Genomic DNA, 57,671 nt, shown 5'->3' with positions numbered 1-57,671 from the left:
GGTGACTTTAGTTCCAGAGAAGTCCGGGCTGAGCCGGCGGAAAGCCTCCGGGTTCTGATCGATCACGGCCACCGAATGCCCGGCCGTATCCAGCGTATGAGCCAAAGCGACCCCCACACGGCCACAGCCCATGATCACAAAGTGCGCCACCTAAACTCCTTGGGTCCAGCGTTCGGATAAACATCGCGACGGCCCCGCGGTGGGTGCCACGAATGCAACAATAGCGCTGATCTTGCCCGCGTTGAGCCCATTGAAGGCGGCACGCCGCCGCGAGCCTAGGATAACGTTGTCTCGTGCCTGCTTTATTTGATGGTCTGAAACGGATCCTCGTGGGCCGGCCGTTCAGCACCGATGAGCTGAAAAAGAAGCCGCTCCCACCAAAAATTGCGTTGCCGATTTTCTCCTCCAGCGCCCTGTCGTCCCTGGCATACGCCCCGGACGAGATCTTGCTGACCCTTGCCATGGCCGGGGTCGCGGCGACCATGCTCTCACCCTCGGTGGGAGTTGCGGTCCTCGTGGTGTTGCTGGTCCTGCTGCTGTCCTACCGGCAATCGGTGAAGGCCTACCCCTCGGGCGGTGGCGACTATGAGATCGTCCGCACGAACCTCGGAGCGCGCCCGGGGACCGCGGTCGCCGCAGCGCTGCTGGTTGACTTCGTATTGACGGTCGCCGTGTCCAGTTCCTCCGCGGCCCAATACCTCAGCGGCCTGATCCCGGCGTTGGGGGAGTACCGGGGGCTGGTAGCAGCCGGCATTGTGGTGGGTTTGGTTGTGGCGAATCTGCGCGGCCGCGGTCAGAGCCGTTGGGCCTTGGCCGTCCCGGTGTACCTTTTTGTGTTTGGGATGCTGGCCCTGATTGCGATCGGCGGCTTGTTGGCGGCTACCGGCCACCTCGGCCTAGCTCCGAGCGCCGCCTTCACCATTGTTCCCGAAGAGCAGTTCTCCAACGGGCTGCACGGCGTGGTTGGCGCGCTGCTGATTTTGCGTGCATTCTCCACCGGTTCAGCGGCGCTGACCGGGATCGAAGTCCCGATTTCAAATGTTGCCTACCTCACCAAACCCCGCGCGCGCAATGCGGGACGAATCTTATTGGTTCTCGGCCTGCTCTCCGGTGTGTTGACCTTGGGAACCTTGATGTTGGCGCGGGCCAGCGGGATTAAGGTTGTCGCCGACCCGCAGCGCTCGTTGCTGCTGGGCGGGCAACCAATCCCTGCGGACTATGTCCAGGTGCCGGTTTTGGGCCAGCTGGCCCAGGCGGTGTTCGGCAACTTCTTGCTGGGGACCGTCGTGGTATCGGTGTTGACCATTCTGGTGCTGCTGCTGGCCGGCAACCAGGCATTCAACTCCTTCCCGTCTTTGGCCAGCCATCTGGCAACGGACGGCTACCTGCCCAGGCAATTGCGTACCCGCGGAGACCGGCTTGGATTCTCCAACGGGATCTTGTCCTTGGGTGTAGCCGCGGTGTTTTTGGTGCTGGTATTTCAAGGCGACGTCACGATCCTGATCCAGCTGTATGTGGTCGGCGTTTTTGTTTCCTTCACCCTCAGCCAGTTGGGAATGCTCAAACACTGGAATCGTGAATTGGTGCCAGTTTCCGATCGGCGCGTGAGGGCCGCCAAAAAACGCCAGCGGCTGTTGAACCTGGTAGGGCTGATCCTCTCCGGGCTGGTTTTGGTTGTGGTGTTGGCCACCCGTTTTATTCACGGTGCGTGGATTGCGGTGTTGGGTATCGTGCTGCTGATGTTGATCATGAATTCGTTGCACCGCCACTATCAGCAGGTGGACGCCGAGCTGTCCATTGACACCGACGGGGGACAAGCCACCGCGTTGCCGTCCCGGGTGCATGCGCTGGTACTGGTCTCCACGGTCCGCAAACCAGTGCTGCGCGCTTTGGCCTTTGCCCGGGCCAGCCGGCCCTCGAAGCTTGAAGCGATCATCGTTGATGTTGAACCGCAGAAGACCCAACGCACCTTGGAAGACTGGGAAAAGCTGCGTATCCCGGTGCCGATCACCGCGTTGGCCTCGCCGTATCGCGATATTCCCGGGGCGCTGGTCGAGCATATCCGCTCGATCAAACGCGAGTCACCCCGTGACCTGATTGTGGTTTACATTCCCGAATACGTGGTCGGCCATTGGTGGGAGCAGCTGGTGCATAACCAGACCGCCCTGCGGGTGAAGAACCGACTTCACTACGAGCCCGGAGTGCTGATCGCCTCCGTACCCTGGCGCCTGCTCAGCGCCAAAAATGCCCTGGGCGGTGGACCAACCGAGGAAGCCTCGGCCCACCGCGAAATAAATACCCTTCCGAAGGACTAAGCATCGTGACCGAAGCACCCACCCTGACCCTGCGTTTGGGTTCCATCGCCCATGGCGGACACACCGTGGCCCGCCATGAGGGCCGTGTCATTTTTGTACGCCACGGCATCCCGGGGGAACTGGTCGCCGTGCGGTTGACCGAGCACGGGGACACCGCGAAATTCTGGCGCGGGGATGTGATCGATGTGCTTGAAGCCAGCGAGCACCGGGTGCCGCATTTTTGGGCCGAAGGTGATGCGCTGGCGCAGCATGATCCGGTGGGTGGCGCAGAGTTCGGCCACATCGCCCTGGAGCACCAGCGTGAGTTGAAATCCGCGGTGGCTGCCGAGCAGCTGAGCCGACTCGGCGGGCTGAAGGCCGGGCAATTCGCCTTCCCCGCGGTGCAGCCGGTCGCCGGGCAGGCCGATGGGCTGGGATGGCGTACCCGTATGTCGTATTCGGTGGACTCCGCTGGACGCCTGTCCATGAGCGGTTTCCGCAGCAACGGCCTCACCGCCATTTCCTCCATGCCGTTGGCGCATCCGGCCATCGAGCGCTTGGGGCTGTATCAACTGGATTTCACCGGAATCGAGCGCGTCGAGGCGGCGGTCTCCAGCGTTGATGACGACACCGTGCTGATCCTGTTGGCCGAGGGCCGCCAGGGCGCCGCCCGCAAGGTGGCGCGCCAATTCCCGGAAGGGGTCAATGTGGCCGCTTTCAGCCAGCGCGGCGGGTCCGCGGCCGATGGCCGGGGGGAACTTCAGGCGCTTTCCGGACGCAGCTGGCTCCAGGAGTCGGTGCTCGGGGAAACGTTCAGGATTACCGGCGAAGGTTTCTGGCAGGTCCACCGGGCCGCGGCAACACTGCTCTCCGAGCGTGTTCTTGAGCTGGCCGCGCCGGCGCAGGGGGAGCAGGTCGCGGACCTCTATGCCGGGGCCGGGCTGTTTTCTGTGCCCTTGGCCAACGCGGTGGGTGAAACCGGTCGGGTGTTCTCCATCGAAGGTGCCCCTGGAACTCACGCGGATGCCAAAAAGAACCTGCGGGCGCTACCCCAAGCCACCGTCATCCGAGGTCGCGTCGAGCGGGTGCTGCGGCAGGTGGCCCGCGAGGCCCAGCTTGATGCCGTGGTGCTGGATCCGCCGCGTACCGGAATCGACAAACAGGTCGCGGCCGAACTTGCCTCCAGTGGCGTTGCTCGCATTTGTTACGTCTCCTGCGACCCCGCATCTTTCGCCCGGGACACCGCGCGGCTGATCTCCCGCGGCTACGAATTAGCGCACATTGAGATTCACGATTTATACCCGCACACGCATCATATGGAGTCGATTGGCCTCTTTTTGCGCCGTTAGGCGGTCAAATATTGCCGTTTGGACACGAATTTGGCGGAAATTCGGCCCCGGTCAATCTTTTTGCGCTTCTTGGCGATAGACTGTCCCTAGCTCTGCAACGATACAACCATGACAATCTCAGTTAGGAACTCCTAACTGGAATTCGAGTGTGTGCGTGCAACAGAATGAGTGTCTGGCGAGAGGAGTCCCACGTGAGCAATGTGGACAGCTTCGGTGCTAAGGGCGTACTTGACGTCAATGGAACCGAATACGAAATTTACCGACTGAATACGGTCGAAGGCTCAGACAGCCTTCCCTACAGCCTTAAGGTTCTTCTGGAGAACCTGCTTCGCACCGAAGACGGAGCGAACGTTACCGGCGAGCACATCAAGGCCCTGGGACAGTGGGATGCTTCGGCACAGCCGAACACCGAAATCCAGTTCACCCCGGCCCGTGTGATCATGCAGGACTTCACCGGCGTTCCGTGTGTAGTTGACCTGGCCACCATGCGTGAGGCCGTCAAGGAATTGGGCGGCGACCCAACCCGCGTGAACCCGCTGGCTCCTGCCGAAATGGTCATCGACCACTCGGTACAGATCGATACCTTCGGTTTCGAAGGCGCCGTCGAGCGCAACATGGAAATCGAATACCAGCGCAACGGCGAGCGTTACCAGTTCCTGCGTTGGGGCCAGACCGCGTTTGACGACTTCAAGGTTGTCCCACCGGGAACCGGCATCGTGCACCAGGTCAACATCGAGTACCTGGCACGCACCATCATGACCCGCGAGGTCGGCGGCGTACTGCGCGCCTACCCGGACACCTGCGTGGGCACCGACTCGCACACGACCATGGTCAATGGCCTGGGTGTGCTGGGCTGGGGCGTTGGCGGCATCGAGGCCGAGGCGGCCATGCTCGGCCAGCCGGTTTCCATGCTGATCCCACGTGTTGTCGGTTTCAAGCTGGCCGGGTCGATCCCAGCTGGCGCCACCGCCACCGACGTGGTGCTGACCATCACCGAAATGCTGCGCAAGCACGGTGTGGTGGGCAAGTTCGTTGAGTTCTACGGCGACGGCGTGGCCGCAGTGCCGCTGGCAAACCGTGCAACCATCGGCAACATGTCCCCAGAGTTCGGTTCGACCGCGGCCATGTTCCCGATCGACGGTGTCACCCTCGACTACCTGCGCCTGACCGGCCGCAGTGACGAGAACATCGCCCTGGTCGAGGCCTACGCCAAGGAACAGGGCATGTGGCACGATCCGAGCCGCGAGATCCGTTTCTCCGAGTACCTCGAGCTGGATCTGTCCACCGTGGTTCCATCGATCGCCGGCCCGAAGCGTCCACAGGACCGCATCGAGCTGTCTTCCTCGAAGGAGCAGTTCCGCAAGGACCTGCACAACTACGTCTCGGACTCCGAGGACACCCAGGGTGTGGGACGTCCGTCCACCGCCGTAGAGGTCACCCGCGGCGAAGACACCTTCACCCTGGATCACGGTCTGGTATCGATCGCTTCGATCACTTCCTGCACCAACACCTCCAACCCTTCGGTGATGTTGGCCGCCGCCGTGCTGGCACGCAACGCCGCCGAAAAGGGCCTGAGCTCCAAGCCATGGGTCAAGACCTCGGTCGCCCCGGGCTCGAAGGTCGTCACCGAGTACTACGAGGCTTCCGGCCTGCTGCCATACCTCGAGAAGCTGGGCTTCTTCGTGGTCGGCTACGGTTGCGCCACCTGCATCGGCAACTCCGGCCCGCTGGATGCCGAGATCTCCGAGGCCATCCAGGCCAACGATCTGGCCGCCACCGCGGTGCTTTCGGGCAACCGCAACTTCGAAGGCCGCATCAACCCGGACGTGAAGATGAACTACCTGGCTTCCCCGCCACTGGTCATCGCCTACGCCCTGGCCGGCACCATGGACTTCGATTTCGAGACCGACGCACTGGGCCAGGACACCGAGGGCAACGATGTCTTCCTGAAGGACATCTGGCCATCGCCGATCGAGGTTCAGCAGATCATCGATTCCTCGATCGACAAGGACATGTTCGCCAAGGGTTACGACGGAGTCTTCGAGGGCGACGCCCGCTGGAAGGCCCTGGACACCCCGGAGGGTTCAACCTTCGCGTGGGACGAGAAGTCCACCTACGCCCGCAAGGCACCGTACTTCGACGGCATGACCGCAGAACCGCAGCCGGTGTCTGACATCGACGGCGCTCGCGTGCTGCTGAAGCTGGGCGACTCGGTTACCACCGACCACATCTCGCCTGCCGGTTCGTTCAAGTCGGAAACCCCGGCTGGCCGCTACCTGATCGAGAACGGCGTGGATCGCAAGGACTTCAACTCCTACGGCTCGCGCCGTGGCAACCACGAGGTCATGATCCGCGGTACCTTCGCGAACATCCGCATCAAGAACCAGCTGCTGGACGGCGTTGAGGGTGGCTTCACCCGCGACTTCACCCAGGAAGGTGCTCCGCAGGCGTACGTTTACGACGCGGCAGAGAACTACAAGGTCGCCGGCACTCCGCTGGTAGTGCTCGGTGGCAAGGAATACGGTTCGGGCTCCTCGCGTGACTGGGCTGCCAAGGGCACCGCACTGCTGGGTGTCAAGGCCGTCATCACCGAGTCCTTCGAGCGTATCCACCGCTCGAACCTGATCGGCATGGGTGTGTTGCCGCTGCAGTTCCCAGAAGGCGAGTCCGCTGATTCGCTGGGCCTGACCGGTACCGAGACCTTCTCCGTCTCCGGCGTCACCGAGCTGAACAACGGTGTCACCCCGAAGACCCTGAAGGTCACCGCAACCGCTGAAGGCGGCAAGGTCACCGAGTTCGACGCAGTCCTGCGTATCGACACCCCAGGTGAAGCAGATTACTACCGCAACGGCGGCATCCTGCAGTACGTACTGCGCCAGATCGCAGCCGCTAACTAGGCTACCCGCCTCGATCTTTGATCGAGATGAACCCTAGGTAGTTCCGCATCTCCGGAACACCGTGAGACCCAAGGCCCCGCCTTGGGTCTCACGGCGTTAAGCCCGGTGCAACGTTCGTGAAAGCTGGGCGTATTCAAGATCATTGCCGCGGAATTGGTTCCTGCCTGTACGGTGGCGGATAATGGGAGCAGTTCGGTGCGCGATAAACTAGTTGTTTCGTACAGACCTGAGGTGCCCGCACGGGCGGAAATGTGAAGGGGATGACTGTGTCTTTACTCGAGACCATTAAGAAACCAAGTGACCTTCGGGCGCTAACCCCCGATCAGCTGACCGCGCTGGCCGAAGAAATCCGCGAATTCCTGATCGCCAATGTGGCGCGAACCGGCGGGCATCTAGGCCCGAACCTCGGGGTGGTGGAACTGACCATCGCCATCCACCGCGTTTTCGATTCACCCACCGACTCCGTGGTTTTCGACACCGGGCACCAGTCCTATGTGCACAAGCTGCTCACCGGGCGCCAGAACTTTGAAACCCTGCGCCAGCAGGGCGGGCTCTCCGGGTATCCGGAGCGGGCGGAGTCCGAACACGACATCGTCGAATCCTCTCATGCTTCCTCCTCGCTGTCCTGGATCGACGGTATTTCCCGGGCCAACAAACTCACCGGGCGCACCGAAAGCTACGCGGTGGGACTGGTGGGCGATGGGGCACTCACCGGCGGTATGGTCTGGGAAGCGGTGAACAACATCGCCGCGGACAAGGAGCGCAAAGCCGTGATCGTGGTCAACGACAACGGCCGCTCCTACGCCCCGACCATCGGCGGTCTGGCCGACCAGCTCGCGGGCCTGCGCCAGCAGCTGGATAAGTTCCGCACCCATCCGGCCTACGAAAACGCCATGGACAAGCTCAAGGGCAAACTCAAGGATGCCGGGCCCGTCGGCAATTTCACCTACAAGTCGCTTCACGCCACCAAAAAGGGCATCAAGGATTGGTGGGCTCCGCAGGGACTTTTTGAAGACCTGGGCCTGAAGTACATCGGCCCGATCGACGGGCATAACCTGGCGGCGGTCGAGGAAGCACTGCAGCAGGCCAAGCAGTACGGCGGCCCGGTGCTGGTGCACACGCTGACCGAAAAGGGCCACGGTTACGCCCCGGCCCTGGCCGATGAGGCGGACCAGTTCCACGCGGTGGGCGTGATCGACCCGGAAACCGGCGCCCCGGTGGCCACACCGAGCGCCCAGAGCTGGACCAGCGTTTTCGGCGAAGAAATCGCGAAAATTGCCGACGAGCGCGAGGACGTGGTCGCGATCACCGGTGCCATGCTCCAGCCTGTCGGCCTGAAAAAGATGTCAGAGGCCCACCCGCAGCGTGTCATCGATGTGGGAATCGCGGAGCAGCACGCCATGACCACCGCGGCCGGGCTGGCCTTCGGCGGCCTGCACCCGGTGGTGTGTGTCTACGCGACCTTCCTGAACCGCGCCTTCGATCAGCTCCTGATGGACGTGGCGCTGCACAAGGCCGGGGTCACCGTCGTCCTTGATCGCGCCGGGGTGACCGGCCCGGACGGGGCTAGCCACCACGGCATGTGGGATATGGCGTTGACCCAGATCATTCCCAATCTGCACCTGGCGGCCCCGCGCGACGCCACCCGCCTGCGCGAAGAGCTGCGCGAAGCCATGGACATCAACGACGCGCCAAGCGTGGTCCGCTTCTCCAAGGGCTCGGTGGGAGAAGAAGTCGAGGCCGTCGACCGGCTGCCCGACGGGGTGGACGTCTTGGCCCGGCTGGGGGATCGGGCCGCGCCGGATGTGCTGATCATCTCGGTCGGCGCCATGAGCGAACTGTCCCTGGACGTGGCGCGACGCCTGAACAGCCAGGGTGTCTCGGTGACAGTGGTGGACCCGCGCTGGGTGCTGCCCATGCCGACCTCCGTGATCTCCTTGGCCGCTCGCCACCGGATTGTGGTGTGCATCGAAGACGGAGTCAGGGCCGGGGGCGTTGGCTCGCGGCTGCGCACCGAAATGCGTGCCGCCGGGGTGGACACGGCCCTGAACGAGGTCGGGTTGCCCACCAAGTTCCTGGCCCACGGAACCCGGGACGAGGTGCTTGAACGGGTCGGCCTCACCGCACGGCAGGTCGCCCGCGACACCCTGGCCCAGGTGCTGGGCACCAAGGTCCCGTTCGCCCGGCCGTTGCCCGGCCAGGAGCTGCCTACCGGGCAGATCCCGAAGCTGTGACGCCGCAGCCTGGTTGTCCCCGGGGCTTGCCCCGCAATCCCGCCGGTGTTGCCCCGGGCGCACTGGTGGTCGCCCGGGCCTGGAAATACGATGCCAGCCCGCATTGGGTGGTCCCCGGGTTCTACCTGGGTTCCGACGAGTACGGGCACTGGGTGCACCAGCCGGCGGGATCTCTTGTGGCCCGCCCCGGCACCGCTCACCTGGCCGCCAGCGATGCGCTGTGCCTGTTTCCCAGCCACGGCCTGTGGATCGCCACTCTGTATGACGATCCGAACGAGGATTTCGACCTCTACATCGATTTGGCCGACCGGATTGGCTGGCAGGAGATGAAACGAGGGGCCTGGGAAGTGAACTCGATCGATCTGGACCTGGATGTGATCCGTTCGCGTTCCCGCGGCACGTTCCTGGATGACGAGGACGAATTCGAGCAGCACCGGCTGAGCATGGGGTACCCCGAAGCGCTCCAGCAGCTGATCCGCGCCGAATCTGCAACGTTGCTGGACGCCGTCCGCGCCGATCAAGCCCCATTTAGCCGGGGCCACCGAGAGCGCTGGCTGCAGGCCGCCCAGAAGCCGCCCGCTGCAGGCTGAACCCGAACAGAGCAAGCACGACCTAGCACCATACCGACCGACCGACCAACCCCTGGGGGAGACCGATGGCGATCATTCGCACCTACCGGATGAACGAAAAAAATGAGCTGCAGTTCCGCGAAGCGTGGTTCCAGCAGTTCGAAGACGAAGAACTTGGCCAGTTTGTGATCAACCACGGCCCCGTGGGCCACATGTCGCAGACCAGCGAAGTGCAGGATGTCACCGCCGACCGCGCCGATGAACTTTTTGCGGGTTTCGCCGAAGCGTGCGCCGCCGAAGGCTACACGGAGTACTCCGACGAAGAGCAGTCCTGGGTGATTGTCCAGTACACCCTCAAGTCAGCCGCGGGCACCGAACGCGACCGTTACCTGCAGAAGAAGGCGAGCGAGGCGCTGACCGGGCACTTGGCCTGGCGTGGACTGGGCACCGTGGAATCCAGCGATTTCGGCAACCGCAAGCTGAACATCCGGATCCTGTCTCCCGCGCCAAAACTCGCCGTTCACGCGATCAAGGTCTGCATCCGCGAAGCCAAACTGGACTTCACCAAGATGGTGATCGCCACCGCGCCCTACGGCCAGCTGGACAAGGCCCGGATGGCCCACCCGCTGCCGGCAAAACCCTTTAGCCTCTAGCTAGGGCGACTAAGCTCCCTGCCGTGTTCAGCATCCAGCGCCTTGAGCCGAGAGACCATCAAGAGGTTCGGGAGCTGTCCCGAAGCCTGGGCCGCCACAGCGCTCCGGAGTTTTTCGACGCCGGAGCATGCCTGCTGGCCGCGAAGGATGCCAACGGCGCGCTGATCGGCTGGGCCAAGGCGCAGTGGTGGGAACCGGAGGATCCGATCGCCCCGGATGGCTACTATCTGTGCGGAGTTGAGGTCCATGCCGCCTGGCAGGGCCGGGGTGTGGCCACGGCGCTGGGACTGGCGCGGCTGCGTTGGATCGCGCAGCGGGCTAAGACGGCTTGGTGCGTGGTGAACGCCCGGAACACTGCATCGCTCGCGCTGCAGCGTTCGCTGGGGTTCACCCTGATGGCGCGAGCCTCCGGATTCGGCACGGTGGAATTCACCGGGGCCGAGGGAGTACTCCTGCGCCGCCATGTAGAAGATCTAGCGCCGGGCAGTGGCATGGAGAATGACGAGTAGAAGTAAGGACACATGATTCCTCAAGAAGACCGGGACGAGACTCCCGGCGCGAAGCGCAAGCCAACGCACATGGGTGCCACCCGGGTGCCGCTGCACCTGGTGTTCCAGGCCTGTGTGGGTGTCATCCTCGGCATCGGCATCACCTCGCTGTTTTCGGCCGTACCAGCAGCGCAGCTGGCCTTGGCCGGTGTGATCGTCGTGATTTTGGCGTGGGTGGTTGAGCAGGCATTCAACCTCCCCGCCCCGAACACCCGCAACGGTGCTCGCGTTCGGCTGATCCTGCGCCTGATCTCATTGATCGGCTTCACCATTGCGGTCAGCCCGCTGCTGACCCTGATCGAGGCCTAGGGCAGCCAACGGCGCGGCTGGTTGAAGGCAGGGACGAGAACTGCAAAAAAGATCGGGCGGATGCTTTCACTGGGAAAGCATCCGCCCGATCTTTTGGCGTTTACAGCGTGTTAGCTGCGGGGATTAGTCGGCGCCGGAGTCGAAGGCGGCCAGTTCGTTGGCGCGATCGGTGGCCAACTCATCGGTGCCCACCGGGGTGGCGTCGACGATCGAATCCGCGCCACCGGCCTCCAGCGAGCCGACCAGCTTGGCGGTGGTGCCGCCAACCAGGCCCATGGCCGCGTACTGCTCCAGGCGGCCGCGGGAATCGGCGATGTCCAGGTTGCGCATGGTCAGCTGGCCGATACGGTCCACCGGACCGAAAGCGGCGTCGCCCACACGTTCCATGGACAGCTTGTCCGGGTGGTAGCTCAGGTTCTCGCCCACGGTGTCCAGGATCGTGTAGTCATCGCCGCGGCGCAGGCGGATGGTCACGGTGCCGGTGATGGCCGATCCAACCCAGCGCTGCAGCGATTCGCGCAGCATCAGTGCCTGCGGATCCAGCCAGCGGCCCTCGTACATCAGGCGGCCCAGCTTGCGGCCCTCGTTGTGGTAGCTTGCCACGGTGTCTTCGTTGTGGATCGCGTTGACCAGGCGTTCGTAGGCGATGAACAGCAGCGCCATGGCCGGAGCCTCGTAGATGCCGCGCGACTTGGCCTCGATGATGCGGTTTTCGATCTGATCGCTCATGCCCAAACCATGGCGGCCGCCGATGATGTTCGCCTCGTTGACCAGGGCCACCGGATCGGTGTACTCCTTGCCGTTGATGGCGACCGGGCGGCCGGCGGAGAAGGTGACGGAAACATCTTCCGTCGCGATCGCCACACTCTCATCCCAGTACTTCACACCCATGATCGGCTCGACGTTTTCGATCGAGCTGTTCAGCAGCTCCAGAGTCTTCGCCTCGTGGGTTGCGCCCCAGATGTTCGCATCGGTGGAGTAGGCCTTCTCGGCCGAGTCGCGGTACGGGAAGCCGTGTGCGACCATCCACTCGCTCATCTCCTGGCGTCCACCCAGTTCGGTGACGAACTGCGGGTCGAGCCACGGCTTGTAGATCCGCAGCTTCGGGTTGGCCATCAGGCCGTAGCGGTAGAAGCGTTCGATGTCGTTGCCCTTGTAGGTCGAACCATCTCCCCAGACATCTACGCCGTCCTCGCGCATGGCGCGCACCAACAGGGTACCGGTGACCACACGGCCCAGCGGGGTGGTGTTGAAGTACGACTTTCCGCCCGAGCGGATGTGGAAGGCACCGCAGGCCAGGGCGGCGAAACCCTCTTCGACCAAGCCTGGCTTGCAGTCAACCAAGCGCGACGCCTCGGCGCCGTACTCAAGGGCGCGGCCTGGGACTGCATCGATGTCCGGCTCGTCATACTGGCCGAGGTCGCCGGTGTAGGTGTACGGAATGGCACCGTTATGGCGCATCCAAGCCACGGCAACGGAGGTGTCGAGGCCACCGGAGAACGCGATACCAACGCGTTCGCCTACTGGGAGATTGGTAAGAACTTTAGACATGATTCCATCCTAATGGATAAATATGCATTGTAGTGAATTGAGTCTGAATGCTTTAGCGTGTGAACTTACCAGATAGCCTATGGGTAGACGTCGCTCCAGTGAAGCGGAGCGCACCAGTGAAGTGAAGGGATGTCCATGGAATTTCGTCAGCTGGGCCGCAGTGGCCTGAGTGTTTCCGTCGTCGGTCTGGGCTGCAACAATTTGGGGCGTGCCGGCACGGCCACCGAGTCCCAGGAGGGAACCAACGCGGTGATCCGTGCGGCGTTGGACGCCGGGGTCACCTTTTTCGACGTGGCCGACACCTACGGACGCGAACCGGGGCTCTCCGAGATCCGTTTGGGCGCCGCCTTGGGCAGCGCCCGCGAAGAGATCATCCTGGCCACCAAATTCGGTATGGACATGGGCGGGGTGAATGGTGCGGATTATTCGGCGCGCGGATCGCGGCGCTACATCATCAAGGCCGTCGAAGCTTCGCTGAAACGGCTGGGGACCGACTACATCGATCTGTACCAGTTCCATACCCCGGATCCGAACACGCCGATCGAGGAGACCCTGCGGGCGCTGGATGATCTGGTGAGCAGCGGCAAGGTCCGGTACATCGGGCACTCGAACCGCGCCGGCTGGCAGATCGCGCAGGCCGAGTACGTGGCGCGCGAACTGGGTTCAGCACGATTCATTTCCGCGCAGAACCATTACAACATGATCGATCGCCGCGCCGAGTTGGAAGTCCTTCCGGCCGCCAAGGAGTTCGGGCTCGGGGTCCTTCCCTACTTCCCGCTGGCCAACGGGTTGCTGACGGGCAAGTATTCAAAGGGCAGCGCCCCGGAAGGCAGCCGGCTGACCCATTCGCGCCAGCATCTGGTGGAATCGAGCAATTTTGATCAGTTGCAGAAATTTGCTGACTTCGCCGCCGCCCGGGAGCTGACCCCGATCCAGCTGGCCTTCTCCTGGCTCGCCGCGCAGCAACCGGTCGCCTCCGTGATCGCCGGTGCGACCCGCCCCGAGCAGATCATCGCCAACGCGAAGGCCATCTGCTGGGTGCCGACCCCGGCTGAACGCGAGGAACTGGATGAGATTTTCCCGGTCCCGGAGAAGATCGCGCCGTTCTAAGCGTCTGCAAGACACCACTGGAGGCACTGACCCAGAACTGGATCAGTGCCTCCCGCTGTTGCGTCAGCGTGAATTTAGGCTTCCGCGGTAACGTACACGACGATGTCGCTGCCCTTGATTTCCGCGGCGTAGCGTCCAAGCGCGCCCTTGGCCGGTCCGTCGACGACGGTGCCGTCGGCCGGATTGAACTTTGAACCGTGGCAGGCGCAGTAGAAATTCTCATCCGGGGACTTGGGGCTCAGCGCGCATCCCTGGTGCGTGCACTTATTGGAGTAGGCCAGCACGGTTTTCTCATCCGCGCGGTAAACCATCACCGCCGTGGAGCTGCCGTCCGGGTAGGTCGCCGGCGCGGAGGCCCGCGATCCAACCGGCAGGTCAGCCAGCGTCATCAACACCTGGCCCTCACCGCTGGGGGTGGGGATGGCTTGGGCCTCGGGGGATTCAACCGCTGATTCTCCGTTGCCGCAAGCGGTCAGCAGGGCTGCGGAGCCGAGGACGGCGGAAGCACACACGATCGTGCGTCGGGCTGGTCGAGCGAAGTCAGTCATGGTTTTATTCTCGCAGACGTAGCGGTGTCGATGCCACGCAGTCGGCGCAGGCTCTGTTGTTTGCCGGTGCCCGTCGGTAGAGTGTACGAATCCGGTTTCCGCTCACACGTTGCAGCGGTTCGACCTCTTGGAGGAACAGTGCGCTCATTAACCTACTACGTGGCGGTGAGCCTGGACGGGTATATCGCCGGTCCGGGCGGCGAATTCGACGGGTTCCTTGCACAGGGGGACCACATGGGGGCGATCGCGCAGCAGTTCCGCGGCACCGTCCCAACCATTTTTGCCGACACGATCGGCGTCCCCAGCGACGGCGGCCCCTTCGACACCGTGCTCATGGGCTGGAACACGTACGCCATTGGTTTGCCGGATCACCACCTGGCCAGCCCCTATGCGCATCTGCGCCAGATCGTATTCACCAGCAGGACGCAGCGGCCCGAAGGCAGCCAAGCGGTCCGCTTTACCGACCAGGACCCGGTGCAGGTGGTGCGCGAGCTCAAAGGAGAGCCGGGTGCTGGGATCTGGCTGTGCGGCGGAGGGGCCCTGGCTGCCGCGCTGGCCGATGAGATCGATTCGCTGGTGCTCAAGGTGAATCCCGTGACCTTCGGCAGCGGGATCCGCCTGTTCGGAGACCGCGACTACCGGCTGCAGCCCTTCAGAAGCACCAGCGTGCAGGCCTTCGAGTCCGGGGTCGTGATGGCGCGGTACGAGCGTGGCTAGTACTGCCCCGCCACGGCTCGGCGTGGGCCGTGTACGGGCAGGGCTCCGGTGCCGGATAACCGGCACCGGAGCCCATTGTGCGCGCAGGCCTAGCGGTTGAACTTTTCGCCGTTGACTCGTTCGGAAGCGCCCGACTGGTCCAGGTACGGGGTGATGCCGCCCAGGTGCATCGGCCAGCCGGCTCCGGTGATCATGCACAAATCGACGTCGGCGGCCTGGGCGACCACGCCTTCGGCAAGCAGCAAACCGATTTCCTGGGCCAATGCGTCCTGGACCCGGGTGAGGATCGTCTCGGCGCTCGACGGGTTCTCGCCCTGCACAATCACCGCGGCGGCCGCCGGGTTCAGCACCTGCGCGCCGTGTTCGCCGCTGATCCACAGCGAGGTGACCTTCGCCTCGATCAACCTGGCGAGGTTCTCGGAGACCGCGAATCGTGTCCCGAAGGCCGCATGCAGCGATTCGGTGACGTGCTGCGCGACCGGCAGGCCCACCATGCCCAGCAGCGTGAACGGGGTCATCGGCAGGCCCATGCTGTGCAGGGCCTGGTCCGCGGTGGCGGCGTCGGTGCCCTCGTCGAAGGCGGCCTGGACCTCGCTGAGCATCCGCAGCAGCACCCGGTTGACCACAAAGGCCGTGGCGTCGGCGGTGCGCACCGTGGTTTTGCGCAATGCCTTGCCCAGCACAAAGGCCGTGGACAGCGAGCTGTCGCTGGTCCATCCGGTGGCCGCGATCTCAAGCAGCGGCATCACCGCGACCGGGTTGAAGAAGTGGAATCCGACCAGCCGCTCGGGGTGGGCCAGGTCCCGGCCCATTTCGGTCACCGAGAGCGAGGAGGTGTTGGTGGCCAGCACGCACTCGGGCGAAACCACCGCCTCCACCTCGGCGAAAACCTGCTTTTTCACGCTCAGCTCTTCGAAGACGGCCTCGATCACAAAGTCCGCGTCCGCGAAAACATCCTTGGTGACCGAGCCGGAGACCAGGGCCTTGGCGCGGTTGAGCGCATCCTGGCTGATCCGTCCCTTGGCCAGCTGCTTGTCCAGTTCGCCGTGGATGTACGCCAGGCCCTGATCGATGCGCGACTGGTCCAGGTCCGTGATGACTACCGGCACGTTCAGCCGGCGGACAAAGAGCAGCGCCAGTTGGCTGGCCATCAACCCGGCGCCAACCACCCCCACCTTGGTCACCGGCCGCGCCAGCTTGGGGTCCGGTACGCCGGAGGGGGATTTGCCGCGTTTTTGCACCAGGTCCAGGAATGCATACACGGTGTTCTGGAATTGCGGGCTGCCGATCAGCTCGGTGAGCGCCTGGATTTCCAGCGTCGCGGACTGCGGCTGCGTGAGGTTCAGGCCCTCGCGGAAGAGGTCCAGGACCTTGGAGGGGGCCGGGGCCGCTCCGTGCAATTTTGCGTCGACCAAGGCTTCGGCCCGGTCGGCCGCCGCGAGCCAGCGGTCGGCCACCGCCGGGTCGGAGGGGTCCACCGCGTGGGGGCGCGCTACCTGCACCGCGCCGCTCAGCACATCGTCGACAAATCCCACCGAATGCTCGATGAAGTCCGCCGGCTCGAACAATGCATCGGCCAGCCCCATGGAATACGCGGCCGAACCGCTCAGGGTGCGGTTGTTGGACAGCGGGTTCTCGATCATCACCTTCAGCGCGTTCTCCGGGCCCACCAGACGCGGCAGCCGGTACACCCCGGCCCAGCCCGGGACCAGTCCCAAAAACGCCTCGGGCAGGCCCAGCGCGCCGGCCGCGGTGCTGAGCGTGCGGTAGGTGCAGGCCAACGCGATCTCCAGCCCGCCACCCAAGGCCAGCCCGTTGATGAACGCGAAGGTCGGCACCCCCAGGTCGGCCAGCAGATCGTAGGCATGGTGGCCCAGGGCGGCCATGGCGGTGGCTTGCTCGGGGGAGCTGAGGCGGGTGACCGCCGACAGGTCGGCCCCGGCGATCAGGAAATGCGGTTTGCCGGTAATGGCCAGGGCATGGATCTGCCCGGCCTTGGCGCGTTCGGCCTGCACCTCAAGGACCGCACGCAGTTCAAGCAGGCCGTTGGGGCCCAAGGTCGTGGGTTTGCGGTGATCCAGGCCGTTGTCCAGGGTCAGCAGCGCCAAGGTTTTGCCGCCGGACAGCGGGACATCGCTGATCAGGCTGTGGGTAACGGTCTCATCGTGCATCAACTCGGCTAAAGCCAGGTGCTCCGGGGAGGTGGTGGTGGTCATGGTGTTTCTCCTTTAAGCCGTGGTCTCGCGCAGCGCGGTGCCGAAGTCCGGGTGGTGGGGGTTTTCCCAAATCACGGTGCCGCCCATGCCCAGGCCGATGCACATGGTGCTCAGCCCGAAACGGACCGAGTGGTCCTGGTCGAATTGGCGGGCCAGCTGGGTCATCAGCCGCACCCCGGAAGCTGCCAGCGGATGGCCCACGGCGATCGCCCCGCCGTAGCGGTTCACCCGATCGTCGTCCTGGTCGATGCCGTAGTGGTCCAAAAATGAGAGGACCTGCACGGCGAATGCCTCGTTGATTTCAAACAGGCCGATGTCGTTGATGCCCAACCCGGCCTTGGCCAGCGCTTTCTCGGTGGCCGGCACCGGGCCGTAACCCATCACGTCCGGGGCGACACCGGCGAAGGCGAAGGAGACCAGCCGCATCTTGGGGGCCAGGCCCAGCTCGCGGACCGCCGCCCCGCTGGCCAGCAGCGCCGCGGTGGCCCCGTCGTTCAGGCCTGCGGAATTGCCAGCGGTGACCCGACCGTGGGCGCGGAAAGGGGTGCGCAACTCGCTCAGGGATTCGAGGGTGGTGCCCGGGCGGGGCGGCTCGTCGCGGGTGTGCACCGCCCAGCCTTCGCCGGGGCGTTTGGCCGCGACGGGCACCAGATCCGGTTGGATCTGCCCGTTGCCGTAGGCCGCGGCGAGTTTGGCTTGCGAGGCAACGGCATAGCGGTCGGCGCGGTCCTTGGTGATCGCGGGGAAACGGTCGTGCAGGTTTTCGGCCGTGTTTCCCATGTTCAGCGCCTGCGGGTCCACAATCCGTTCGCTGACAAACCGCGGGTTGGGGTCCGCCCCGGCGCCCATGGGGTGGTTGCCCATGTGCTCGACGCCGCCGGCGATCACCAGGTCGTAGGCGCCGAAGGCAATACCGCCGGCGGTGCTGGTGACCGCGGTCATGGCGCCGGCGCACATCCGGTCGATGGCGTATCCGGGGACCGATTGGGGGATGCCGGCCAGCAGCGCGACGGTGCGCCCGATGGTCAGCCCCTGATCGCCGCTCTGGGTGGTCGCGGCCAGTGAAACCTCGTCGATCCGTCCAGCGGGCACCAGCGGGTTGCGCTCCAGCAAACCGCGCACGGCCTTCACGGCCAGGTCGTCGGCCCGGGTGCCGTGGTAGATGCCCTTCTCCCCGGCACGGCCAAAGGGGGTGCGGACCCCGTCGACAAAGACGACGTCGCGGTCGTTGAGCAGGTTATGCACGTTGTTCTGCGCGGTCGGGGCGGTAGCACTCACCGTCGGGCTCCTTGCTGCGTAGGTTCTGCCTGTCGTTTGCACGGCAGCGGCCACCATCACTGTGACCTAGAACATACGTTACTCATGAGTAACATTTAGCGCAAGTGCGTTTCTTCACCCTCCACGGTGAGCGATGCGGTGATCCGGCCCCAAAACAACATGCCGCAGCCGCACCCGATGCTCCGGGTGCGACTGCGGCATGCGGTCTGCGGCTGGCTGCTTACCCCTTCAGCGACGCGGCCAATCGGTCGGCGAGCAGCTCGCGCTGCCAGGGCCTGGCTCCGAGGTCCGCCAGGCGCTGATCCACCGAGCCTTCGCTGATCACCGCCGGGGGAGTCCAGCACAGTTCACGCAGGAATTTGGGGCTCAGCAGGTTCTCCGCAGGAATGTTCCACTGCTCTGAAACCTCCGCGAGCAGCAGTTTGGCGGCGCCCAGGCGATCGGCGGCCTTGGGGTTTTTCTCGGTCCACGCCCGCGGGTTGGGCAAACCCGACTTGTCGGAGCGCAACTCGGGCAGATCGCGGGTGCTGCGCCCGCGCTGCACCGCATCCAGCCAGCGCGGGGCGTCGCGTTTGACGCTGCGCCCGTGGAAGCCGGGAATCTGAAGCAGCGCCGGCACCGAGCTTGCCCGGTGTTCGATCGCCGCCATGATGGCGCGATCGGGCAGCAGCCGCCCCGGTGCGACGTCGCGGCTCTTGGCCAGCGATTCGCGCGAGAGCCACAGTTCGCGGGCCACCGCGAGATTACGCTTGTTTTTGATTTTGTGGATCCCGGAGAGCTTGCGCCACGGCTCGCTGACCAGGCTTGGCTCGGCGGGTTGCAGCTCGTATTCGAATTCCTGGCGGGCGAACTCCAGCTTGCCCTGCTCTTCGAGCACCCCGGTGATGGCGGCCCGCAGCTCGTGCAGCACCTCGACATCCAAGGCCGCGTAGCTCAGCCACGACTGCGGCAGCGGGCGGGTAGACCAGTCAACGGCCGAATGCTCCTTGGCAAGTTGCAAACCCAAAAGCTGGGCGACCATGGTGCCCAGGGCGACGCGCGGGAATCCAGCCAGGCGCCCGGCCAGCTCGGTGTCGAACACCGCGGTGGGGGCCATGCCCAGGTCGTTGAGGCAGGGCAGATCCTGGGTGGCCGCGTGAAGGATCCACTCCTGCTCGTTGGCAAACTCGACCAGCGGGGTCAGGTCTTCCAGGGTTTCCGGGTCGATGAGCCAGGTGCCGGCACCGTCGCGTCGAATTTGCAATAAGAAGGCGCGTTGTCCGTAACGGAAGCCGCTGGCGCGTTCGGTGTCAACCGCCAGGTCTCCGGTGCCTTCACGCAACGCACGCACCGCACGCCGCAGGGCAGGCGGGGTGCTGATCACTTCCGGGATGCCCTCGCGTGGTGCGGACAACGGGATCAACGGCGGCGTTTCGGGCTGCGGATCATCGGGGGCGGGCAACGGTGCGGTCGGCTGGGAATGGCTCATGGTGATTCCATTCTAAGTCCGAGCCGCGAGGTTCGTGGTCAGCTCAACCGGCGGCGCGGTAATTGTTGCACCCCGTCGGGCAGCGGTGGCAGCCCCGCAAAGGTGCAAACCATGTCCGCCCAGGCGCTGAGGTGCGCCCCGAGGTCTTGGGAACCGGGGGACCAGGAAGCCCGCAGCTCGATGTCGATGTGATCCTGTTCCCCGGCCATATTGCCGAAGGATTCGGAGATCACCCGGGTGGCGGTGCCCCCGGCGGAGTGGTAGTTGATATCGCGTTCGCGCAGCGCGTCTTCCAGCCAGCTCCAGGCGACCGAGGCGAGCATGCTGTCCTGGCCCATGTCGTTTTCCAGGCGCGCTCGAATATAGGTGACGATGCGGAAGCAGCCGTTCCACAGGTCTTGGCCTGCAGGGTCGTAGAGCAGGATGAAACGCCCGGTGGCCAATTGTTCGGCCGGTTTGAGGAAGGGGGTGCGTCCCATTTCCTTGCCGATGCGTCCGTGGCCGGGCCCTTCGTGTTCCAGCACGTCGCCACTGAGAGCCAGGGCAAAGGGGGCCAAGCGTCCGGGCGCCGGAATCTCGGTGAATCGAAGCTCCTTGCGCACCGTGGCGCGGGACAGGTCGTCCAGGGCTTTGGCGAAGGCCGGCGGGATGGCGGCGGCGGGGGATTCGTGGGTCACACTCAGAGTCTAAAACGCGCCGCACCGCTGGTGCGGTACGGCGCGCCGGTCGACCGATGCCGAGCACCGGGAGCGGGGTTACGCGGTGGCGAACTGCCCCATCAGCTGTGCAAGCTTGGTGGTGAAGGCGTCCACGTCGGCCTCGGTGGTGTCGAAGGAGCACATCCAGCGCACCTGGCCTGCGGCGCGATCCCAGTCGTAAAAACGGAAATGCTCGCGCAATTCGTCGCTGACCTCGGTCGGGAGCTGGGCGAAAACCCCGTTGGCCTGGGTTGGGTACACCAGCTCCACCCCGTCGATGCGCCGCACCGCGTCGGCCAGCCGGGCGGCCATGGCATTTGAATGGCCGGCCAGCTCGCGCCACAACTCGGTGCCGTACAGTTCCAGCAGCTGGACGGAGACGAAACGCATCTTGCTTCCCAGCTGCATATTCATCTTGCGCAGGTATTTCATGTCGGCGGCCAGCTCGCTGCGCAGGGTCAAGATCCCTTCGCCGAGCATCATTCCGTTTTTGGTGCCGCCCAGGGAGACGATGTCCACCCCGGCATCGGTGGTCAGCTCGCGCAGCTCGACCCCCAGGGAGGCGGCCGCGTTGGACAAACGTGAACCATCCAGATGGACCTTCATGCCCAGCTGGTGGGCGTGGGTTGTGATGTCCTTGATTTCCTGCGGGGTGTACAGGGTTCCCAGCTCGGTGGCCTGGGTGATCGACACCGCCAAAGGCTGCGCCCGGTGTTCATCTCCCCAACCCCACGCCTGCTGGTCGATCAGCTCGGGGGTCAATTTGCCGTCGGGGGTATCAACCTGCAGCAGCTTGAAGCCGCCGACCCGTTCGGGTGCGCCGTTTTCGTCCACGTTGATGTGGGCGCTGGAGGCGCAGATGACAGCGCCCCAGCGGGGCAACAGCGACTGCAGGGCCGTGACGTTGGCACCGGTGCCGTTGAACACCGGGAAAATCGCCGCTTGCTCACCGAAGAGCGAACGCGCCAGCGCATCAAGCTGTTCGGTGTACTGGTCCTCGCCGTAGGAGATCTGGTGTCCGCCGTTGGCGCGGGCGATGGCCTCAAGGATGCGCGGGTGCACCCCGGAGTAGTTGTCCGACGCGAATCCACGCAGGGTTGTATCGTGGCTGGTGCTCATGGTGTCAAAAAATCCTTATGGTTGTTGCGATCGGCCGGTGGGCCGAAGAATGTGGTGAGGGCGCAACCCGGCACCCGTACCTCGCGGTGGTCAAGTGCGTTTCTGGGTGCCAGCGGTGGCGCGGCGGGGCAGCGGGTGCAGGTTAGGTTTTGGGTGCTGCGTCCGCCGCAGGTTTCGCGGCTCGCGGCAGCTTGATGCGGGTCCCGTTGAGGCCTGTGGCCTCGGGCTGCAACAGATCGACAGCGGCCTGCGCGAGATCCTGCACCGAGGTAGATCCTGCCGGGCTCTGCTCGGCAGGCTGATCGCTCAGGGACTTGACCACCCAGCTCACGGCCGCTGCCTGCGGGGCTTGTTTGGTGAACAACCGGGCCACGGCATTGACCCAGTGCTCCGCGGCGGCCTTCAGGGCGCCGTAGTTCGCGTTGGACGGGGTCGGATTCAGCACCGCGTCGGAGCTGACGATCGCCAGGCGCCCGGCCTCGGAGCCAACCAAATCGTCAACGAATACCCGGGTGGTATTGCGCAATGTGGTCATCACCGACTCGTGCAAAAAGTCCCAATCCTCGTCGTCCTGGCCGACGATCGAGGCGCCGCCGCGCCACCCGCCCACCAGGTGCAACAGCACGTCGATGGGGCCATGTTGGTGGTGAATGGTGTCGCGCAGGTGCTCAACGGCCTGCAGGTAGCTCAGGTCGCATTGGTAGCGCAACACTCCGCGCGGCATCCGTTCCACCAACCGGTCGGCATCGCTGCCTACAGCAAGCACCTTGGCGCCTGCGGCCATCAGCGCCTTGGCGCAGGCAATACCGGAGGCCGAGGTGGCCCCGGCGATGAGTACCACCGGGGCCTTACGGCCTGACTGCTCTGGGACCACTGTTTGTTCGCTCACGTTCCTAGCCTAATTCAAGCTGGCGCAAAATGGAGGGCTTAGATCTCGGTGGCGCCAGTCATCCCGCGGGTTGATTCGATGACTGAGGTCATCTTTTTGGACAGCGCCTCGTAGAACATGGACAGCGGGAACTCGTCGTCCATCACCTGGTCGGTAATTTCACGCAGGGGTGCGGTCAGCGGCAGGGCATCTGGCCCCTTGGCCCACCGCGAGGCGGGGTTCGGCGTCACGGTGCTGGAAACCAGCTCATAGGCGGCCAGCCAGTGCGCCAGCTTGGGGCGGTCGATGGACTTCCAGTAGAGTTCGTCGATCGAGTCGCCCAGCGCGGCGACCACCTCGGGAACCTCGGCCCAATCGATGCGCAGCTTGGTGTCGGTCCAATGCAAAACGTGGTGCTGATGCATCCATGCGAAGAGCAGCTGCCCACCCAAACCGTCGTAGTTGCGCACCCGCGACCCGGTGATCGCAAAACGGAAAATCCGGTCGAAGATCACCGCGTACTGCACCAGCGTGGCCATTTTGGCGGTCTTCTGATCAACCGCTGGATCCGCGGCGATCTTCATGCACTCGCGGAATGCGGTCAAATCGCAGCGAAGCTCCTCCAAGGAGTACAGGAAAAACGGCATCCGCTGCTTGATCATAAATGGGTCGAAGGGCAAGTCTCCGCGCATGTGGGTGCGGTCGTGGATCAGATCCCACATGATGAATGCTTCTTCGGTGAGTTTCTGGTCCTCCAGCAACTCCGCCGCATCTGCGGGTAGTTCCAGGTTGGTGATCTGCGCGGCGGCCTTGAGCACCTTGCGGAAGCGTGCGGCTTCGCGGTCCTGGAAAATCGCGCCCCAGGTGAAGGACGGGGTTTCACGGATGGCAACGGATTCCGGGAACAGCACGGCGGAGTTGGTGTCGTAGCCGGCGGTGAAATCGATGAATCGCAGCGGCACAAACAACTTGTTGGTGTAGGCGCCAGCTTCCAGCTCGGAAATGAAGTCCGGCCAGATCACCTGAACCAGCACAGCTTCAAGGAACCGGTTGGTTGAGCCGTTCTGGGTGTACATCGGGAAAAGCACCAGGTGCATCAGCCCGTCCACACGCTGGGTCTGCGGCTGGAATTGCACCAGCGAGTCCAAGAAGTCGGGGACCGCGAACCCCTGATCGTTCCAGCGCTGCAGATCGGCCACGAGCTGGTCGAGGTACTGGGCGTCGTGAGCGAAGTATTCGCGCAGGTCCTGAACGGAGGCGATGATGGTCTCGATCAGCTCGCTAGCGCGGGTAGCCTGCTGCTTGTCGGCCAGGGAGCCGTCCTTGAGCTGAAGACCCTGGAATTCACTCGCGGCGGACTTCAGCGCCAGCCATGCGTCGGACTGCGCAATGAGTTGGGCGTCGGCTGGGCTGGTTGGCCGTGGCTCTGCGGAAATCTGGGTCATTGAGATACACCTTCTTCTTCGGTAGGGCAGCGTTCGGTTGCTAGCTAGAACGCTACGCCTAACCAAAGAAAAAGTAATCCTAAGTCACCAGTGAATAAGGAGATCTTATTCATGGGGTGACCTCGGTCGCTTCACCCTGAGGGCTGTTTAGCCCTGGGCCTCACGCAACGAGAGACTCAACGAGTTCATGCAGTACCGCAGATCGGTGGGGGTGCCGAATCCCTCGCCCTCGAAGACATGTCCCATGTGCGAGTCGCACTTGGCGCAGCGCACCTCAACACGCTTCATGCCCATTGATTCATCGGTGATGTAACGTACACGGTCTTCGGCCAACGGGGCGAAAAACGACGGCCAGCCGCAACCGGCATCAAACTTGGTGGTACTGGCGAATAATTCGGACCCGCAAGCGCGGCAGGCATACACCCCCTCGGTGGTTGTGTCCCAGTATTCCCCCGTGAACGGGCGTTCGGTGCCGGCCTGCCGCAAAATGTGGAATTCCTCGGGGGACAGAACCTGCCGCCAATCGATCTCGGCGGGGTTCTGATCTTCGGTGCTCGGGTTTTCGTTCATACTTAGGAAACTACATCCATGGCCTAATGATTCCCAAGACGTGATCTGCAAAAATAAAACCATGGCTCGAAAAATCGTCGACACGCTCGAACCGCGTAAAACAGTTCCCGCGACCCTGATTGGTATCGGGCTCGGTGTGGCCGCAGGCTCCCTGGTCGCCGCCAGCGTCTCGGCGCTGGCCGGCTACTTCGCCCGCCGAGTGGTGACCCCGGAAGAGCGCCGCGCATCGAACGCGGTGATCCGCGAGATCGCTACCGACGCACACGGCAAACTGTGGATGCACCTGGCCCGCGATGCCGAAACCGCCGAACCTGGGGGATGCACCTTTTTGGCGGAGTTCGACGCGTGCGCGCTAAGGCTCTCGGCGCCGCAAGAGGTTCCCGGCCGGCCAAAACTTGTGGCTCGGCAGATCGAAGCGGTGTATCGCGGGAACCTCGAAGGGGTCAAACGCGGCTACCTGTCCGGAGCCATGTACGAGCACCCGTCAGACCTGGGCTTCCAGGCCACCGACGTCAACGTCAACCTTGAGATCGGCGACGGCCCGGCCTGGCTGGTCCCGGGGACAACGAACCCGGATGTCTGGGTCATCGGGGTTCACGGGCGAGGTGCCCGGCGCACCGAATCCATTCGAGCACTGCCGGCCCTCGCCAAGACCGGCGTCAGCACCTTGCTGATGAGCTACCGCAACGACGGGCTGGCACCGACTGGACCCGACGGACGGTACGGGCTGGGTGACACCGAATGGCTGGACGTGGAAGCGGCAGTCCACTTCGCTCGTTCGCACGGGGCGAAACAGATCATTCTCTTGGGCTGGTCCATGGGGGGAGCCATCAGCCTGCAGATGGCCGACCGCTCCGACCTGGCCCACCTGGTGGATTCGCTAATGCTGGTCGGGCCGGTGATCAACTGGGTGGATGTGCTGTCCCATCAGGCCAGGGCCAACAAGATCCCGCAGTCGGTGGGCCGGTTCGGTCAATGGTTGCTCTCCAACGAAGCCGGGCGCTGGATCACCGGGCAGGCCGCCCCGGTGAATCTCAAGCGGCTGAACTGGGTGGATCGCGCGGCTGAACTGACCCACCCAATCCTGCTCATGCACAGCAAGGACGACCAATTTGTGCCCCATGGCCCAAGCCTGAAACTCGCCCAGCTGCGCCCGGACCTGGTGAGCCTGAAAACCTTCACCAACGCCGGCCACACCAGGGAGCCCAACGTGGACCCAGAGGGTTTTGCGCAGGCGGTCAGCGACTTCGTCACCGCGCGCATTAACGCACACGAAACGGCGTAGCCGCTGCGTCGAGCGAAAACACCTAGGTGGTGCAGATGGCGGCCCACACGGCGTCGGTAACCGTCGCCGCATCCTCCGGGGCGAGTTCGAGGCTGAATCCGCGCCGCCCGCCAGAGATGAAAATCGTCTCGAATGCGCGGGCGCTGCGATCGATGACCGTTCGGGAACTCTGCCGCTGGCCAAAGGGAGAAATGCCGCCTAAAACGTAGCCGCTGCGTCGCGCGGCCGCACTTTTGTCAGCCATCTGCACCTTCTTGGAGCCCAAGGCCGAACCGACCGCCTTCAGATCCAGCATGCTGTTCACCGGTACCACCGCAATGGCCAGATCCTGGGTCGCGGTGGGACCGGTGGAAACCATCAGCGTCTTGAACACCCGATCACCCGCTACACCGAGCTGCTGCGCTGCCTCGGCTCCATAACTGTCGGCTGAGTCGCTGTGTGTGTAACTATGCGTCACGTAGCTGATGCCGGCGGCATCCAGAGCGGCGGTCGCCGGCGTAGAGGCCGCGTGTTTCTTTTTGCCCAAGAGCGTTGTCATCCTTCCTGCGTTGGGACCGTGTGATTGCGCCGTTAGCCGGCAAGCTGTTCGTTGATCTGCCGCTTGATCCGGCCGAGCATCGCGCTCATGCCACGCATCCGCAGCGGCGACAACGCACGGGTCAACCCCAGCTGCTGCGGCATGTCATCGGGCACAGCCAAAATAGACGCGGCGCTGTGCCCATCTAATCCGGCGGCCAACACCGAAGCGAAACCGCGGGTGGTTGGCGCCTGCGGGGGTGCGGAGAAAAACAGGCTCACCGGGTTTGAGGCCTCTGCGGAAACCTCGACCACCAAAAACAACGGCGACTGGCACTCCACCACCTGTTCGAAAAGTTCAGGATGCTCGGCCAAACGCTCGGGAAGCTCCGGCAGCTCCCGGGAGTACTCCAACAACAGTTCGAGCCGGTCTGCCTCCGGAACTTCGGTGAACTCCTCGATGATCTCGCCAAGTTCGGCCGGAATCTGGCTCATGCGCGTACCCCGCGCCCTGCTGGGACCTCACCCGGTTCGGCCCCGCGCACGATCGGCACACCCACCGCATTACCCCATTCGGTCCATGACCCGTCGTAATTGCGCACGGTATCGAAACCAAGCAGGTGCTTGAGCACAAACCAGGTGTGGCTTGAACGTTCACCGATCCGGCAGTACGCGATCACCTCATCACCGGGCTTCAGTCCTGCGTCATCGAGGTAGATCGCCTCCAGCTCCTCGCGTGAGCGGAACGTGCCGTCCTGCGCGGCGGCCTTGGCCCAAGGCACCGAGGCGGCGCTGGGGATATGGCCCCCGCGCAGCGCCCCCTCCTCCGGATACGCCGGCATGTGGGTGCGCTCGCCGGTGTATTCCTCGGTCGAACGCACATCGATCAGCGGGTTGCCCAGATGCTGCAATACCTCTGGGAGGTAGGCGCGAATCTTGCTGTCCTCGCGTTGCACCACCGGGTATTCGCTACGGATGGCTGCCGGTTTATCGGTGGACAGCTCTCGCCCTTCGGCGATCCACTTGTCACGGCCGCCGTCCATCAAACGGACATCTTCGTGGCCGAACAGGGTGAAGACCCAGAGCGCGTAGGCGGCCCACCAGTTGGATTTGTCACCGTAGATCACCACGGTGGTCTCACGGCTGATCCCCTTGGCACGCATCAGCGAGGCGAACCCCTCACCGTCAACGTAATCGCGGGTGAGCTCGTCGTTGAGTTCGGTGTGCCAGTCGATCTTCAGCGCCCCTGGCACATGCCCGGTGGAGTACAGCAAGATGTCTTCATCGGACTCCAGCACCACCAGGCCCTTGGCACCGAGGTTCGCCTCGACCCATGCTGTGGAGACCAGTCGTTCGGGGTGGGCATACCCTGCATACTTCTCGTTCGACTCAACGGGCAATGGCATTTTTATCACGTTCCTTCATGGTTTCGAGCTCACGGGAGTGCCCCGCAAAGCACTTGCTCTGACTCTAGACTAGTGCTCCGCGCAGATCGGCACTGTGTGGGGTATGACATTTCACCATCTCCGAGTGCCATTCAAGGTAAACTGGCCGATGGGCTGCCCGCGGGTGGCCAGCACCTCACCGCACTCAACCGAAGGATCCCCGAGAGCCCATGGCGACGATCACCCACCTGAGCGAGACCATCCCGCAGTTGTCGATCGACGAACTGCTCGCCGGATTCCATCCGTCATACCGCTTTGGTGAGGTGTCGTTTAATACCTACCGGCCGGACCCCAACCAGCCTTCGCAGACCGAGGCGGTCAACAAACTCACAAGCTTCGCCGAATCGGTGGGCAAGGGCACCTCGGGTTCCTTCTTGACCAAGTTGTTCGGCAAGAAAAAGGAAACCAAAAACGGCATCTACCTCGATGGCGGTTTCGGTGTGGGCAAAACGCACCTGCTCGCGTCGTTGTGGCACGCGGCCCCGGGACGCAAGGCCTTCGGGACCTTTGTTGAATACACCAACCTGGTCGGCGCGCTTTCCTTCCGCCAAACCGTGGACGTGCTCAGCCAGTACTCGCTGGTTTGCATCGATGAATTCGAGCTGGACGATCCGGGGGATACCGTGCTGATGTCCCGGCTCATGCGCGAGCTATCCGACGCAGGCGTGAAACTCGCGGCAACGTCCAATACCCTGCCCGGTGCATTAGGTGAGGGACGCTTCGCCGCGGTTGACTTCCAGCGGGAGATCAAAACCCTTTCCGAGCAGTTCGACGTCCACCGTGTCGAAGGTGAAGACTTCCGCCACCGCGGCCTGCCGGAAGCGCCCAAGCCGTTGGAGGATTCGACAATCGAGGATTTCGCCGCGGATCGTTATCCAGGCAAGACATTGGCTGTGGATAACTTCGCCGATCTGGTGGCGCACCTGTCCAAGGTTCACCCCTCGCGCTACCGGCAGTTGCTCGCGGAAACCGACACACTGGTCCTGCATGATGTCGACACGATCACCGACCAGGCCATCGCCCTGCGTTTTGTGGTGCTGGCCGACCGCCTGTATGACAAGGACGTGCCGATTGTCGCCTCGGGCAAACCGTTCAGCGAGCTGTTCACCCCGGAAATGATGGCTGGCGGTTACCAGAAGAAGTACTTCCGAGCCGTCTCGCGCTTGACCGCCCTGGCCCGCGAGGGCCAGATCGGGGACGCGGCGCTCTAAGAAGCCGAACTACCACCGCGACGTCATCGTCGGGCGATCACTCGCTCGGCGATGATGTGCGTTAACAGCCCGATCACGAGGGCCCAGAACGCCCCGCCGATACCGAACAGCGTCACGTTCGCGGCCGCCACGAGCATGGTGGCTAACGCGCTGAGCTGCCAGCGTGGCTCCTTCATCGCACCGAGCATCGCGTTGGACAGCGTTGCTAACAGGGCCAATCCTGCTGCAGCTTCGAAGAGTCCTGCGGGGGAGAGGGTTGCCAAGGATGCAACGAGCGCCGAACCCAACGCAAAAATCAGGTAAAACACTCCCGAGGAGGCCGCGGCCTTCCAGCGCGCATTCGGGTCCTTGCCTCCGGCTGGGCCCGCGGAGAGGGCGGCGGAAATTGCAGCCAGATTAATCGCGTGGCCACCGAACAGCGCCCCGGCTGCACTGCCGAATCCGGTAGTCAACATGCTTGAACGCCACGGAGTGGTGAATCCGAAGGAGCTCATAACCGCGACCCCTGGGATGTTCTGCGAGGCCATGGTCACGATAAACAGCGGCAGGCTGATGCTTGCCACGGCTTGCCACGAAAATTCTGGTGTCACAAATTCAAGAGTCGGCAGAAATTCTAGCTGCGAAAACGAATGAGAGTTGGCAATTGAGTACAGGCCGTAGGCCACCGCGCTGAGCATGCTCAGCGCAACCGCGTAACGCGGCAAAAAACGCAGCCCGATGAGGAAGACCAATAGGATGAGCACCGCCGGTACCGGGATGCTTCCCAACGCGGTGAACGGTTTCAGGCACAGCGGAATGAGAACACCGGCCAGCATTCCCTGGGCGATCGGGACAGGAATCGCGCTCAGCAGGCGATGCAGCGCCGGGACGAGCCCGGTGAGCATAATTAACACTCCGCTGACGATAAACGCCCCCACCGCCTGGGGGAACGTAAAACTACCCGGTGCGAGGCTAGCCAGCAGGGCCGCGCCAGGTGTCGACCAGGCGATGGTCATCGGCACGCGGTGCCGTATCGACAGGGCGAGCGATGCCAGGCCAACAAGGAATGTCAACACCAGCAGGCCGGATGAAGCCTGTGCGGCGCTTGCCCCGGCCTGCAACAACCCGGTCAGCACCACCGCAAACGAGGCAGTGAACCCCACCATCGTGGTGACGAATCCGGCCAGTACTGCTTCGCGGGGCAGCCCCGGTACGCTCAAGTTGTTACTTCCCATATATATTTTCTATCGCTTCAATGGCTGAGTAGGAAATTTCAAGACACCGGTGACCAAGATATGGGATCGAAAACATAGAATGTGTCGGTCAACGCAGAAAAGCGCCACCCAATCGGGTGACGCTTTCCTACGTGCTTAGGGGAAGATCAAAGCTCTATTGACCGACCTTTAGGCCTGGTCTTTCGAGCCAAGGTTGCCCAGGAAGTTCTTAGCTCCATCCTGAACGCCATCGACCTTGTCGGCGTACTTTCCGCCGGTCTTCTCGTCGATGAAATCCCCGGCCTTGTCGATGCCGTCTGCGATCTTGTCAGAGTTTGCACTAGCGAATTCGCCAGCCTTCTGTGCCAGTCCTTCGACCTTGCCCTTTAGCTCGTCAAAACCTGCCAATGGACACCTCCCTTCAACACGGAGAGCCTGTTGCCCTCAACTCCTGCGTCCATCATAGGGTCCCGTACGAAGGTTGGGTAGCGCTAAGCCGACGCAGCAGTGGAAAGATCAGCGATCCAGACTTCGGTCCCGGTGCTGACTAGGCGATTAATAGGGGTTTCGCTGAGAAAGAAACTTAGGACCCATGCCGAAGCATGAGTCCTAAGTTCTATGGAGCGGTCAACGAGGTTCGAACTCGCGACCTCAACCTTGGCAAGGTTGCGCTCTACCAGCTGAGCTATGACCGCAGGATTTATATGAAGTTATGGAGCGGTCAACGAGGTTCGAACTCGCGACCTCAACCTTGGCAAGGTTGCGCTCTACCAGCTGAGCTATGACCGCATGAATACTGAAAAGTATTCAGTGCGCGATACTGGGATCGAACCAGTGACCTCTTCCGTGTCAGGGAAGCGCGCTACCGCTGCGCCAATCGCGCCGAAGATTCACGAATGAATCTCGACAGAATTCACATTTTACCGATGAATTCTTGGAGCGGTCAACGAGGTTCGAACTCGCGACCTCAACCTTGGCAAGGTTGCGCTCTACCAGCTGAGCTATGACCGCATATATTTAGTTATGAAATTCGTCGTCTGGTCAACCACGAGTTCCGTGCGCGATACTGGGATCGAACCAGTGACCTCTTCCGTGTCAGGGAAGCGCGCTACCGCTGCGCCAATCGCGCAAAAAAGATGAACAATTTTCATTGTGAGGTGGGGACGGGATTCGAACCCGCGTAGACGGCTTTGCAGGCCGCTGCCTCGCCTCTCGGCCACCCCACCATACTGACCAAGGTCAGTTGACTAATTTTACCTAGTCGATGCATCTTTTTGCGAGCGGACAACGAGGTTCGAACTCGCGACCTCAACCTTGGCAAGGTTGCGCTCTACCAGCTGAGCTATGTCCGCAAAATGTTTGTTTTCGGAACGTTTTCGTTCTTTCCAACGAGTAAAAACTCTATACGAGATTTCCCAAGCTTCCAAATCGAATTGCTGAGATCTGGTTCACAAGCCCGGTTTTCCGCGGAAATCCGCGGAAAATTTCATAAATGCATGGCGACTAGGGACAAAGTGTCAACTAGCGGTGCGATCATCGTGTATATGACGTCACCGAAACTAGCGATTCAAACCGATCTTGGCCGTATGTACAGCCGTCACGTTGGCGGTGAGGCGAAGGTTCCATCGATTACAACAATCATTGGCATGGACCATATGGACCTCACCGGTTGGGCCGGATACCTGGCCGCCAAGTCCCTCTCGGAGGACACCCGCCTGGCGGCATCGATAGCAGACCCGGGTCGCATGCGGTCCTTAGTCCGTGATGCTGCCTCGGCGGCCGAAAGGTATCGCGACGCGGCTGCGGCCCGCGGGGATCGGGTCCATAACTATGCGGAGCAATGGGCCTTGGCCGAGTTGGGACTGCCGCACGAGTTAGGCCAAGCCCGCGAGGCCATTGAGTCTCATGGCGAGCGGGACTACGTGGCGCATTTTGAAACCTGGTGGCGGGATTATCGTGTGGAGCCGGTGGCGGCGGAGGTGACCGTATGGAATGAGAGCATCGGATACGCGGGAACCATTGACCTGATTGCGCGAATTGGCGGACGCGATTGTTTGATCGACTACAAAACTAAAACCGCTGATCGCGATGGAATTGTGAAAAAACCCGATGACAAAGTCATGATGCAACTGGCCGCGGCATGCAAGGCCGAGGAGCGGATCGTTGACGCGCACGCCGGCAGCTGGGAACCCTGGGGCTATGGAACGGACATGATGCTGCTGGCGGTGGCGCTTGGACCGACCGGAAGTCGGACCTTTATGGCTCCCGAAGCGGTGCTGCCCGATTACTGGGCCAAATTTTATGCGTTGCGTCGCAATTGGGAAGCTGCGTTCAAGATTTCGCAATCGCGGGCCACCCTGATGGAAGTCACTGCTCCACCTCAGCGCTAGCCGGCGCCGAGCACGTAGACTGGATGGGCTTGGGTCAGCCGCGGCTGAACTGGGCGATTCACCTAGGACAACAGAAGGCAGTCGGAAGAATTATGGCAATTTTGGGAATTCGGATCATCGGTGATCCAGTCCTTCGCACCCCAGCGCAGGAGGTGACCGAGTTCGGCCCGGAAATCCAAAAGCTGGTCGAGGACATGGACCAGACCATGGAAAACGTCGACGGTGCCGGCTTGGCCGCTCCGCAGGTCGGCGTATCACTGCGTGTCTTCACCTACCAGATCGGCGACGAACGCGGCCACATCATCAACCCCGTGCTCGAGCTGAGCGAGGACTACCAGGAAGATCAGGTCGAAGGCTGCCTGTCGATCCCCGGTATCGCCGCCCCGGTGCCACGCCGCAGGCAGGTGCGCGCCACAGGATTCGACAAGTACGGCAACCCGTTGGTGATCGAGGGCGAGGGCATGCTCTCGCGTTGCGTGCAGCACGAGACCGACCACCTGGACGGCATCCTCTTCCTGGATCGCCTGCCCGCCGAAGCGAAGAAGGCCGCCTGGCGCAAGCTGCGCGCCACCAATTATTCGCAGACCGCGAAGCAGACCGTTGTCGAACGCTCCGGATCGCTGGGGTCCAGCTTCGGTGCGGGATTGGGGAAATAACCCATGCGCATCCTTTTCGCCGGCACCCCGCAGGTCGCGGTCACCTCGCTGAATTCCTTGCACGCGGCAGGATTCGAGATCGCCGCCGTGCTCACCCGCCCCGACGCGCCGCTGGGCCGCAAGCGGGTGCTGACCCCTTCACCGGTCGCCGCCCGCGCCGAAGAACTCGGCCTGCCGATCATCAAGGCCGCCAAGATCACCGCGGATCTCACCGATCAGCTGCGGGCACTTGACCTGGATGCGGCGGCGATCGTCGCCTTTGGCGGCCTGGTGCCCGAAGCCGCGCTGGCGGTGCCGCGTCACGGGTGGATCAACTTGCACTTCTCGCTGCTGCCGCAATGGCGCGGCGCGGCCCCGGTGCAACATTCAATCATCAACGGCGATGACATCACCGGCGCGGTCACCTTCCAGCTGGAGAAGGGGCTGGATACCGGCCCGGTGTTCGGCCAGGTGACCGAGGTGATCAACGAGCTGGATACCGCCGGGATCATGCTGGAACGGCTCAGCGCCTCCGGCTCGATGCTGCTCGTGCAGACCTTGCAGGCACTTGACGCCGGCCAGGGCGTCGCGGTGCCGCAGGCCGGATCGCACACCTACGCGCCGAAGATCACCGATGCGGACGCGCAACTGGACTTCACCCGCACGGCGACCGAGGTCCGGCGTCGCGCCCACGGCACCACACCCTTCCCCGGGGCGTGGAGCACCGTGGAAGGCCAGCGCTACAAGTTCGGCCCGCTGCGCGAACGCCGCGACGTGGCGGATTTGGCACCCGGCGAGCTGCGCATTGTGCCAGGCAAACAACCAACCGTGCTGATCGGCACCGCCACCTGGGCGCTTGAACCAACCATGATTCAGCCTCCGGGCAAAAAGATGATGAACGCCTCAGATTGGGCTCGCGGCATGCTGAGCCAGGGAACGGAAGTGAGCTTCGCATGAGCGCGAATGAACAGCGCGGGGATTCCCGCGGCGAGCGGCGCAAGCCGGAGCACGGCGACGGCCAACGGCGCAATGAGGCCGGCCGCACCCGTAACCGCGGCCAGGGCGGGGGACCGCGGAAGTATTCGCAGTCGGCCCCCGGCCAGCGTAAACGCAGCGCCGACCCGGCCCGCCTGGTGGCTTTCAAAACCCTGCGCGAGGTCTCCGGCGCGGATGCCTACGCAAACCTGGTGCTTCCCAAGCTGATCCGCGAATACCAGCTGGATCGCCGCGATGCCGGTTTCGCCACCGAGCTCGCCTATGGCGCGTTGCGGGGGCAGGGGCTGTACGACGCGATCCTCACCACGCTGGTCGACCGCCCGCTGCCCGAACTGGACCCCGCCATCCTTGACGCCTTGCGCCTGGGGGCCCACCAGTTGCTGGCCATGCGGGTGCCTAAACACGCGGCGCTGGATGAAACCGTGTCACTGGCCCGCGCGCAGATCGGCGCCGGACCGTCGGGGCTGATCAACGCGGTGCTGCGCCGGGTCAGCGAACGCGACAGCGAGCAGTGGGTGGCGCAACTGACCGCCGCCGCCGACGGGGAGGTGGCTCAGCTGGCCATCGAGCATTCCCACCCGGAATGGATCGTGCGTGCCCTGCGCGGCGCGTTGATCACCCACGGGCGAGATCCCGGCGAGCTGAGAGCGCTGCTGGAAGCGGACAACGCCGCCCCGGTGGTTAACCTGGTGGCGCTGCCAGGCCTGGGGGACCTTTCCGGTGCGCTGGATTCCGGCGCGGAACCGGGCACCTTGCTGGCAGATTCGGCAACCTACAAACACGGCGACGTGGCCCGGGTTCCCGGGGTGCGCGAAGGCACCGTGCGGGTGCAGGATGCCGGAAGCCAGGTGATGGCCCGGGCGCTGGCGAACGTGCAGCTGCCGGCGGCAGGTGATGACCGTTATTGGCTGGATCTGTGCGCGGGCCCCGGTGGCAAGGCCGCGCTGCTCGGCGCGTTGGCGGTGCAGCGCGATGCCCGACTGACCGCTAATGAGCCAACCGCCCACCGGGCGCGCCTGGTGGAGAACTCCATGGATGCGGTGCCGCACGATTACTGGATGCTCACCAGCCAGGACGGACGAAGCTACGGCGGGGAGGACTACGCCGGGGACTACGACCGCATCATGGTTGATGCGCCCTGTTCCGGGCTGGGTGCACTGCGCCGTCGCCCCGAGTCGCGCTGGCGCAAGGCTCCCCGCGATATCCCGGAGCTCACCGCGCTGCAGGGGGAGCTGCTGGATGCCGCATTCAGCGCCGTGCGTGTGGGCGGGGTGATCGGCTTCGTCACCTGCTCGCCGCACCAGGCCGAAACACGCCTGGTGGTGGAGGACTTCCTCAAACGCCACCCGCAGGCGGCGCTGCTGGACACCGGGGCCGAGGTCGCCAAGGTGATGTACCCCGACGCGCCTGCCGCCGGCCATGCCCTCGGCGAGGGCACCACCGCCCAGCTGTGGCCGCACCTGCACGGCACCGACGCGATGTTCATGGCGCTGTTCACCAAACAGGCGCCGACCAACTAGCCGCCGAACGCGTCACCAACTGCCAGCGTTCACCCGAACGCTGGCAGTATTGTTTAAACACCAATTCGCACCGTTAAACCCCAAGGAATCTTGATGAGCGCCGCGCGTATCCACCCTTCGATCCTCTCCGCCGACTTCGCCAATCTGGAGCGCGAGCTGGAACGCATCCACACCGCGGACGGTGTCCATGTGGACGTGATGGACAACCACTTCGTGCCTAATCTGACCCTGGGTAAACCGGTGGTGCAGGCCTTGCAAAAGGTCAGCAAGCTGCCCATCGACGTGCACCTGATGATCGAAGACGCCGATCGCTGGGCCCCGGAATACGCGCAACTCGGGGTGGACTCGGTAACCTTCCACGCGGAAGCCTCCGCGGCGCCGATCCGATTGGCCCGCGAGCTGCGCTCGGCCGGCGCCAAGGCGTCCATGGCGTTGCGCCCGGCTACACCCATCGAGCCCTACCTTGACATGCTCGGCGAGCTGGACATGGTGCTGCTGATGACCGTTGAACCGGGATTCGGCGGGCAGGAATTCCTGGACCTGGTGCTGCCCAAGATCCGGCGTGCCCGGGCCGCCATCGACGGGAGCCAGAAACCCATTGCGCTGCAGATCGACGGCGGGGTCTCCCGCGACACGATCCTGCGTGCCGCCCAGGCCGGGGCCGACGTGTTTGTGGCGGGCTCGGCGGTCTACGCCGCGCCGGAACCCTCGGTGGAAATCGACGTATTACGCAATCTTGCACTCGGTGCGCACTGAAGCGCTCCAAAGTATGCAACAATATCGAATGTAAACGTAAATACGTGCTCCGGGGTCGGTGAAAGTCCGAACCGGCGGTAATAGTCCGCGACCCGCGTCCGAGGCCACAAGCCAAGGAAGCGGTTGAGCCGGTGGAATTCCGGTACCGACAGTTAAAGTCTGGATGGGAGAAGCACGAATTTGATTTGCCTTGCGGTTTTGCCGACGGCTCCCTCACAGCGGAGCCGTATTTCTCGGCACACCTGAGAGGTCCATCAAATGCACACCCCCGGAGCCGCCGCTTCGAGAAGGGTGGAAAGATGGATTTCCTGCGGTGGCTCATTGAAGCTTTTAACTCACAAATAGTTCTCGGTTCGTCGGCGCTGCTGGTGCGCGAGGTCGTCGGGAACGTCTTCGGCTTGGCCAGTGCGGTGGGCGGCATGCGCCGCAAGGTCTGGGCTTGGCCGGTGGGTATCGTCGGCAACCTGTTGCTGCTGACAGTGTTCCTCGGCAGCCTGTTCGACACCGACTACGCCGCGAACCTCTGGGGCCAGGCCGGTCGCCAAATCATGTTCATCGCGGTCTCCATTTTCGGCTGGTACCGCTGGAAGCAAGCCCGCGATGGCGGCGGGAGCGCCGTGACACCGGTCTGGGCCGGCAACAAGGTCCGGATCTCGCTCATCGCGGCGCTCATCCTGGGAACCATCGCACTGACCCCGTTGTTCCGCATCCTCGGCTCCTACGAGCCGGTGTGGGCCGACGCCTGGACCTTTGTCGGATCGCTGCTGGCAACCTTCGGCATGGCCAAGGGCTGGGTCGAATTCTGGCTGATCTGGGTCGCGGTCGACGCGGTCGGGGTGCCGCTGCTCTTCTCCGCGGGATATTACGCCAGCGCCTTCATGTACCTGTTCTACGGGGCATTCACGCTGATCGGGTTCTTCGTCTGGGCGCGGGCCAAAAAGGGGTCCAAGCCGGCGGTGGAAACCGAACTGCCAGACCCGACCTTGCAGCACGGGCGGTAACCCAAATGGTCAGCGAACAGCAGCTGAGTGACGCGATGGACACTGCCCTGCAGACCGCACAACGCGGCCACCGTGGAGCAAACCCGCTGGTGGGTGCCTGCATCCTCGACGAACACGGGTCCTTGATCGCCACCGGGTACCACCAGGGTGCCGGCACGCCGCACGCTGAAATTGACGCGCTGCGCCGCTTGGGGCGCATCTCCCGTGAGCGCGCGGCCACCTTGAGCATGGTGGTGACCCTGGAACCCTGCAACCACACCGGGCGCACCGGCCCGTGTTCCGCGGCCATCGCCCAGGCCGGCATCGGGGCGGTGCACTATGCGGTGGGTGATCACACCAGCGCCAGCGGGGGAGCGGACTACCTGGCCGCCGCCGGCATCAAGGTCAGCCAGGCGCGGCACACCACCTCCACCCGCGAGCTGAACCACCGGTGGTTCCGTGCCAAGGAGCAGGGCCGGCCCTTCATTACGGTCAAAACCGCCCAGTCGCTGGACGGGCGCATCAACGCCCCGGACGGCACCAGCCAGTGGATCACCTCCGCAGAATCCAGGGCGCACGCGCATTCCTTGCGAGCCCGGGTGGACGCGATTGTCATCGGCACCAACACCGTGATCCACGACGATCCCCGGCTCAACGCCCGCACCGCCGACGGCACCGCGCTGCCGCGCCAGCCCCACCGCCTGGTGATGGGCCAACGCGACCTTCCGGGGCGGCTGGCCCTCGCCTTCGACGAGCACTGGGAGCAGGTGCGCACCCGCGAGGTGCACCAGCTGGTCTCCCGCGCCAGCGAGCTGGGCTACGGCCACCTGTTAATTGAAGGCGGGGCCAGCATCGCCTCGGCCTTCATCGCCGCGGATCTGGCCGATGAAATCTACTGCTACCAGGCACCGATCATCATCGGTGCCGGCGACTCGTCGGTCAACCTCGCCACCACCCACACCTTGGGTGATGCGCGCGCCTTCCGGATCGACGCGTTCAGCAATGAAACGCTGCACCGGCTCGGCCCCGACGTGCTGCTGCACCTGGAACCCCTGCCGCGGCCCCTTTAACACCCCGCGGATTCCCGCCTTCGATGCTGCATCGGCTCCGCCCGACGCGCACCGTCCAACCACATGTAAGGACACCAACAGATATGTTTACCGGAATTGTCACCGGAACCGGCCTGATTACCGGCCTGGCCACCGACCCCGCCAAGGACCTCGCAGTGCTCACGCTCAGCGCACCGGGCCACACCCAGGACCTGGGGCTGGGAGGCTCGCTGGCGGTCAACGGAGTCTGCCTGACCGCCACCGCCCTGGACGGGGACACCCTGAGCGTCGACGTCATGGGTGAAACCCTGAACCGCACCACCACCGGGGAACTGGCCCCGGGGGCGCAGGTAAACCTTGAACGCTGCACCCCCGCCGGGGCGCGGCTTGACGGGCACGTGGTGCAGGGCCACGTGGATGCGGTGGGTGCCGTGCTGGCGCGCGAGGACCACGGCCAGTGGACCACCTTCCGGGTCTCGATCCCGGATGAGCATGCGCCGCTGACGGCGGAAAAGGGCTCGATTGCGCTGGACGGCATCTCGCTGACGCTCACCGCGGTCTCCCCGGCGGACACCCCGGCCGGCGGGCATTGGGTTGAGGTGGGGATCATCCCCATCACCCTGGCCGAAACCACCATGGGCTCCCGACAGGTCGGGGACCGCATCAACATCGAGGTCGACGTGCTGGCCAAATACGTCGCTCGCCTGAACGCCTTTGGAGGTCGTAACTCATGACTACCGCAACCTTTGATTCAATCCCCGCCGCTCTGGCGGCCTTGGCCGCCGGGCGTGCGGTGGTAGTGGTCGACGACGAAGATCGCGAGAACGAGGGCGATATCATCTTCGCCGCCGAACACGCCACCGCGCAGTTGATGGCCTTCACCATTCGGTACACCTCGGGGGTCATCTGCGTGCCGTTGGACGCCGAGCGCGCCGACGCGCTGGGCCTGGCCCCCATGGTGGGCATCAACCAGGACTCGAAAGGCACCGCCTTCACCGTGACCTGCGACGCCGCCAGCGGGATCAGCACCGGAATTTCCGCCGCCGACCGAGCGCTCACCAGCCGGTTGCTGGCCGACCCGCACACCACCCCGGCGCAGCTCTCGCGCCCGGGGCATATCTTCCCGCTGCGCGCCGCCGCCAACGGGGTGCTTGAACGCCGCGGTCACACCGAAGCGGCCGTGGACCTGTGCCGTGCCGCGGGGCTGTCGCCGGTGGGTGTGATCGGCGAGATCACCCATGACAACGGGGAGATGATGCGCCTGGATGCCTTGCGCGAGTTCGCCGCCGAGCACAACCTGCCACTGATCACCATCGATGACCTGGCCCGCTGGCGGCGCATCAATGATGAGATCGAACTCACCGCGCCGGTGGCGCTGCCCACGGCCTTCGGCGAATTCACGGCCCGGGCCGCGCTGGTGGAAGGGCACGAGCACCTGGTGCTCAGCCACCCGGGCCCGGACGGCGCGCCGGCAGGCAACCTGGTGCGGATCCATTCCGAGTGCCTCACCGGCGACGTGCTGGGGTCCTTCCGCTGCGACTGCGGGGAACAGCTTCACGGCGCCATGCAGCGGATCGCCACCGAGGGCGGGCACCTGGTGTATATCCGCGGCCATGAAGGCCGCGGCATCGGGCTGGTCAACAAGCTGCGCGCCTACGCCCTGCAGGAAGACGGAATGGACACCCTGGACGCCAACCTGCACCTGGGTTTCCCGGCCGATGCCCGCGAGTATTTTGCGGTCGCCGCGATCCTGGGGAAACTTGGCCTGCGCACCATCAGGCTGTTGAGCAACAACCCGGATAAGCAAGCCAAACTCACCGAGGCCGGCATCGAGGTTGCCGAACTGGTCCCCAGCCAGGTGGCCCCGCGCCGCGAAAACGAAAACTACCTGCGCACCAAGCAGGCCCGGTTCGGCCACCGGCTGGGATTGAACCTGCCCCAGGACTCGGCCCAGGACCAGGCGCAAGCTCAGGCGCAGGCCCAGAACTATCACGGCGCCTAAGCCCTGCCAATACAGCATCACCAACGCAACAGGAGAGAACCATGAGCAAGCACGGAGCACCAACCAACGTTTCACAGCAGCTGCAAGCGCTGGCCGGCCAGGATTCGTTCACCGGGCTGAAGATCGCCATCGTCGCCGCGAGCTGGCATGAGGTCATCATGAACGGCCTGATCGACGGGGCGCAGCGCGCCGCGAAGGATGCGGGCCTGGAAGGATCGACCACGCTGGTCCGGGTCCCGGGGACCTTCGAATTGCCGGTTGCCGCGGCAACCCTGGCCGGAGACTACGACGCGGTGATCGCCCTGGGTGTGGTCATTCGAGGCGGCACCCCGCACTTCGAGTACGTCTGCCTGGCCGCCACCAACGGCTTAACCAATGTGAGTGTAGACACCAAAACCCCCATCGGGTTCGGCGTGTTGACCTGCGACACCGAAGAACAGGGCCTGGACCGCGCGGGGCTTGAAAACTCCAGCGAGGACAAGGGGTACGAAGCCTACAGCGCCGCGGTGCTCACGCTCGCCGCGCTGGCCGCCCCGCGCGGTTAATACACCCATAATCCCCACCTGGCACCGCGGGGCCCCACCGGGCAGTTCTCCGTCACAAAACGCGCACCCAGTTCGGCCCCGCAGGTGAAAAACGCTAGGCTAGTACCGTGAAAACTTTTGACGAGCTCTTCAGCGAACTGTCGCTCAAGGCCCAAACCCGCCCGGAAGGCTCTGGAACCGTAACCGAACTCGACTCCGGTGTCCACGGCATCGGCAAGAAGATTGTCGAGGAAGCCGCCGAGGTCTGGATGGCTGCCGAGTACGAATCCGATCAGGAAGCCGCCGAGGAAATTTCGCAGCTGCTTTACCACGTGCAGGTTCTGATGATCGCCAAGGGGCTTTCCCTGGCCGACGTTTACAAGCATCTCTAGCCGTCGCGCGGGCCGCGAACGGGATCGCACATCGCTGGATCCCTTTCGCGCCTACGCACGGCGGCAGTAACAACGGCCATTGAATTATCTCCTTGGCGCTTGTTTTTGGCACCACGCCGCAGCGCCACACTCCTGAAAAGAGTCATCTTATGCTCCGCGTAGCCCTGCCCAATAAGGGTGCCCTGTCCGACATCGCCTCCACCATGTTCAAGGAAGCCGGCTACCTGCAACGCCGCGACTCCCGCGAACTGGTGATGGTCGACGAGGACAACCAGGTTGAATTTTTCTACCTCCGTCCACGCGATATCGCCGTCTATGTCGGGCGCGGCATCTTGGACGTGGGTATCACCGGGCGCGATTTGTACCTCGACGCGGATGTCGACGAGGACGTTGAAGAACTGCTCTCGCTTGGCATCGGCAAGTCCGCGTTCCGTTTCGCGGCCCCCGTCGGCGCCTACACCGAGGCCAGCCAGCTGGCCGGCAAACGCATCGCCACCAGCTACGACGTGCTGTTGCGCCACTACCTGGCGAAGTCCGGGATCGACGCGTCGGTAGTGCGGCTGGACGGCGCGGTTGAATCCTCGGTCCGCTTGGGGGTGGCGGACGCGATCGCCGATGTGGTCGAAACCGGCAACACCATCAAGGCCGCCGGAATGGAAATCTTCGGCGAAACCCTGCTTGCCTCGGAAGCCGTGCTGATCGGCCGGGTCGGGCACCAGCCTGCCGGGCTGGATGTGCTCACCCGCCGGCTCAACGGGGTACTGGTTGCCCGGCAGTACGTGATGCTCGACTACGACGTGCGACGCGACCTGGTTGAACAGGCCTGCGCGCTGACTCCGGGCCTTGAATCACCCACGGTGTCCGACCTGGCGAACTCCGAATGGTGCGCGGTGCGGGCCATGGTGAAGAAGTCGCAGACCAATAACATCATGGACGAGCTGTATGACGTGGGTGCGCGCGCCATCCTGGTCAGCCAGATCCACGCCTGCCGCATCTAGCCGCCTCGGACCCAAGGAGCAATACACGATGAGCGTTGCAATTCGAGTGATTCCCTGCCTGGACGTGGACGCCGGCCGAGTGGTGAAGGGTGTGAACTTCGAGGGCCTGCGCGACGCCGGGGACCCGGTGGAGCTGGCCCGCCGCTACAACCTCGCCGGCGCGGACGAACTGACCTTCCTGGATGTCACCGCCTCCAGCTCGGACCGCGAAACCACCTACGAGGTGGTCCGCCAGACCGCCGAGGAAGTGTTTATCCCGCTGACCGTCGGCGGCGGGGTGCGCGTGGTTGAAGACGTCGACCGGTTGCTGCGCAACGGCGCGGACAAGGCCTCGATCAACACCGCCGCGGTCTCCCGCCCGGAGGTGATCAACGAGATTACCGAACGGTTCGGTTCGCAGGTGCTGGTGCTGTCCCTGGATGCGCGCCGCACCCAGGACCCGTCGATCGCTTCCGGTTTCGAGGTCACCACCCACGGCGGGCGCCAGGGCACCGGCATGTGCGCTGTGGCCTGGGCCAAGGAAGCTGCTGAACGCGGCGTGGGGGAGATCCTGCTGAACTCCATCGACGCCGACGGCACCAAGGACGGTTTCGACCTGGAAATGATCCGTGCGGTGCGCGAGCAGGTCAGCGTCCCGCTGATCGCCTCGGGCGGCGCCGGGCGCCCGGAGGATTTCCCGCCGGCGATCGCCGCCGGGGCCGACGCGGTGCTGGCCGCCTCGATCTTCCACTTCGGCCCCACCGACATGATCGCCCGGGTCAAGCAGGCCATCCGGGACGCCGGGTACCCGGTGCGCTAAGTACGCCAACGGCAAAACAATGTGCCGATCCCCGAAAGGGGGATCGGCACATTGTTTTAATCCGCGAGGCGCGGGGCCCTAGAGCGTTGGCTTGTACGACCGGATGATCTCCAGTGCGGTGTCCCCGCCCTCGAAGGTGACCAGGCAGTGCTCCGTGCGGCCGAATGCGTACAGCATCAATTCGGTGACCGGTCCGCTGATCGACACGGCATTGGGGGCTTTTTTGGCCACATGGCGTTGGCCGTCGGGGCGGGCCAGGATGATTCCCACCGGCGCCTTGCGAAACAGCAACCTGGACATCCGGGTCAGCGACTGCCAGAGCATTTCGGTGTACTCGGGATCCAGCACCCGCGGAGCCCACTGGGCCCGAGCTCGTCTCACGTCTTCGGTGTGGATGAAGTACTCGCTGAGGTTCGCCGCCTGGTCGACCTTTTCGATGGCGAACGGGGAGTACTTCCCCGGGCCGGAACGGAAACGGCGCACCAGCGCGGCGTAGCTTTCCGGGGATTGCGCCTGATCGGCGTCGTGCTGCAACTTCTCATCAAGTTTTTTGGACAATGGTTTGAAGATGGTGCCGGCGGCGAGGAGCGAATTCTCCCGCAAAACGAGGTGCGCGGCCAAATGGCGGGTCTGCCATCCGGCGCACAGGGTCTGCGCGGTGGGACCTGCGGCCAGCAGCGTCTCTGCCAACGCCAATCGGGAAGCGTGAACTAAGTGCATCACTTCTGAAACTAGCATGCTTTATGGTTTGGCGCGCGTAATCTGCGGCGGGTGTCGGAACAATGCGGGCGAGCGGGCACCAGGGCAGGTCATGCAGGCGGGGGATCGGGTGTGCACGCAGTATGCTGGTAGGTGATGGCTACTTCTTACAAGGGTCCGGACCAGGACCCCGTTTCCACGGAACTCGACCCTGCAATTGCGCAGCGTCTCAAGCGCGATGCCCACGGCCTGTTCGCCGCCATCGTGCAGCAATACGATACCGGCACGGTGCTGATGCTCGGCTGGATGGACGACGAAGCCCTGCGCCGCACGCTGAGCACCGGCCGCGTCACCTTCTTCTCCCGCTCCCGCCAGGAGTATTGGCGCAAGGGGGATACCTCCGGGCACTTCCAGTTTGTGAAGTCCGCGGCGCTTGATTGCGACGGCGACGCGCTGCTGCTCAAGGTCGACCAGGTCGGCGCGGCCTGCCATACCGGAACCGAATCCTGCTTCACCGGCCGCGAGCTGCCGGCCGTGATCGGCCACCGCCCGGTTTCCTGAGCCATCGGTTTCCTGGCCATGCGGTCATCTGGCCATGCGGCTACTTGGCCATGAGGTGCGCAACTGCCCGGCGCGGGGACGACCTGCGAAAATCGATCCGCTTGTAGAACTCGTAGAACTTGTAGAAGAAGAAACAACATGAAAACCCTCGGCACCATTTCGCCCACCCGCGAGGCATTCCTCGCCATGGCGGCCACCCGCCGCGTCATCCCGGTGACCATGTCGGTGTTGGCCGACTCGTTGACCCCGATCGGCCTGTACCGCACCTTGGCGGCCGGGCGCCCGGGGACCTTCCTGATGGAGTCGGCCGCGGCAGGCGGTGTGTGGAGCCGCTACTCGTTTATCGGCGTGAATTCAGCCGCCACCCTCAGCACCCGCGACGGAGCGGCCTACTGGCAGGGCAATGCCCCGGCCGGGCTGCCCACCGGAGGTGTCGGGGTGCACGTCTTGCGCGACACCGTGCGGGCGCTGCATACCGAACCGATCCCCGGCATGCCGCCGCTGACCGGAGGCATGGTCGGTTTTCTCGGCTGGGACTGCGTGCGCCACTGGGAGAAGCTTCCCAACCCGCCGGCCGACGACCTGAACCTGCCAGAGCTGAGCATGAACCTGGTCGAAGACATGGCGGTGCACGACGCCACCGAGGGCACCGTGACGCTGATCGCCAACGCCATCAACTTCGATGGCAGCGACGAGCGGGTCGAAGCGGCCTATGACGCGGCCGTGGCCCGGCTGCATCAGATGCTCGATCAGCTGTGTGTGCCACTGGACGCGGCGGCCACCGTGCTGCGCGGCACCGAGGTGCCCCGCGACACGCTGATGTCCTCGGTCAGCCACTCGTGGGAGGAAAACGAGTACCTGCAGGCGCTGGCCAAGTCCAAAACCGCGATCCTGGACGGCGAGGTTTTCCAGATTGTGGTCTCGCGCCGCTTCGAGCTGGAAACCGACGCCGATGCGCTGGATGTCTACCGGGTGCTGCGCGCCACCAACCCCAGCCCCTACATGTACCTGTTCAACTTCCTCAACGAGGACGGCGAACCCTTCGAGATTGTCGGTTCCTCCCCGGAGGCGCTGGTCACGGTCAACGATTCCCACGTGGTCACGCACCCGATCGCCGGGTCCAGGCCGCGCGGGGCGAACTACGAGGAGGACCAGCTTCATGAAAAGTCGCTGGTCAACGATGAGAAGGAACGCGCGGAGCACCTGATGCTGGTGGACCTTTCGCGCAACGACCTCTCCCGGGTTTGCCAGGCCGGCAGCGTGGAGGTCACCCAGTTCATGGAGGTTGAACGCTTCAGCCACATCATGCACCTGGTTTCCAACGTGGTGGGCAAGGCCCGGGAGGATGTCGACGCGTACGACGTGCTGGCGGCCACCTTCCCGGCAGGCACCCTTTCCGGCGCGCCCAAACCGCGGGCCCTGGCGCTGCTGGATGAGTATGAGCCCTACCGCCGCGGCATCTACGGCGGGGTGGTCGGGTACCTGGACTTCGCCGGGGACATGGATATGGCCATCGCGATCCGTTCGGCGCTGCTCAAGGGCGGGCGTGCCTACGTGCAGGCCGGCGGCGGGATCGTGAATGACTCGAAGTTCGCCGACGAGGCCCTGGAAACCGTGAACAAGGCTGCCGCGCCGTTGCGCGCCGTCTGGGCCGCGCAGAGCATGCGCGCCGTCTGGGCCGCGCAGAGCATGCGCGCCGCGCAGACCGCCACCTCCCAGATCGCCACCTCGCAGGAGGACAAATGAAGCAGAAACTGACCGCGCGGAACCTGGCCCTGATCGGCGCGCTGGGTGCGGTGATTGTGCTGTTCTCAGCCACCCGCACCTGGATCACCGTGGATGTGCAATCCGGTACGGTGCAGATCCCGCAGATTGTCATCGACGGGGCGTCGGCGGCCGCCGCCACCACCGCGCTGTCCATCGCGGTGCTCGCCGGATCGCTGGCCTTGTTGATCGCCGGCAAAATCTCGCGCTACATCATCGCGGCGATCTGCCTGCTGGCCGGGGCCGCGATCATTGCCGCCGGCATCAGCACGCTGGCCGACCCGCAGGCGGCCGCCTTCACCGCGGTGTCCACCGCAACCGGGCTGGCGCAAAATGCCGCGCAGTATTCGATGAGCCCCTGGCCTGCGGTAGCCGTGCTCGGCGGTGTGCTGATCGCGGTGCAGTCGGTACTGGTGCTGGTGGTCGCCCGCAGCTGGGCGGTGAAGGCGGATAAGTACTCGCGGTCCGCGGGAAAAACCGGGATCGAACCCAAGGACGCTTCCTCGCGCAATATTTCCAGCTGGGAGCAGCTCTCCGACGGCGAGGATCCCACCGCGGGGCCCTCGGCGCACTGAGGCGCACCACCTGATCGACACGTTCGGCGCAGGAATAGGCCTGAAGCGAACACAGGTGGCAGAATGGAATTAAGCAGATCATTGTGCGGGTTCGGGACACCGGGCGCGCACACGTACTACAACTCTCAAGGAGACAGTAAGCCATGTCGCAGAAAACCGAGATCGATCCGGTCTACACCGAGCAGATCGGCCACGGCAACTCCGTCGCAGCTTGGGCCTGCGTGCTGACCATGATGGTTGGCTCGATTGCCGGCGGCATCGCCTTTGCCAACCTGAGCTGGACTTTCTTCTGGATTTCAATGGGCGTCGTCGTGCTGGGCCTGGTGCTGGGCGGGGTCTTGAAGGCCGCCGGCTTCGGCGTGGGCGGATCACGCAGCGGAGCAGCGCACTAAATTGACTGTTCTTGATGAGATCATCGCGGGCGTCCAGGAAGACCTGGGCGCCCGTCGCGCGCTGGTGAGCCTTGAGGCTCTCAAGCAGCTCGCCGCTAAGGCCCCTGCGGCGCTCGACGCGTACGCCGCCCTGGGCGGCCACCGCGATCCGGCCCAACGTGACACCCGGCTTCGGGTGATCTCCGAGGTCAAACGCAAGTCCCCGTCCAAGGGCGAGCTGGCGCAGATCCCGGAGCCGGCGGTGCTCGCCGCCGAATACGAGGCCGGCGGCGCCTCGGTGATTTCCGTGCTGACCGAAGCCCGGCGTTTCGGCGGGTCCCTGCAGGACCTGGATCAGGTGCGCCAGGCTGTGCGCATCCCGGTGCTGCGCAAGGACTTCACGGTGGACGAGTACCAGATTTACGAGGCACGCGCCCACGGTGCGGACCTCGTATTGCTCATTGTTGCGGCGCTGGATGAGAACACGCTGCGTTCTTTTCTAGAATTAACCCATGAGCTGGGGATGAACGCACTGGTGGAGACCCACACCGCGGAAGAAATCGAGTGCGCCATCGCGGTCGGCGCCAAAATCATCGGTGTGAACGTGCGCAACCTGAAAACCCTGGACGTGGATCCGGCGAACTTCTCAGTGTTGGCGCCGCTGCTGCCGGCGGATGCGGTGATCGTCGCCGAATCAGGTGTCGAATCCACGGTGCAGGTGCGCCAATATGCGGCCGACGGAGCCGACGCCATCCTGGTCGGCGAGGCGCTGGTGAAACACAGCGACCCACGCACCTCGGTGGCCGAATTCATCCAGGCAGGAACCGCGGAAAAACCGCAGCGCGCCGGCGGATGATTCCGCCCGGGCGCAGCCCGGCCAACTGATCGTGCCCCGCAGGAAGCTTCCGGCGGGGCACAAAATCTACCACGATTAACGTTTCGTTGAAGGAAAGAGGGAATCGATGAGCACCCCGGAGCATTCCGAGCACGCCGACTCGATCGACCAGCAGTCGCTAAAGCACGCAAGCGGACCATACTTCGGCGCCTACGGCGGACGATGGATGCCCGAATCCCTCATGGCCGCGATGGACGAGCTGAATGAGACCTTCGAGGCGGCCAAGAACGATCCGGAGTTCATCGCGCAGGTGCGCGATCTGAACACCAACTACTCCGGGCGCCCCTCGCTGCTGACCGAAGCCAAACGCTTCTCCGCGCAGCACTGCGCCGGGGTGCGGATCTTCCTCAAGCGCGAAGATCTGAACCATACCGGCAGCCACAAGATCAATAACGTGCTGGGCCAGGCGTTGCTGGCCAAGCGCATGGGCAAAACCCGGATCATCGCGGAAACCGGTGCCGGCCAGCATGGTGTCGCCTCGGCGACCGCCGCGGCCCTGATGGGCCTTGAATGCGTGGTCTACATGGGTGCCGAAGACACCCGCCGGCAGGCGCTGAACGTCGCCCGGATGCGCCTGCTGGGCGCCACGGTGATCCCGGTGACCGTGGGCAGCCAGACGCTGAAAGACGCGATCAACGAGGCGCTGCGCGACTGGGTCGCGAACGTGGAGAACACCCACTACCTGCTGGGTACCGCCGCCGGCGGCGCCCCGTTCCCGGCCATGGTCCGCTATTTCCACGAGGTCATCGGCGACGAGGCCCGCGAGCAGATCCTGGCCCAGACCGGCCGCCTGCCCGACGCGGTGACCGCGTGCATCGGCGGCGGCTCCAACGCCATCGGCATCTTCCACGGCTTCCTCGATGACAAGGATGTCGCCTTGTACGGGTTTGAGGCAGGCGGCGACGGGGTGGACACCGAGCGCCACGCGGCCACCATCACCCTGGGCCGGCCCGGGGTGCTGCACGGGGCGAAGAGCTACCTGATGCAGGACGAAGACGGCCAGACCGTCGAGTCGCACTCCATCTCCGCCGGGCTCGACTACCCGGGGGTCGGCCCCGAGCACGCCTTCCTGTCTGACATCGGCCGGGTGAACTACGAGCCGGTCACCGACACCGAAGCCATGGACGCCTTCCAGGCGCTGTGCCGCACCGAAGGAATCCTGCCGGCAATCGAGTCCTCCCACGCACTGGCGGGCACCATGCGCCTGGCCAAGAAGCTGGTGGCCGACGGCGCGACGCCGGAGGAAACCATCATCATCGTGAACCTCTCCGGGCGCGGGGACAAGGACGTGGGAACCGCGGCCGCCTGGTTCGGCATGATCGACCCCAAAGACGCAGACGCAGAAATCAGCGGCGCCGCCGCGCAGGCTGAGCACACCGCTTCGGACAGCGAGGAAAAGTAGATGACCCGCGTAACCAGCGCCCAGAAGATCGCCGCCGCCCGCGCCGAGGGGCGCCCGGCCCTGATCGGCTACCTGCCCGGCGGTTTCCCGGATGTTCCCACCAGCATCGAGGCGGCCGTCGCGCTGGCCGAGAACGGTGTGGACATCATCGAGATCGGCATCCCCTACTCGGACCCCGTGATGGACGGCGAGGTCATCCAGGCCGCCACCGTGCAGGCGCTGGCCGGCGGTTTCCGCGTGGCCGATGTGTTTGAGATCGTGCAGGGCATCACCTCGCGCACCGACGCCGCGGTGATGGTGATGACCTATTGGAACCCGGTGATGCGCATGGGCGTCGACGAATTCGCCCGGCGTTTCGCCGCGGCCGGCGGCTCCGGGCTGATCACCCCGGACCTGGTCCCCGAAGAGGCCGGCGAGTGGCTGGAAGCCAGCGAGAAGTACGGGCTTGAACGCGTCTTCTTGATCGCGCCGTCCTCCACCGAGCAGCGTGTGCAGCGCACCGTGGAGGCCTCCTCCGGCTTCATCTACTGCGTGTCGTTGATGGGGGTGACCGGGGCGCGCTCCGAGGTTTCCTCCGCGGCGCAGGCAGTGGTCGAGGCCGCTCACGCGGCCGGGGCGGAAAACGCCTGCGTCGGCCTGGGGGTCTCGCGGCGCGAGCATGTGACGCAGATCGGCGCCTATGCCGACGGCGTCATCGTGGGCACCGCGCTGGTCGCCGCGCTGCGCGACGGGGGAGTAGCCGCCGTGGGCGCGCTGGCCGCGGAGCTCAGCGGTACGGCCGCCAAGGAGCACGCCTAGGATGAACCTGTCCGCACAGCTTGCGCTGGCGCTGCCGGCCTCCATTCCGTCGCCGCCGGTCGAGTTCTCCAAGTTCTCGATCGGCCCGCTGACCATTCACGCCTACGCGTTATGCATCCTGCTGGGCATCGTGCTGGCGCTGTGGGTGACCAATCGCCGGTTGGCCGCGCGCGGCGGCACCTCGGATATGCTTTGGGACATCGTCATCTGGGCGATCCCGTTCGGGATCGTCGGCGGACGGCTCTACCATGTGCTCATCACCGATCCGAGCTACTACTTCGGTTTGGGCGGGCAAACGGCGCACTGGGGTGAAATCCCGCAGCTGTGGCTTGGCGGGTTGGGCATCATGGGCGCGATCTCGCTGGGCGCGGTGGGAGCATGGATCGGTTGCCGGCGCGCCGGGGTGAGGCTCTCGGCCTTTGCCGACGCGGCCGCCCCCGGGGTGCTGCTGGCGCAAATGGCCGGGCGCTGGGGCAACTGGTTCAACCAGGAGCTTTTCGGCGCGCCGACCACGTTGCCCTGGGGTCTGGAAATCGATGCGAGCAATCACAACTTCCCGGCCGGGCTTCCCGCGGACACCTTGTTCCACCCGACGTTCTTGTACGAATCAATCTGGAACCTGCTGGGCTTTGTTGTGCTGATCGCGCTGGATCGCAAATTCCAGCTGCGTCGCGGGGCGCTGTTCTGGTGCTACGTGATCTGGTACGGCATCGGGCGCACCTTCACCGAGTCGTTGCGCCTGGACCCGGCCGAGATCATCACCATCGGCCCGCTGGCCTTGCGTGTGCACCAGTGGTTGGCCATCGCCCTGGTGCTGCTGGGAACCGTGGCGCTGACCTACGTGCTGGCTAAGCTGCGCGGCCAGCATCAGGACTCGATCTTCTTGCCGGGACGCGAGCCGGCGGCCCAGCCCGCGGCGGCGGATACCGCCGCTGACGGCCTGGCCCCGGATACCGAACCGGCATCCGCAGAGGACACGCCAAAATCCTCGGGCGAGCAACCATAAACATGCTGCAACACACAAGGGACCATCGTGGCGATGGTCCCTTTTGTGTTGCCCCGCACCGACGGAGCGCGTCAAAAAACCGATATTTCACGACACATTTGCACACCTGCGGATCACCCCCGGATCTCATCGGCAACATACTTGAAACATTATGAAGCGGCCCGCGGCGGGAAATCCGGCCGTTTTTGGAACCGCGGCGGCGCCAGACGCCGGAAAAGCCCCCAAAAATTCGCAGGTGGTTTTAACATTTCCGAAACACAACCGTGTGCCCGAAAGAAACAAACGGTGCGTAGTGTAAAAGCCACGCGTTGCGCTGGCACCCTTCATACCCCGCGAAGGCCAGATCGCACGTGAACCACAACGAGGTGGGAACCGTTCGTCCCCCGACACCTCGATACGTAGCGCCCACCGGCACTACCCGTTCGATGTGTTTGGGCCAGGCGAAACACAGGTGGCCGGCAGCCGAGCAAGCTGCGAGTCTTCTCCACAATGCCGCACGCACGTCGCAAACCGGACCGCCTTTCCTGCTTGAACCATAGAAAGGCACGCTCATGAGCATGACCGGAGTCCAGTTGAACGCCTCGCCAGGTTTTGGCGGGGAACGTACCTCGCCCTACACCCGATTCTCCGCCGTGCCTCCCGCACAAGGCCTGTACGATCCCGCCGCAGAGAAGGACGCCTGCGGGCTGGCGATGATCGCATCGCTGAAGAATTCCGCGTCCCATGAGATTGTCTCCCACGCGTTGACCGCCCTGCGCCGCCTGGAGCACCGCGGCGCGATTGGCGCCGATGAAGGAACCGGCGACGGCGCAGGCATTCTGCTTCACCTGCCCGACGCCTTCTTGCGCAACGCCACCGACTTTCCGCTTCCGGCCGCCGGAAGCTACGCGGTGGGCATGGGTTTCCTTCCCGCCGCCGCCAACGAGCTGGCTCTGGCCCGCGAAGAACTCGAAGAGCTTGCCGACGAAGAAAACCTCACCGTGCTCGGCTGGCGCGATGTGCCGGTCGACGCCTCCGTGCTGGGCGCCTCGGCCCGCGCCGTGATGCCGCACATCACCCAGCTTTTTGTCGCCGCGCGCCAGGGTGCATCGGGCGGCGGCAACTCGTCGCGTGAGCTTGACGCCGCGGTATGGCGCCTTCGCCGCCGCGCCCACAACAAGATGGGTGTCTACTTCGCCTCGTTCTCCTCGCAGTCCATCGTGTACAAGGGCATGGTCTCCACCGCCCAGCTTGAGCCGTTCTACCCGGACCTCTCCGATGCCGGCTTCGCCAGCCGTTGCGCGATCGTGCACTCGCGCTTCTCCACCAACACGTTCCCCTCCTGGCCGCTGGCTCAGCCGTTCCGCACCATCGCCCACAACGGCGAGATCAATACGGTCAAGGGCAACCGCAACTGGATGCGCGCCCGCCAGGCCACACTGAGCTCCGAGCTGCTCGGTGAAGTGCCCGAGGAACTGTTCCCCATCTGCACCGCCGGCGCCTCCGACTCCGCCTCCTTCGACGAGGTCGCCGAGATGCTCATGCTCTCCGGGCGCAACGTCGCCGAGGCGATCATGATGATGATCCCGCAGCCGTGGGAAAACGACACCGCAATGGACGCCGATCTGCGCGCGTTCTACCAGTACCACTCGATGCTGATCGAACCATGGGACGGCCCGGCCGCGGTGTGCTTCACGGACGGCCAAATGGCCGGTGCGGTGCTTGACCGCAACGGCCTGCGCCCGGCCCGCTGGTGGGTCACCGACGACGATCTGGTGGTGCTGGCCAGCGAGGTCGGTGTGATCGACGTCGAGGAGGAGCACATCCTGGCCAAGGGCCGCGTAGCCCCCGGCAAAATGTTCGCGATCGACCTGAACGCCGGACGGATTGTCACGGACAGCGAAATCAAGGCGCAGGTCGCCGCCGCCAAACCGTGGCGTGAATGGGTTGGGGCGAACCTGAAGTCCCTGGATGACTTCCCGGATCTGGAACACGTGCGGCACAACTCCGCCTCGGTGCTGCTGCGCCAGCTCACCTTTGGCTACACCAACGAAGAGTTGCGCACCATCCTGGCGCCGATGGCCGCCAACGGCGCCGAGCCGCTGGCCGCCATGGGCACCGACACCCCGATCGCCGCCCTGGCCGATCGCCCGCGCCTGCTGTTCGACTACTTCACGCAGTCCTTCGCGCAGGTCACCAACCCGCCGCTGGATGCAATTCGTGAAGAACTGGTGACCTCGCTGGGCACCTCGATCGGGCCCGACGGCAACCTGCTGGCGCTGGACCGGGTGCCGCAGACCCACCTGGCCCTGGACTACCCGGTGCTGACCAACGACCAGTTGGCCAAGATCGTGAACCTGCGCGACGAGGCCGGCGCCAAGTACTCGTTGAAGGTGCGCGGGCTGTACCGCCCCACCGGCGGGGAAAGCGAACTGCGCGCCCGCCTGCAGGAAATCTGCGAAAAGGTGTCCGCCGCGGTGAACCGCGGGGTGCGCTACATCGTGCTCTCCGACCGCGATTCCTCGGCGGCCTGGGCTCCGATCCCGTCGCTGCTGTTGACCAGCGCGGTCCACCACCACCTGCTCAAGAGCTCGATGCGCACCCGGGTGTCGCTGATCATCGAATCCGGCGACGCCCGCGAGGTGCACCACATCGCCGCCCTGGTCGGGTACGGCGCCAGCGCCATCAACCCGTACCTGGCCCTTGAATCCGTGGAGCAGATGGTCGAGGACGGCCAGCTGCCCGGAATCAGCGCGGCCACAGCCGGCAAGAACCTGATCAAGGCCCTGGGCAAGGGGCTGCTGAAGATCATGAGCAAGATGGGGATCTCCACGGTCTCCTCCTACTGCGGGGCGCAGACCTTTGAAGCGGTCGGCCTCTCGCAGCGCGTGGTCGACCAGTACTTCACCGGGACCGCCACCAAGCTTTCGGGGATCGAGCTGGATGTGGTGGCCGCTGAGGCCGCCGCCCGGCATGCCCGCGCCTACCCGCAAATTGCCGGCGGTGCGCAGCCCGAAGAGCTGGAAACCGGTGGAGAATACCAGTGGCGCCGCGAGGGCCCGCCGCACCTGTTCAACCCGGAAACGGTTTTCCGGTTGCAGCATTCAACCCGGACCCGCCGCTACGACGTGTTCAAGGAGTACACCAAGGCCGTCGACGATCAGGCGGCGCAGCTCAAAACCCTGCGTGGCCTGCTGGAATTCGACACCGCCGGTATCACGCCGATCGACATCGACGAGGTTGAGCCGGTGTCCGAAATCGTGAAGCGTTTCGCCACCGGCGCGATGAGCTACGGCTCGATCTCCGCCGAGGCGCACGAAACCCTGGCGATCGCGATGAACCGCCTGGGCGCCAAGTCGAACACCGGCGAGGGTGGCGAGGACCCCGAGCGGCTGCTGGATCCCGAGCGCCGCAGCGCGGTGAAGCAGATCGCCTCCGGGCGCTTCGGGGTGACCAGCTTGTACCTGTCCAACGCCGATGACATCCAGATCAAGATGGCCCAGGGTGCCAAGCCGGGGGAGGGTGGCCAGCTGATGAGCCAGAAGCTCTACCCGTGGATCGCCAAGACCCGCCACTCCACCCCGGGTGTCGGGCTGATTTCCCCGCCGCCGCACCACGACATCTACTCGATCGAGGACCTGGCCCAGCTGATCCACGACGCCAAGTGCTCCAACCCGTCGGCCCGCGTGCATGTGAAGCTGGTCTCCGAGTCCGGCATCGGCACTGTCGCGGCCGGGGTGGCCAAGGCGAAGGCCGACGTGGTGCTCGTTTCCGGGCACGACGGCGGCACCGGCGCCTCGCCGATCAACTCGCTCAAGCATGCCGGCACCCCCTGGGAGCTGGGCCTGGCCGAGGCGCAGCAGACGCTGATCCTCAACGGGCTGCGCGACCGCGTGACCGTGCAGGTCGACGGCCAGCTGAAGACCGGACGCGACGTGATCATCGGCGCCCTGCTGGGGGCCGAGGAGTTCGGTTTCGCCACCGCCCCACTGGTGGTCTCCGGCTGCATCATGATGCGCGTGTGCCACCTGGACACCTGCCCGGTGGGTGTGGCCACGCAGAACCCGGTCCTGCGCGAACGCTTCAACGGCAAGGCCGAATTCGTGGTGAACTTCTTCGAGTTCCTGGCCCAGGAGGTGCGCGAACTGCTCGCGAGCCTCGGGGCGCGCACCGTGGCCGAGGTGGTTGGGCGTGTCGAGCTGCTCAAGGTTTCCCAGCAGCAGCTTTCCGCACACCAGAAGGTCACCGGCCTGGCGCTGGAAGCGATCACCCACGTCCCCGACGTGCAGCTGGCGGCCCGCAGCCGCCGGATCAGCCAGGACCACGGCTTGGAGGCGCATCTCGACCAGCGTTTGCTCGCCGCGGCGGCCCCGGCGCTGGCCGACCGCCTGCCGGTGAGCATCGAGAGCCCGATCGTGAACACCGATCGCTCGGTGGGAACCCTGCTGGGCCACCATGTGACCAAAACCTTCGGCGTGGACGAGCTGGCGGCGGACACCATCAAGGTGAACCTCTCCGGCCGTGCCGGGCAGTCGCTGGGCGCCTTCCTGCCCGCCGGAATCACCCTGGCGCTGTCAGGGGATGCGAACGACTACGTGGGCAAGGGCCTGTCCGGCGGGCGGATCGCCATCCATCCGCCGCAGCGCACCGAATCCAAGCCCGAGGAACAGGTCATCGCCGGCAACGTCGTGGGCTACGGCGCCACCAGCGGGCAGCTGTTCATCAACGGCATGGTCGGCGAACGCTTCGCGGTCCGCAACTCCGGGGCAAGCCTGGTGGTTGAAGGCATCGGGGAACACGGCTGCGAGTACATGACCGGCGGCACCGTGCTGATCCTCGGTGAGACCGGACGCAACTTCGGCGCCGGTTTCTCCGGTGGAACCGCCTGGGTGCTGGACTTCGATCCGAACACCCTGAACCCGCTGGCCGCGGCGGAGGGGGACCTGCTGATCAGCGCCGTCGACGACGCCGCGGCGCAGCAGATCTACGCACTGCTCACCGAGCACATCGCGCTGACCGCTTCACCGCTGGCGCAGCGCCTGGTGCTCGACTGGGAGCGCACCCGCACCCGGTTCACCAGCATCATCCCGCGCGGCTTCGCCGCCGTGCAGCAACTGCGCTCCGACGCACTGGCAGCCGGGGACAACCCCGACTCGCCGGAGGTCTGGACCAAGATTCTGGAGGTGACCCGTGGCTGATCCACGCGGCTTCTTGACGGTGACCGAACGGGTCACCCAGCCTAAACGACCGGTGCCGATCAGGCTCATGGACTACCGCGAGGTGACCGAGCGCCAGCAGGCCGGAACCCTGAAGTCCCAGGCCTCGCGCTGCATGGACTGCGGTGTGCCGTTCTGCCACAACGGCTGCCCGCTGGGCAACCTGATCCCGGAGTTCAACGACCTGGTCTACCGGGATCGGATGGACGACGCCGCCACGCGGCTGCTGTCCACCAACAACTTCCCGGAATTCACCGGCAAGCTGTGCCCGGCGCCGTGCGAGTCCTCCTGCGTGCTGGGGATCAACCAGCCGGCGGTGACCATCAAGCAGGTGGAAGCCGAGCTGGCCGATCATCTGATGGATGCGGGGGATTTCATCCCCAATCCGCCGGCGCGCCACACCGAGTTCCGTGTCGCGGTGGTAGGCTCGGGGCCCGCCGGCTTGGCCGCCGCCCAGCAGCTGACCCGCGCCGGGCACACCGTGGCGGTGTATGAACGCGACGAGGCCATCGGCGGACTGCTGCGTTTCGGCATTCCGGATTTCAAGCTGGAAAAGCAGGTCATCGACCGCCGGCTGGAGCAGATGCGCGCCGAAGGCACGATCTTCCGCACCGGGATCGAGATCGGAAAGGACATCACCTGGCAGCAGCTGCGTCGCGACTACGACGCGGTGATCGTCGCCACCGGCGCCACCGTGCCCCGTGAGCTGCCGGTCCCGGGCCGCGAGCTGCATGGTGTTCATCACGCGATGGAGTTCCTCACAGAGAACAACCGCGTGGTTGCCGGCCTGAAAAACGAGCGCACCATCGACGCGGCGGGCAAGCACGTGATCGTGCTCGGCGGCGGCGACACCGGTTCGGACTGCATCGGCACCGCGCTGCGCCAGGGCGCAGCCAGTGTCACCACCCTTGCCATCGGCAAGCAGCCGGGCACCGAACGGAACGAAAATCAGCCTTGGCCGATGATGCCGGTGCTGTTCGAGGTGCAGTCCTCGCACGAGGAAGGCGGTGAGCGCAGCTACCTGGCTTCGACGGTGAACTTCGTTCGCGGCGAGGGAAGTAAGCAGAATACCGTGATCGGTGTTACAGTTGCAGAGACAGAATTTGTTGCTGGCAAGCGCCTCCCGAAGCCTGGAACCGAACGCGTCATCAAGGCGGATCTGGTTTTGCTTGCCCTCGGGTTCACCGGTCCGGAAGACTCCGGACTGGTCGAACAGGTCAGTACCGAATTCGACAACCGGGGCAACGTCGCCCGAGATGGCTACTACATGACG

52 protein-coding genes, 7 tRNA genes and 1 riboswitch (2 of these 60 cut by a window edge) are annotated in these 57,671 nt (G+C 64.5%); of the genes, 35 read left to right on the top strand and 24 right to left on the bottom strand.

Annotated elements, in window-relative coordinates:
* Positions 1-150, bottom strand: partial view of a potassium channel family protein gene (locus tag ACIOWL_RS16415; protein ID WP_400387445.1) — the 5' end (the start) only. It extends 528 nt beyond the left edge of the window; 150 of the gene's 678 nt are visible here — the first part of the coding sequence; the start codon lies at positions 148-150; its stop codon lies off the left edge, out of view.
* Positions 151-293: 143 nt separating this feature from the next.
* Here ACIOWL_RS16415 and ACIOWL_RS16410 point away from each other — a divergent pair, with 143 nt between their 5' ends.
* From ACIOWL_RS16410 to ACIOWL_RS16375, 8 genes are all read left to right on the top strand, one after another.
* Positions 294-2,315: an APC family permease gene (locus ACIOWL_RS16410; protein WP_400387443.1), complete on the top strand. Its 2,022-nt coding sequence runs from the start codon at positions 294-296 to the stop codon at positions 2,313-2,315.
* A gap of 5 nt (positions 2,316-2,320) precedes the next feature.
* Positions 2,321-3,643 carry a class I SAM-dependent RNA methyltransferase gene (locus ACIOWL_RS16405; protein WP_400387441.1) on the top strand — a complete coding sequence of 441 codons (1,323 nt, stop codon included), beginning with the start codon at positions 2,321-2,323 and terminating at the stop codon, positions 3,641-3,643.
* Between the two features lie 191 nt (positions 3,644-3,834).
* Positions 3,835-6,540, top strand: a complete 2,706-nt coding sequence (gene acnA / locus ACIOWL_RS16400; protein WP_400387438.1) for an aconitate hydratase AcnA — start codon at positions 3,835-3,837, stop codon at positions 6,538-6,540.
* Positions 6,541-6,806: 266 nt separating this feature from the next.
* Positions 6,807-8,774, top strand: a complete 1,968-nt coding sequence (gene dxs / locus ACIOWL_RS16395; protein ID WP_400387436.1) for a 1-deoxy-D-xylulose-5-phosphate synthase — start codon at positions 6,807-6,809, stop codon at positions 8,772-8,774.
* Between the two features lie 26 nt (positions 8,775-8,800).
* On the top strand, positions 8,801-9,364 hold the full coding sequence (locus ACIOWL_RS16390) for a DUF402 domain-containing protein (RefSeq protein WP_400387433.1): 564 nt from the start codon (positions 8,801-8,803) through the stop codon (positions 9,362-9,364).
* Between the two features lie 65 nt (positions 9,365-9,429).
* The gene (locus ACIOWL_RS16385) at positions 9,430-9,996 is read left to right on the top strand and encodes a hypothetical protein (protein WP_400387430.1); all 567 of its coding nucleotides are present in this window, start codon (positions 9,430-9,432) and stop codon (positions 9,994-9,996) included.
* A gap of 23 nt (positions 9,997-10,019) precedes the next feature.
* A complete protein-coding gene (locus tag ACIOWL_RS16380) occupies positions 10,020-10,505 on the top strand; it encodes a GNAT family N-acetyltransferase (protein ID WP_400387427.1) in 486 nt (161 codons plus the stop codon).
* 12 nt (positions 10,506-10,517) lie between these two features.
* Positions 10,518-10,853: a hypothetical protein gene (locus tag ACIOWL_RS16375; protein ID WP_400387424.1), complete on the top strand. Its 336-nt coding sequence runs from the start codon at positions 10,518-10,520 to the stop codon at positions 10,851-10,853.
* A 123-nt stretch (positions 10,854-10,976) separates the two neighbouring features.
* Here the strand turns inward: ACIOWL_RS16375 and argG are convergent, their stop codons facing one another.
* Positions 10,977-12,404, bottom strand: a complete 1,428-nt coding sequence (gene argG / locus ACIOWL_RS16370; RefSeq protein ID WP_400387422.1) for an argininosuccinate synthase — start codon at positions 12,402-12,404, stop codon at positions 10,977-10,979.
* A gap of 135 nt (positions 12,405-12,539) precedes the next feature.
* On the opposite strand from argG, the gene ACIOWL_RS16365 reads away from it, so the two are divergent.
* Positions 12,540-13,514: an aldo/keto reductase gene (locus tag ACIOWL_RS16365; protein WP_400387419.1), complete on the top strand. Its 975-nt coding sequence runs from the start codon at positions 12,540-12,542 to the stop codon at positions 13,512-13,514.
* A 74-nt stretch (positions 13,515-13,588) separates the two neighbouring features.
* Here the strand turns inward: ACIOWL_RS16365 and ACIOWL_RS16360 are convergent, their stop codons facing one another.
* Positions 13,589-14,062, bottom strand: a complete 474-nt coding sequence (locus ACIOWL_RS16360) for a Rieske (2Fe-2S) protein (protein WP_400387416.1) — start codon at positions 14,060-14,062, stop codon at positions 13,589-13,591.
* 138 nt (positions 14,063-14,200) lie between these two features.
* Between ACIOWL_RS16360 and ACIOWL_RS16355 the strand changes: the two genes are divergently transcribed.
* Complete coding sequence (locus tag ACIOWL_RS16355) at positions 14,201-14,779, top strand: dihydrofolate reductase family protein (protein ID WP_400387413.1); 579 nt, start codon at positions 14,201-14,203, stop codon at positions 14,777-14,779.
* 89 nt (positions 14,780-14,868) lie between these two features.
* Here ACIOWL_RS16355 and ACIOWL_RS16350 read toward each other — a convergent pair whose 3' ends face one another.
* The 8 genes from ACIOWL_RS16350 to msrB all read right to left on the bottom strand — a co-directional run bounded on the left by ACIOWL_RS16350 (position 14,869) and on the right by msrB (position 24,441).
* Entirely contained in the window at positions 14,869-16,995 is a 2,127-nt protein-coding gene (locus tag ACIOWL_RS16350; protein ID WP_400387410.1) for a 3-hydroxyacyl-CoA dehydrogenase NAD-binding domain-containing protein, read from the bottom strand.
* Between the two features lie 12 nt (positions 16,996-17,007).
* Positions 17,008-18,273: a thiolase family protein gene (locus ACIOWL_RS16345; protein WP_400387407.1), complete on the bottom strand. Its 1,266-nt coding sequence runs from the start codon at positions 18,271-18,273 to the stop codon at positions 17,008-17,010.
* Positions 18,274-18,493: 220 nt separating this feature from the next.
* Positions 18,494-19,741, bottom strand: a complete 1,248-nt coding sequence (locus ACIOWL_RS16340) for an HRDC domain-containing protein (protein WP_400387404.1) — start codon at positions 19,739-19,741, stop codon at positions 18,494-18,496.
* Positions 19,742-19,779: 38 nt separating this feature from the next.
* Positions 19,780-20,418 carry a DUF3000 domain-containing protein gene (locus ACIOWL_RS16335; protein WP_400387401.1) on the bottom strand — a complete coding sequence of 213 codons (639 nt, stop codon included), beginning with the start codon at positions 20,416-20,418 and terminating at the stop codon, positions 19,780-19,782.
* A 78-nt stretch (positions 20,419-20,496) separates the two neighbouring features.
* The gene (locus ACIOWL_RS16330; RefSeq protein ID WP_400387398.1) at positions 20,497-21,558 is read right to left on the bottom strand and encodes a threonine aldolase family protein; all 1,062 of its coding nucleotides are present in this window, start codon (positions 21,556-21,558) and stop codon (positions 20,497-20,499) included.
* 142 nt (positions 21,559-21,700) lie between these two features.
* Positions 21,701-22,447, bottom strand: a complete 747-nt coding sequence (locus ACIOWL_RS16325) for an SDR family oxidoreductase (RefSeq protein ID WP_400387396.1) — start codon at positions 22,445-22,447, stop codon at positions 21,701-21,703.
* A gap of 38 nt (positions 22,448-22,485) precedes the next feature.
* Entirely contained in the window at positions 22,486-23,871 is a 1,386-nt protein-coding gene (locus ACIOWL_RS16320; RefSeq protein WP_400387394.1) for a DUF6421 family protein, read from the bottom strand.
* Positions 23,872-24,018: 147 nt separating this feature from the next.
* On the bottom strand, positions 24,019-24,441 hold the full coding sequence (msrB, locus tag ACIOWL_RS16315) for a peptide-methionine (R)-S-oxide reductase MsrB (RefSeq protein ID WP_400387391.1): 423 nt from the start codon (positions 24,439-24,441) through the stop codon (positions 24,019-24,021).
* A 61-nt stretch (positions 24,442-24,502) separates the two neighbouring features.
* On the opposite strand from msrB, the gene ACIOWL_RS16310 reads away from it, so the two are divergent.
* Positions 24,503-25,726, top strand: a complete 1,224-nt coding sequence (locus ACIOWL_RS16310) for an alpha/beta hydrolase family protein (RefSeq protein WP_400387388.1) — start codon at positions 24,503-24,505, stop codon at positions 25,724-25,726.
* A 22-nt stretch (positions 25,727-25,748) separates the two neighbouring features.
* Here the strand turns inward: ACIOWL_RS16310 and ybaK are convergent, their stop codons facing one another.
* Genes ybaK through ACIOWL_RS16295 form a run of 3 tightly spaced genes read right to left on the bottom strand, consistent with a single transcriptional unit; the run spans position 25,749 to position 27,648 of the window.
* Positions 25,749-26,252, bottom strand: a complete 504-nt coding sequence (ybaK, locus tag ACIOWL_RS16305; RefSeq protein ID WP_400387385.1) for a Cys-tRNA(Pro) deacylase — start codon at positions 26,250-26,252, stop codon at positions 25,749-25,751.
* A 44-nt stretch (positions 26,253-26,296) separates the two neighbouring features.
* Positions 26,297-26,737, bottom strand: a complete 441-nt coding sequence (locus tag ACIOWL_RS16300; RefSeq protein WP_400387383.1) for a SufE family protein — start codon at positions 26,735-26,737, stop codon at positions 26,297-26,299.
* On the bottom strand, positions 26,734-27,648 hold the full coding sequence (locus ACIOWL_RS16295) for a sulfurtransferase (protein WP_400387380.1): 915 nt from the start codon (positions 27,646-27,648) through the stop codon (positions 26,734-26,736). Before ACIOWL_RS16295 ends, ACIOWL_RS16300 begins: the two co-directional genes overlap by 4 nt.
* 209 nt (positions 27,649-27,857) lie before the next feature.
* Between ACIOWL_RS16295 and zapE the strand changes: the two genes are divergently transcribed.
* Positions 27,858-28,898, top strand: coding sequence for a cell division protein ZapE (gene zapE / locus ACIOWL_RS16290; RefSeq protein ID WP_400387377.1), 1,041 nt, complete (start codon positions 27,858-27,860; stop codon positions 28,896-28,898).
* 23 nt (positions 28,899-28,921) lie between these two features.
* Here zapE and ACIOWL_RS16285 read toward each other — a convergent pair whose 3' ends face one another.
* The 9 genes from ACIOWL_RS16285 to ACIOWL_RS16245 all read right to left on the bottom strand — a co-directional run bounded on the left by ACIOWL_RS16285 (position 28,922) and on the right by ACIOWL_RS16245 (position 31,443).
* Positions 28,922-30,112: a benzoate/H(+) symporter BenE family transporter gene (locus ACIOWL_RS16285; RefSeq protein ID WP_400387374.1), complete on the bottom strand. Its 1,191-nt coding sequence runs from the start codon at positions 30,110-30,112 to the stop codon at positions 28,922-28,924.
* 168 nt (positions 30,113-30,280) lie between these two features.
* A complete protein-coding gene (locus ACIOWL_RS16280) occupies positions 30,281-30,499 on the bottom strand; it encodes an antitoxin (protein ID WP_400387371.1) in 219 nt (72 codons plus the stop codon).
* A 211-nt stretch (positions 30,500-30,710) separates the two neighbouring features.
* Positions 30,711-30,786 (bottom strand) — tRNA-Gly (locus tag ACIOWL_RS16275).
* Positions 30,787-30,804: 18 nt separating this feature from the next.
* A tRNA-Gly gene (locus ACIOWL_RS16270) sits at positions 30,805-30,880 on the bottom strand.
* Positions 30,881-30,902: 22 nt separating this feature from the next.
* Positions 30,903-30,974, bottom strand: a tRNA-Val gene (locus tag ACIOWL_RS16265).
* Positions 30,975-31,026: 52 nt separating this feature from the next.
* Positions 31,027-31,102: transfer RNA gene (locus ACIOWL_RS16260), tRNA-Gly, on the bottom strand.
* 46 nt (positions 31,103-31,148) lie between these two features.
* Positions 31,149-31,220, bottom strand: a tRNA-Val gene (locus ACIOWL_RS16255).
* A 26-nt stretch (positions 31,221-31,246) separates the two neighbouring features.
* Positions 31,247-31,317, bottom strand: a tRNA-Cys gene (locus ACIOWL_RS16250).
* Between the two features lie 53 nt (positions 31,318-31,370).
* Positions 31,371-31,443, bottom strand: a tRNA-Gly gene (locus tag ACIOWL_RS16245).
* Between the two features lie 294 nt (positions 31,444-31,737).
* On the opposite strand from ACIOWL_RS16245, the gene ACIOWL_RS16240 reads away from it, so the two are divergent.
* The 13 genes from ACIOWL_RS16240 to hisF all read left to right on the top strand — a co-directional run bounded on the left by ACIOWL_RS16240 (position 31,738) and on the right by hisF (position 43,132).
* Positions 31,738-32,481 carry a cytochrome gene (locus tag ACIOWL_RS16240; RefSeq protein ID WP_400387369.1) on the top strand — a complete coding sequence of 248 codons (744 nt, stop codon included), beginning with the start codon at positions 31,738-31,740 and terminating at the stop codon, positions 32,479-32,481.
* A 92-nt stretch (positions 32,482-32,573) separates the two neighbouring features.
* A complete protein-coding gene (gene def, locus ACIOWL_RS16235; protein WP_400387366.1) occupies positions 32,574-33,137 on the top strand; it encodes a peptide deformylase in 564 nt (187 codons plus the stop codon).
* 3 nt (positions 33,138-33,140) lie between these two features.
* Positions 33,141-34,073: a methionyl-tRNA formyltransferase gene (gene fmt, locus ACIOWL_RS16230; RefSeq protein WP_400387363.1), complete on the top strand. Its 933-nt coding sequence runs from the start codon at positions 33,141-33,143 to the stop codon at positions 34,071-34,073.
* A complete protein-coding gene (locus tag ACIOWL_RS16225) occupies positions 34,070-35,632 on the top strand; it encodes an RsmB/NOP family class I SAM-dependent RNA methyltransferase (protein ID WP_400387361.1) in 1,563 nt (520 codons plus the stop codon). Before fmt ends, ACIOWL_RS16225 begins: the two co-directional genes overlap by 4 nt.
* 93 nt (positions 35,633-35,725) lie before the next feature.
* Complete coding sequence (gene rpe / locus ACIOWL_RS16220; RefSeq protein WP_400387359.1) at positions 35,726-36,388, top strand: ribulose-phosphate 3-epimerase; 663 nt, start codon at positions 35,726-35,728, stop codon at positions 36,386-36,388.
* A gap of 41 nt (positions 36,389-36,429) precedes the next feature.
* Positions 36,430-36,567: riboswitch (FMN riboswitch) on the top strand.
* A gap of 120 nt (positions 36,568-36,687) precedes the next feature.
* Positions 36,688-37,389, top strand: coding sequence for a nicotinamide riboside transporter PnuC (gene pnuC / locus ACIOWL_RS16215; RefSeq protein WP_400387356.1), 702 nt, complete (start codon positions 36,688-36,690; stop codon positions 37,387-37,389).
* Between the two features lie 5 nt (positions 37,390-37,394).
* Positions 37,395-38,438 carry a bifunctional diaminohydroxyphosphoribosylaminopyrimidine deaminase/5-amino-6-(5-phosphoribosylamino)uracil reductase RibD gene (gene ribD, locus ACIOWL_RS16210; RefSeq protein WP_400387354.1) on the top strand — a complete coding sequence of 348 codons (1,044 nt, stop codon included), beginning with the start codon at positions 37,395-37,397 and terminating at the stop codon, positions 38,436-38,438.
* Between the two features lie 83 nt (positions 38,439-38,521).
* Positions 38,522-39,151, top strand: coding sequence for a riboflavin synthase (locus tag ACIOWL_RS16205; protein ID WP_400387352.1), 630 nt, complete (start codon positions 38,522-38,524; stop codon positions 39,149-39,151).
* The gene (gene ribB, locus ACIOWL_RS16200; protein WP_400387350.1) at positions 39,148-40,419 is read left to right on the top strand and encodes a 3,4-dihydroxy-2-butanone-4-phosphate synthase; all 1,272 of its coding nucleotides are present in this window, start codon (positions 39,148-39,150) and stop codon (positions 40,417-40,419) included. Before ACIOWL_RS16205 ends, ribB begins: the two co-directional genes overlap by 4 nt.
* Before the next feature lie 41 nt (positions 40,420-40,460).
* Positions 40,461-40,964, top strand: a complete 504-nt coding sequence (gene ribH, locus ACIOWL_RS16195; protein WP_400387348.1) for a 6,7-dimethyl-8-ribityllumazine synthase — start codon at positions 40,461-40,463, stop codon at positions 40,962-40,964.
* 107 nt (positions 40,965-41,071) lie between these two features.
* Positions 41,072-41,335 (top strand): phosphoribosyl-ATP diphosphatase, encoded by a 264-nt coding sequence (locus ACIOWL_RS16190; protein WP_400387346.1) that lies wholly within the window; start codon positions 41,072-41,074, stop codon positions 41,333-41,335.
* A gap of 149 nt (positions 41,336-41,484) precedes the next feature.
* Positions 41,485-42,333: an ATP phosphoribosyltransferase gene (gene hisG / locus ACIOWL_RS16185; RefSeq protein ID WP_400387343.1), complete on the top strand. Its 849-nt coding sequence runs from the start codon at positions 41,485-41,487 to the stop codon at positions 42,331-42,333.
* 28 nt (positions 42,334-42,361) lie between these two features.
* Complete coding sequence (gene hisF / locus ACIOWL_RS16180) at positions 42,362-43,132, top strand: imidazole glycerol phosphate synthase subunit HisF (RefSeq protein WP_400387340.1); 771 nt, start codon at positions 42,362-42,364, stop codon at positions 43,130-43,132.
* Between the two features lie 78 nt (positions 43,133-43,210).
* On the opposite strand, the gene ACIOWL_RS16175 is transcribed toward hisF, so the two are convergent.
* Positions 43,211-43,870 carry a TIGR03085 family metal-binding protein gene (locus tag ACIOWL_RS16175; RefSeq protein WP_400387338.1) on the bottom strand — a complete coding sequence of 220 codons (660 nt, stop codon included), beginning with the start codon at positions 43,868-43,870 and terminating at the stop codon, positions 43,211-43,213.
* 117 nt (positions 43,871-43,987) lie between these two features.
* Here ACIOWL_RS16175 and hisI point away from each other — a divergent pair, with 117 nt between their 5' ends.
* The 10 genes from hisI to ACIOWL_RS16125 form a co-directional block, all read left to right on the top strand.
* On the top strand, positions 43,988-44,392 hold the full coding sequence (hisI, locus tag ACIOWL_RS16170; RefSeq protein ID WP_400387335.1) for a phosphoribosyl-AMP cyclohydrolase: 405 nt from the start codon (positions 43,988-43,990) through the stop codon (positions 44,390-44,392).
* A gap of 138 nt (positions 44,393-44,530) precedes the next feature.
* A complete protein-coding gene (locus ACIOWL_RS16165) occupies positions 44,531-46,138 on the top strand; it encodes an anthranilate synthase component I (RefSeq protein ID WP_400387332.1) in 1,608 nt (535 codons plus the stop codon).
* Positions 46,135-46,731 carry a Trp biosynthesis-associated membrane protein gene (locus tag ACIOWL_RS16160; protein ID WP_400387330.1) on the top strand — a complete coding sequence of 199 codons (597 nt, stop codon included), beginning with the start codon at positions 46,135-46,137 and terminating at the stop codon, positions 46,729-46,731. Before ACIOWL_RS16165 ends, ACIOWL_RS16160 begins: the two co-directional genes overlap by 4 nt.
* 143 nt (positions 46,732-46,874) lie before the next feature.
* Positions 46,875-47,123: an HGxxPAAW family protein gene (locus ACIOWL_RS16155; protein WP_400387327.1), complete on the top strand. Its 249-nt coding sequence runs from the start codon at positions 46,875-46,877 to the stop codon at positions 47,121-47,123.
* A 1-nt stretch (position 47,124) separates the two neighbouring features.
* The gene (gene trpC / locus ACIOWL_RS16150; protein ID WP_400387324.1) at positions 47,125-47,958 is read left to right on the top strand and encodes an indole-3-glycerol phosphate synthase TrpC; all 834 of its coding nucleotides are present in this window, start codon (positions 47,125-47,127) and stop codon (positions 47,956-47,958) included.
* Between the two features lie 106 nt (positions 47,959-48,064).
* Positions 48,065-49,399: a tryptophan synthase subunit beta gene (gene trpB / locus ACIOWL_RS16145; protein WP_400387321.1), complete on the top strand. Its 1,335-nt coding sequence runs from the start codon at positions 48,065-48,067 to the stop codon at positions 49,397-49,399.
* Positions 49,400-50,197: a tryptophan synthase subunit alpha gene (trpA, locus tag ACIOWL_RS16140; RefSeq protein WP_400387319.1), complete on the top strand. Its 798-nt coding sequence runs from the start codon at positions 49,400-49,402 to the stop codon at positions 50,195-50,197. It begins immediately after the preceding gene.
* A 1-nt stretch (position 50,198) separates the two neighbouring features.
* Positions 50,199-51,203, top strand: a complete 1,005-nt coding sequence (lgt, locus tag ACIOWL_RS16135; protein WP_400387316.1) for a prolipoprotein diacylglyceryl transferase — start codon at positions 50,199-50,201, stop codon at positions 51,201-51,203.
* Positions 51,204-51,754: 551 nt separating this feature from the next.
* Complete coding sequence (gene gltB / locus ACIOWL_RS16130; RefSeq protein ID WP_400387313.1) at positions 51,755-56,380, top strand: glutamate synthase large subunit; 4,626 nt, start codon at positions 51,755-51,757, stop codon at positions 56,378-56,380.
* Positions 56,373-57,671, top strand: the 5' portion of a protein-coding gene (locus tag ACIOWL_RS16125) for a glutamate synthase subunit beta (RefSeq protein WP_400387311.1). Its footprint extends 171 nt past the window's final position; 1,299 of the gene's 1,470 nt are visible here — the first part of the coding sequence; the start codon lies at positions 56,373-56,375; its stop codon lies beyond the right edge, outside the window. The genes gltB and ACIOWL_RS16125 overlap by 8 nt, the downstream gene beginning before the upstream one ends.

The organism is Glutamicibacter sp. NPDC087344, assembly GCF_044744225.1.
Taxonomy (GTDB): Bacteria; Actinomycetota; Actinomycetes; order Actinomycetales; family Micrococcaceae; genus Glutamicibacter.
Note: the sequence above shows the minus strand (reverse complement) of the source record. Positions and strands in the feature narration are given on the sequence as shown.

Coding starts and splice junctions, on each gene's coding strand:
- ACIOWL_RS16385 (WP_400387430.1), top strand. CDS start 9,430: ATGGCGATCATTCGCACCTACCGGATGAACGAAAAAAATGAGCTGCAG.
- ACIOWL_RS16375 (WP_400387424.1), top strand. CDS start 10,518: ATGATTCCTCAAGAAGACCGGGACGAGACTCCCGGCGCGAAGCGCAAG.
- argG (WP_400387422.1), bottom strand. CDS start 12,404: ATGTCTAAAGTTCTTACCAATCTCCCAGTAGGCGAACGCGTTGGTATC.
- ACIOWL_RS16365 (WP_400387419.1), top strand. CDS start 12,540: ATGGAATTTCGTCAGCTGGGCCGCAGTGGCCTGAGTGTTTCCGTCGTC.
- ACIOWL_RS16360 (WP_400387416.1), bottom strand. CDS start 14,062: ATGACTGACTTCGCTCGACCAGCCCGACGCACGATCGTGTGTGCTTCC.
- ACIOWL_RS16350 (WP_400387410.1), bottom strand. CDS start 16,995: ATGACCACCACCACCTCCCCGGAGCACCTGGCTTTAGCCGAGTTGATG.
- ACIOWL_RS16340 (WP_400387404.1), bottom strand. CDS start 19,741: ATGAGCCATTCCCAGCCGACCGCACCGTTGCCCGCCCCCGATGATCCG.
- ACIOWL_RS16330 (WP_400387398.1), bottom strand. CDS start 21,558: ATGAGCACCAGCCACGATACAACCCTGCGTGGATTCGCGTCGGACAAC.
- ACIOWL_RS16320 (WP_400387394.1), bottom strand. CDS start 23,871: ATGACCCAGATTTCCGCAGAGCCACGGCCAACCAGCCCAGCCGACGCC.
- msrB (WP_400387391.1), bottom strand. CDS start 24,441: ATGAACGAAAACCCGAGCACCGAAGATCAGAACCCCGCCGAGATCGAT.
- ACIOWL_RS16310 (WP_400387388.1), top strand. CDS start 24,503: ATGGCTCGAAAAATCGTCGACACGCTCGAACCGCGTAAAACAGTTCCC.
- ACIOWL_RS16300 (WP_400387383.1), bottom strand. CDS start 26,737: ATGAGCCAGATTCCGGCCGAACTTGGCGAGATCATCGAGGAGTTCACC.
- ACIOWL_RS16295 (WP_400387380.1), bottom strand. CDS start 27,648: ATGCCATTGCCCGTTGAGTCGAACGAGAAGTATGCAGGGTATGCCCAC.
- zapE (WP_400387377.1), top strand. CDS start 27,858: ATGGCGACGATCACCCACCTGAGCGAGACCATCCCGCAGTTGTCGATC.
- ACIOWL_RS16285 (WP_400387374.1), bottom strand. CDS start 30,112: ATGGGAAGTAACAACTTGAGCGTACCGGGGCTGCCCCGCGAAGCAGTA.
- ACIOWL_RS16240 (WP_400387369.1), top strand. CDS start 31,738: ATGGACCATATGGACCTCACCGGTTGGGCCGGATACCTGGCCGCCAAG.
- def (WP_400387366.1), top strand. CDS start 32,574: ATGGCAATTTTGGGAATTCGGATCATCGGTGATCCAGTCCTTCGCACC.
- fmt (WP_400387363.1), top strand. CDS start 33,141: ATGCGCATCCTTTTCGCCGGCACCCCGCAGGTCGCGGTCACCTCGCTG.
- ACIOWL_RS16225 (WP_400387361.1), top strand. CDS start 34,070: ATGAGCGCGAATGAACAGCGCGGGGATTCCCGCGGCGAGCGGCGCAAG.
- rpe (WP_400387359.1), top strand. CDS start 35,726: ATGAGCGCCGCGCGTATCCACCCTTCGATCCTCTCCGCCGACTTCGCC.
- pnuC (WP_400387356.1), top strand. CDS start 36,688: ATGGATTTCCTGCGGTGGCTCATTGAAGCTTTTAACTCACAAATAGTT.
- ribD (WP_400387354.1), top strand. CDS start 37,395: ATGGTCAGCGAACAGCAGCTGAGTGACGCGATGGACACTGCCCTGCAG.
- ACIOWL_RS16205 (WP_400387352.1), top strand. CDS start 38,522: ATGTTTACCGGAATTGTCACCGGAACCGGCCTGATTACCGGCCTGGCC.
- ribB (WP_400387350.1), top strand. CDS start 39,148: ATGACTACCGCAACCTTTGATTCAATCCCCGCCGCTCTGGCGGCCTTG.
- ribH (WP_400387348.1), top strand. CDS start 40,461: ATGAGCAAGCACGGAGCACCAACCAACGTTTCACAGCAGCTGCAAGCG.
- hisG (WP_400387343.1), top strand. CDS start 41,485: ATGCTCCGCGTAGCCCTGCCCAATAAGGGTGCCCTGTCCGACATCGCC.
- hisF (WP_400387340.1), top strand. CDS start 42,362: ATGAGCGTTGCAATTCGAGTGATTCCCTGCCTGGACGTGGACGCCGGC.
- ACIOWL_RS16175 (WP_400387338.1), bottom strand. CDS start 43,870: ATGCTAGTTTCAGAAGTGATGCACTTAGTTCACGCTTCCCGATTGGCG.
- hisI (WP_400387335.1), top strand. CDS start 43,988: ATGGCTACTTCTTACAAGGGTCCGGACCAGGACCCCGTTTCCACGGAA.
- ACIOWL_RS16165 (WP_400387332.1), top strand. CDS start 44,531: ATGAAAACCCTCGGCACCATTTCGCCCACCCGCGAGGCATTCCTCGCC.
- ACIOWL_RS16160 (WP_400387330.1), top strand. CDS start 46,135: ATGAAGCAGAAACTGACCGCGCGGAACCTGGCCCTGATCGGCGCGCTG.
- ACIOWL_RS16155 (WP_400387327.1), top strand. CDS start 46,875: ATGTCGCAGAAAACCGAGATCGATCCGGTCTACACCGAGCAGATCGGC.
- trpB (WP_400387321.1), top strand. CDS start 48,065: ATGAGCACCCCGGAGCATTCCGAGCACGCCGACTCGATCGACCAGCAG.
- trpA (WP_400387319.1), top strand. CDS start 49,400: ATGACCCGCGTAACCAGCGCCCAGAAGATCGCCGCCGCCCGCGCCGAG.
- lgt (WP_400387316.1), top strand. CDS start 50,199: ATGAACCTGTCCGCACAGCTTGCGCTGGCGCTGCCGGCCTCCATTCCG.
- gltB (WP_400387313.1), top strand. CDS start 51,755: ATGAGCATGACCGGAGTCCAGTTGAACGCCTCGCCAGGTTTTGGCGGG.